Source organism: Gimesia sp. (genome assembly GCF_048262075.1).
Lineage (GTDB): Bacteria > Planctomycetota > Planctomycetia > Planctomycetales > Planctomycetaceae > Gimesia.
The window spans coordinates 1-57671 of sequence record NZ_JBLXFK010000022.1 but is presented as its reverse complement, the minus strand read 5'-3'; the positions used below and the strand labels follow the sequence as shown (position 1 = coordinate 57671).

Here is a 57671-nt window from a genome sequence, read left to right as displayed (position 1 = left end):
ACAACACGACTTCGGTGGTCACAAAGCCAACTCCCGGGATACTCTGGAGCAGTTCCCGCTGGTGTTGCTCACGAATGGGAGCTGCACTGGCAAAACCTTTCAGGGCCTGATTGGCAGCCTGTAACTGCTGGCGAAAGAAATTCCATTCCGCAATCAGCTGGTCCATGGAGAAGCGGTCTGCCGCTGAAAGGGAGTATGTGCTGACAAACTCCTGACCGGCCTTGCTGAACAGATCCTGCCGATCTGCATTGTAATTACTCATGATACGACGGATTCGATTTTTGACCGAGGTGATCCAGCGTTGAATGGTGTTGCGCTGGCGAACCAGGCAGCGATGATCACGCTGCCTGGGCGTTGCCCGGTAAGAAGTGGGAATGATGTCCAGTGCCAGAAACTCGGCCAGAATCTGAGCGTCAAGACGGTCACTTTTTCGTGTGGATTCAGCAATGATCCGTAGCTTGCCGGGGTGAGCCAGAACGACTTTCTCAGCCAGGGATTCAATGAGTTTTACGAACCATTCGTGGCTGGCTGTCGCTTCGACAACAGCACGAAAGAGCCCCAGCTCTGTGAAAAATGCAATGATGGCAGACTCGTTCGCACACATCAGACGTTTCCGTATCTGAACATTAAGATGTTTATCTACGACGCAAACTGTGATACTCTGTTTGTGAAGGTCGATGCCGGCGTAAAACATGAGTGGCTCCTTTCTTTTGTGGAAACAAGGTTCAATAAACTATGTTTACCACGCGTTAAAGAATACCACCACCGGCTCGACCTTCTTTCATAGTTTCACCCCGCCGATATTGCGCATGTTCAATAATTGCAGTGCTTTATGTCTTTTTTACTTCTGTCGTTTTAATGAATAAATTTCTTTTTATCAGAATCTGCGTTAGATTGGAGTCTGTTGAACTAATGAACTGATACAGGACGTTTTATAATTATCTGATTCGCGCGGAAGGGCCTTGGTTTTGTCGGACTGTGATCTCGATGAAGAATATGTCGCGTTGATTGCCGGCAGTCAGCCTGCGCTGCGGGGGCTGTTGAGGGCACTGATACGCCAATCTTCAGATGTCGATGATGTGCTGCAGGAGACGAATACCGTGCTCTGGCGGAAGCGACAGGAATATGATCGGGATCGTCCGTTTCTTCCCTGGGCCTGTCGCATCGCGCAATTGCAGTCGCTGGCGTATTTCAAACGGGTGCGTCATCACAGTCAGTCGGCTGTGGACGAACAGACGCTGGAACAGATTGCTGCCGTCGCGACCAGTCGAGCTGTAGAGACGCATGCTCACAGTGCCGCGCTGACGCATTGTATGGAAAAGCTGCCGCCCGAACATCGACAGCTGGTGGAGAGCCGCTACTGCGATGCGACACCGGTGAACCAGATTGCTTCGCAGGCAGGACGTTCAGCGGATGCCGTTTCAATGTCCTTATATCGAATTCGAAAAACGCTCATGGAATGTATTCAAAAACAGGTGGCCCGGGAGGCACAGTTATGAATTCATCAAGCGATGCCATTCAAAAAGAACTCGCTGCGCTGACGTGCAGAGTTCTGGATCATAGTCTGACCCATGCAGAAGACGCGCGGCTGACTGAGATTCTGTCTGAATACCCTGAACTGATCGAAGACTATACGAATCAGATCCAGGTCGATGCGGTACTGACAGCGGATCTGTATGCCTCGGTGCCGGAAGGGATCGATCTGGAGACACTGGAACCCGCTGCCTATCCGGTAGTCGTCGCGGAAGAAGTCGTCGCTGAGCCGGGACGAACCGTCTCGTTGTGGCAGTCCGTCACTGTGGTGACAGTCGTGTTGCTGGTGGGCATCGCTTTGTGGCTGAATGCGGGCTGGTGGGATGTGCAACCGGTCAATCAGGTTGCTGCAATTTCTGAACCGGCTCCGCCTGCGCTAAGCCATGTCGGGATGCTGCTGGATACGGAGGATGCAGTCTGGGAAGACGAAGATCTGGGCGAGGAGATCGCCTATGGGACCCGGTTTCCGGCGGGAAAAAAACTGTGGCTGAAGTCGGGGATTGGCCGGATACGTTTTGAAAGTGGTGCGGGGGTTGTGCTGGAAGGACCAGCGCAGATTGAGCTCTCTTCGCCGCTGAAGGCGAAGCTGAACTATGGCAAGATTGCCGCTTACGTTCCTGACGAAGCACACGGTTTTACCATCGATACCCCTGAGATTCAGATCGTCGATCAGGGGACGCGGTTTGGTGCTGTTGTAGATCCACTGGGTAAAGCGGAAGTGCATGTGTTTGAAGGGCGGGTGGATGTCAAACCGCAGTCTGCTGCCAAGACGCTCAATCTGAAAGCGAGTCAGGCGGTGCTGTTTTCCCGACAGAATGCACTGGGATCTGCGATCCGACTGACGCCGACTAAATTTGCTGATGTGCCAACTCCCGAACAGTTGACGGCAGCGAAGTCGGGAAACTATCCCCCCGTGGAAGCGGTTCCCTTTGAACGCGAAGCAGTGCGGAATGAATATGCCTTGATTCAGATGCAGTCCGCGTTGCCGAAAGGGATTCTGGCTGGTGAAGTGTTTGAGTATCCGGCGACGTCACTGTTACAACAGACCGGGGGCGTGGGTTTTCACTATGAAGGCTGGTGGGCCGATCCGAATTTTACCCGACTGATGGTCCCCGAGCAGAAAATGCAGTGGGGCGAACTGGAGGGGGGGCCGATGGTTTTGCAGTCGCGGGGACATCATCATGCCTATCCGGCGCTGGCGCATCGGATGGCACGCAAGCTGGAAATACCGCTCACGAATGATTTCTATTTCAGCATTCTCGTGAACTATGATGGTCTGGACAAGAATGATTTCTTTGCCCTGTGGTTTGACGATTCGCCGGGAGGCAAGGGGGCCAGTCATTCGCGTGTGCCCAATTTCGGATTGAAAGAGAAACGGTTCTTCGCCCGTTTTGAGGTGAATCAGGAAGGGTTTTCCGCGGGACTGGTGGAAGGGGAATGTTTTCTGCTGGTGGGGCGTGTGATGAAAGAGCAGTCGTCTTATTTCAATCGTCTGGAAATCTGGGTGAACCCGGTCGGGGATCGGAGTGAGACTCCTGATGCGGTCGTGGAGTTGGGTAAAGGGGCAAAGAAGCTGAATGCAGTTCACGTTCTGGGAATGCGAATTGGACAATACACAGAGGTCGGCGATTCTCTGTTCGTGGATCGACTGGTACTTGGAAAGACTTTTGAATCAGTGACACAACCTGTGGAGTAATGACATTCATATTTTTTTATCAGGATGAGTCTAAATAAATGGGAGAAACCGGGGGTTGTTTAGTGTTTAAAAAATCGAAATGGTCCTTATCAATGACACACAACCGGGGCTAACGTCCTGCGGCTAATTTGTCATACTGTCTGGCAAAGTGTGAAGCACATTTAAAACCATTAAAAAAATGCGACGTGGCGGATCTGCTCACGTTTAATCAGATAGAAGGCAGGATGATAAATCAAGCTCAAGCATCGAATCGAGTAGGCAGGCATCTGGTAACGGCGCTGTTGGTTTGCGGACTGCTGGTCTGTTCTGTGCAGACGTTTGCCGGGGACTCTCCGCGGCTGGCGCAGGGACTGGTGAATCGGCAGGTTGATACAGTCAAAAAAGATCAGAAGGGGTTTGGCTGGAACGGGGGCTGGATTCTTTCCCAGCGACAACCGGCACTATTTGTAGACACGAAAGATAAGCGAGCTGAAGGCAAACCGCGGGCAATTCAGCATGAAGCGTTGATTCAAGGTTCAGTCGAGCGAAATAATCCGTTGCGACGGGAACTGCAGGAAACATATCAGGGCCAGGAGCTGTTTCTCCGGTTTCGTTTTCGCTATGCCGCCGACCAGAAGTCCCGCGATGAGGGGGAGTTCTTCGTCTTCTGGCTGGATCGTTACGAGGGTTCGGATAAAGCCGTACATGCCAATCATGTCCCGAATATCGGCGTGCACATCGCCTCCAGTGGACCGCAGAAGGGAAAAGTGGTTTTCATGGTGCGGATTGGCGCGCAGAAAACCGCCTGGAGTTCGGTGGAACTGGAACGGGATCGGGATTACCTGATCGTGGGGCGGCTGTCGAAACCGGAGAAATCGTTGCGGGCTGGTTTCACACGATTTGAGTTATGGGTCGATCCGAAGCCCGGTGATCAGGAACAGCCGGTCGCGACAACGGTGAATCCGCAGAGTGTGAATGGTGTGCGTTGGGTCGGTTTTGCGACTGGTTATAAAACCGAACTGGAGGACCAGATTTATGTCAGCGATCTGGTATTGAGTCGCACGTGGAGCGATGTACTGGATGTTTCGCCGGGACAGATTCCGGCCGGTAGTTCAAAGTCACAAACGGCGTGGCATAGACCGGTACATTTCAAAGACGAGATCGTCCCGTTGCTCAAGCAAAAATGTTTCAACTGTCATGCCGGGGCGAATCCGGATTCGGGGTATCGGCTGGATGTGTATGACGAACTGCTGGGTTTCAGTACCGGGGAAAAACTGATTGAGCCGGGGCAGAGCGGACAGAGTAAGCTGATCCAACTGGTTTCTTCACAAGTCGCTGAAGAACGAATGCCACCCGCTGATTCAGAGTCGGCGTTGTCGAAAAAAGAGATTGCGTTATTGCGTGCGTGGATCGACCAGGGGGCGAAGTGGGATTTTGCCGTGCTGCCGACGCCACGAACGGAGTCAGATCACTGGGCATTTCAAACCATCAAACGACCGGCGGTTCCCAAGGTGAGCGGACCGAAGCCAATACGGACTCCCGTGGATGCGTTTATCACCCGTGCCTGGAACCAGGAGGGGATCAAGCCGGCAGAGGAAGCAGACAAAGCCACGCTGATACGGCGGCTGTCACTCGATCTGACGGGTCTGCCGCCTGCACTGGCTGAGGTGGAGGCGTTTGAGAACGATACCGATCCCCGGGCGTATGAAAAACTGGTGGAACGGTTGCTGGCGTCGAAACATTATGGGGAACGCTGGGCGCGGTACTGGCTGGATTTGACGCGCTGGGCAGAGAGCCACGGTTACCAGCACGATCTGCCGCGACCTTATGCGTGGCGGTATCGCGATTACGTGATCGAGAGTTTCAACGCCGACAAGCCCTACGATCAATTCATCAAAGAGCAACTGGCAGGGGATGAGTTGAAACCTTATGCCGATGAGCATGTTGTGGCGACTGGTTTTCTGGCGTCGGCCCGGATCAGCGGGAATCAGATGGACAAAGCAGCGCAACGGAATGATGTGCTGGTGGATATTGTCAACGTGACAAGCAGTGCGCTGCTGGGGCTCACACTGGAATGTGCGCAGTGTCATAACCATAAGTTTGATCCGCTGACACAGCGAGACTATTATCGGCTGCAGGGATTCTTTGTGAATGGCCAGTTGGGGAACCTGTCTTTGCAGGGAGATGAACTACCAAACCCGACAGATCTGAAGTCGTGGATGACAAAAGGAACGTTTGAATTTTATCAGCGTGAAGCAAAGAAACTGATTAATCGAAAACGATTTGCGCATACTAAGCAGCCCCACACGTGGGGATATTATTCTCCGTTGACGGGACATGACAAAATTAAGCGGTTGCCGGTGGTGAACCGCGATCCGCTTCCTTATTCCGCGGCACAACTGATACAGAGGAAGTCACAGATTCTGATTCGCGGTGATGTGCATAAACCGGGACTGGAAGTCGGGAAAGGCTGGCCGGTCGTTCTGGGCGCGACGACCGTTGATTCAGATCAACTTTCGCGAATGGTGCTGGCAGAGTGGATGAGCGATCGGAAGAATCCGCTGGTCTCACGCGTGTGGGTGAATCGGTTGTGGCAGTATCACTTCGGGCGGGGGCTGGTGTCGACGCCCAGCGACTTTGGAGTGCAGGGAGAGCCGCCTTCGCATCCCGAACTATTGGACTGGCTGGCGGTAGAACTGATGGAACAGGGCTGGAGTACGAAGCACATTCATCGACAAATCGTGCTGTCGTCGACTTATCGGCAGTCGCGGACGTTTGATGAAGCGAACTTTGAGAAAGATCCAGAGAACCGGTACCTATGGAGCTGGCCGCGCAGGCGGCTGGAAGCAGAAGCGATTCGAGATTCGATTCTGTGTGCGACCGGGGAGTTGAAACGGGATCTGGGCGGCCCGAGTGTACCTCAGGAGCGGGAAGAGGAAAATCTGAGGCGCACGATCTATCTGTTTCAGCGGCGAAGCGAGATGCCGTCGGTAATGGCGATGTTTGATGCGCCGGACAGTATTACCAGCTGTTCGCGTCGGCAGGTTTCGACGGTGGCGCTGCAGCCTTTATTCATGTTGAACAGTCAGTTCATGGATCGACGGGCGCAGGTACTGGCAAAAAATATTGTAGAAGAAACGGGCGACGATGACAGTCTCCAGGTAGAGGCGGCGTTTCTGAAAGTGCTGGGGCGCAAGCCAAGTCAAGAGGAGCAGGGGCGGTCCGTCTCGCTACTGCAGAGTGGTTCCGGCGTGGAGACAGAGCAGCGACTGTTGTTGTTGTGTCATGCGTTACTGAATCTGAATGAGTTTGTTTATATCCCTTAACTCAGAGGGTCTGAATGTTATTTGATGCAAACCAGAAAAACGGTACTGCGTGTTTCCAACGCAGTCGTCGGGCAATGCTGACAGAGAGTGTACTGGGCTTTGGCGCGGTGGGTTTGATGTCTTTGCTGGCGGAAGAGGGGCTGTTAAGTGCCGACGATGGTGCGCCAGCGCACGCTGGTCAAAGTCACTTTCCGGCGACGGCGAAGAATGTGATCTTCCTGTTCATGTCGGGGGGACCAAGCCAGGTGGATACATTCGATCCCAAGCCTCTACTGAAGAAGCTGGAAGGTCAGGCGGTACCTGAAGCCATTGCAGCCAGGGTTCCGAATATACCGCGGGCCGGCCTGGGTTCAAAACTGATGGCGTCTCCATTTACGTTTCAACAATACGGGGAGAGCGGGATTCCGGTGTCGAGTCTGTTTCCGGCGACGGCGGAGATGGTGGATGAACTATGTGTGCTGCGCTCAGTAAATCATCGGGTGCCCGTGCATGGTCCGGGTGAGTGTATTGCGCTGACTGGTTCCGCAGTCGGAGACCGACCCAGCCTGGGGGCGTGGATGACGTATGGACTGGGAAGTGAAAGCCGTGACCTGCCCGCTTTTATTTCCATGCTGTCTAACAGCACCGGCCCGGCTCCACAGACTCCCGGCTGGGGCGCCGGTTTTCTGCCCTCCCGATTTCAGGGGACGCTGGTGGATGGGAAACGGGGCATTCCCTATACGCGCATGCCGGCCGGCTATTCGAATGAGAATCGACGTGAACAACTGGATTTCATTCGCTGGATGAACCAGGAGCATCTGAATCAACTGGGTGAGGATTCGGAGTTGGAAGCGCGGATTGCTTCGTATGAACTGGGATTTCGTCTGCAGACCTCAGCTCCGGAAGTTTTCGACCTGGAAAGTGAAACAGCGGAGACTGCGAAATTATATGGTCTGGATGCCAAGCCGACTGCGGAGTTCGGTCGGCATTGTCTGATCGCACGACGACTGGTTGAGCGGGGCGTGCGTGTGGTTCAATTGCGAAACGGAGGCTGGGACGCGCATGGTTCGCTGAAGGGGAATCATATCAAACAGGCGCGGGCCACGGATGTGCCAATCGCGGGACTGCTCAAAGATCTGAAGCAGCGGGGACTGCTGGATGACACACTGGTGATCTGGGGAGGCGAATTTGGTCGCACGCCCACCACGGAAGGTGCCGCGAAAGGAGACCGACGGGGACGAGATCATTTACCGACCACATATAGTTTGTGGATGGCGGGTGGTGGCGTGAAGGGAGGCCAGATTATTGGACAGACGGATGAGCTGGGTTATACGCCGGTGGAACGTCCGGTTTCTCCAGCGGACCTGCACGCGACGCTGTTACACGCTTTGGGACTGGATCAGCACAAGCTGTTCTACAGGCATAACAACCGCAAAGAGATTGCGACGGTTCTGGGCGGGGAAGTGATCGGTGAGGTGTTCGGATAAACCGCGAATTGCATGAAATATTTCTACGACGAAAACACTAAATTGTCTGCAGGGAATGAAAGTGGGTGGTTTCGGATGTAATCCGATATTGCCGGAGGCAACAGGAAATTGTCAGGGTAGAGGTGCGGACTGGTAGTTCTCTTACCGACCTCAGTCCAGAATGGTTTTGAGGGCAAACGAGCTGTTTCTGGCTTGAACGCAACACTGTCCGTTTCCTGCTCGCTGCGCTCGGCCCGAATTGCATTCGGGCCCATCCGATGTTTTTTTACAGATCGAACTTGATGCCTTGTGCCAAGGGGAGTTCGGTCGAGTAGTTGATCGTATTGGTGGCGCGGCGCATGTAGGCTTTCCAGGCATCGGAGCCGGATTCACGACCGCCGCCGGTTTCTTTTTCGCCGCCGAACGCGCCGCCGATCTCGGCACCACTGGGGCCGACGTTGACATTGGCGATGCCGCAGTCGGAGCCGGCGGGGGAGAGGAACAGTTCAGCCTGGCGGATGTCATTTGTCATGATAGCCGAGGAGAGTCCCTGCGGGACGGTATTATGCATTTCGATGGCTTCCTCGAGATTGGTGTAGCGCATGACGTACAGGATCGGCGCGAAAGTTTCCTGCTGAACGATATCGGTCTGACCGGGCATCTCGACAATCGCGGGATGGACGTAAGAACCGCCTGCGGGGATGTCTGCTAGAATCGGATTGCCGAAGTGCACGGTACCCCCTTGTTCCTCGGCCGTGCGGAGCGCCTGTTGCATGGTTTCGAGTGCGCGTTGATCGACGAGTGGGCCAACCAGTGTTCCCTCATCAAGGGGATTGCCGATGGGTAATTTCTGGTAGGATTTTTTCAGGGCAGTGAGGAGTTTGTCTGCGATGCTTTCATGCACGATTAAGCGACGTAGGGTCGTACAGCGCTGTCCGCAGGTACCGACGGCGGAGAACAGGGCAGAACGAACCGTCATTTCCAGGTCTGCAGATTCGGTGACGATCATGGCGTTGTTGCCACCGAGTTCCAACAGGCTGCGTCCCAGGCGGCGGGCAACCGTTTCTGCAACGGCGCGACCCATGGGTACGGAGCCTGTCGCAGAAATAAGGGGCAGGTCAGGGTGTTCGGCGAGGGCCTTGCCGACCTCTGCGCCACCTATCAACAGACTGGAGATGCCATCAGGCGTTTCGGGAAAATCATGGGCAACCTGATTAACGATCTGCTGACAGGCGATTGCGCAGAGGGGCGTTTTCTCAGACGGTTTCCAGACGACGGTATCGCCGCAGACAAATGCGAGCATGGCGTTCCAGGACCAGACGGCGACGGGGAAATTGAATGCGCTGATTACTCCGACGGGGCCGAGGGGCTGCCATTGTTCCATCAGCCGGTGTCCGGGTCGTTCACTGGCGATGGTTTTGCCGTAGAGTTGACGCGAGAGACCAACGGCGAAGTCGCAGATGTCAATCATCTCCTGCACTTCGCCCAATGCTTCCTGGGTGATCTTGCCCGCTTCCCAACTGACGATGGCAGCGAGGTCGGCTTTGTGTTTGCGAAGTGCTTTACCCAGCAGGCGAACAAATTCACCCCGCCTCGGCGCGGGGACCTGTCGCCATTGGAGAAAGGCATTTTTACTGGTTGCGACGGCCAGGTTGACATCGCTGCGCGCGGCCTGCTGCAGGCTGACAAGTGTTGAACCATCGATAGGCGAGATACCTGTTAACAGTGCTCCACTTCCGGCGTGCCAGGTGTTGCCGACGGCGACCGCTTTCGGCTGATCAGAAATGCCGATACGTTTTAATACTTCGTGAATGGGATGCGTCATGATGTCCTTACCTGTCTGAATTCAATGCTTCGAGTCCAAAGGTTTCTGATTCATAGAACTGACCAAACCGGTTATTAATAAACTGATCAAAGGGGATTTCTTCCTGTTTCATCAATCCGGTCCCTTTCAATTGATGTTGCTGGACGAGATCGACGACTGCGCAGATGCCTGCACCTGTGGTGAGCTGGATCGCGCTCCAGATTTCGCCATTGATTTCTTTGGCGTACAGTTTTCGCAAATCGCTTTTTTCGACAAATTGTCCATTCCGGGTACCTCGCACGGTGCAGAAGACGACCACCACATCCTGGAAGGTGACCGGAATCGCATGTTCCATCACATCTTTAAGCAGGGCACGGCGTTCGGAAAGCCTCAGGTCCTGCAGGAGAAATTTCATCAGCATATGATGACCGGGATAACGGATCGTTTTGTAATTGAGCTCGCGTACCTGACCGTGCATGGTTTCACAAAGTGTCCCCAGTCCACCAGAAGTATTGAATGCTTCGTAGACATTGCCGTCGAGCGTGAATTGTTCGAGCCCTTCGAGCGGCAGATGGTTTTTGATGTGATGCGAATGAATCACTTCGCAGGGGTTACAGTATTCGTTGATCAGTCCATCGGTTGACCAGGTCAGATTGTAGGCGAGGGAGTTCGTCGGATGCTGGGGCAACGCGCCGACCCGCATGCGGACGGTGTCGATTTCTTCGAACCATTCCATGACATGTTTCGTGACGATGGTGACAAACCCGGGGGCCAGCCCGGACTGAGGCAGGAAGACCTGTCCCGGGGCAGCATCCGCGGCAATTTCCTTGACGGCAGCGGTGGTCTGGCGATCTTCGGTCAGGTCAAAATAATTGATGCCTGCTTCGAGCGCGGCGCGGGCGACTCCCGGATTCTCGCGAAAACTGAGGGCAGAAATCACGGCGGTACAACCCTGCATCAGCTGCAGGAGCTCTGTATGGGAATCAGCATTGAGCGTCCTCGTATCCACATCAGGCAGGCGTTTTTGAATGCGTTCTAACGCAGCAGGGAACTGATCTGCGATGCGCAACTGGTAATCACCGCTGGCATGTAGCAGAGCTGCAATCATGCGACCGATTTTACCTGCGCCGATTAATAGGATGGTCTGCGACATGTCGGTTCCTCCAGTCTGTACTTCAAGTTGTGGTATAATCTGTTGAGAGGATACACTGTAATTATATACGTGGAAAAGAACTTTTCTGATTGACTTTCTGTTTTACTTCCGTTTTTACGTAGTAAGAAATGATTGGCTACTTGACACTTCAGGTCAGACTGAAAAAATGAGTGTGGAAAAGGAAATAAACCATGTCCATTGAACGACTTACAGTATATGACTGGAAACGGTATCCGGAAACTTCTGAGTTTTTATTTACGCGGATTACTGATTTTTGCAAACGTTCCGCCCTGATTCAGGAATTCGCTGATCAGTTACAGTTTAAAACAGGTACCCGGTTATCGGACTGGGTGGATCATCTGGAATTGAACTGGTCTGAAGCATTGCAGCAGCAACTGGTTCAACTCGGGTATGTCGCTGTAGAAGGATCGAAGTCTCATTTATATCAGCATCCCGATGGAATGTTTCCCGCAATTCAGGCCAGCGATGCGGAAGTGGAACGAATATTCGTCCGTGTGGAGTCCGTCGCGGATTTTTTAACAATTCATCAATGTGAGTTGGAACGTCCGATTATCGGTGGTATTGAATCTGCTGTTCGACAGCGGATAGCGATCTCTGAAAATGGCCTCGAATTGCACGTGATTGAACGTCACGGTGCACCGATTTCCGCAGCAGATGCACTTGAAGTTGATGTGTCACTACTGTCGAAGCATGCGGAAGCGTTTCAATTACGAAAGCGTGATTTTGAAGATGATGTTGCCGGTTTTAGGAATTCCGAGTCTCTGATTAAAGCAGCCATTGCTGCCCTGGGTGTCGACCGGACCTGTGATCTGTTTTTTGCTGCAGAACGGGATTACTGGCAGCAGCGAAATACTGTGGCGCGGATTCAGAAAGCGCGTCAGGATACCATGGGCATGGGCTGGGCGAATCACGATCATCATACTTATCGTTCGAGCCGCAGTCATTTCTCTCGACTGATTTCCCTGCTGGAATTATTGGGCTTCGAATTACGGGAACGCTTTTATGCAGGCAGGGAAGCCGGTTGGGGCGCGCAAGTCCTGGAACAGCCAGCAGCGCGGGTCGTGATTTTTGCTGATGTGGATCTTTCTCCCGAAGAGGTCTCACAGGATTTCGCGCATGAACCACTGCCGGAGCGGAAGCAATTGGGCACAGTGGGGCTCTGGTGTCGACTGCATGGAGAAGCCTTTTTGCAAGCGGGTATGCATCACCTGGAATGCCAGTGCGACTTCGATGCCGCCCGGGAACAACTGGCTGAGGAAAATGCTGTCAAAACGATGAAACCATTCACGGACCTGCCACATCTGAAGCAGGCCTTTACAGCGGGTGAAGTCTGGCCCGTTGAGGAATCCCGTATTCAGTCACTGCTGGATGATGATTTAATCAATGCAGAGGCCGCAGACCGATTTCGTCTGCAGGGAGCCATTGGCTCGCATCTGGAAATCCTGCAACGTGAAGAAGGGTTCAAAGGTTTCAATCAGACCGGCATCAATGAGATTGTTCTGGAAACGAACCCGCTGAATCAGCAGAAAATATAGTGACTGTGAGTGGTATTATCTGGTTTGTTCCCGCAAACGTTCCATATGCGGCAGCGGGCCCTGTGGATCGGTTGACTCGGCCCAACCCAGTCCCGCTTTGTGTTCTTTCAGTTCCCAGCCATTTTGTGCGCAATAGTCTTTCAGCTCCTGCTCCGTCGGAAATCGCGCCAGCAGAACCGGCGCGCGGCGGTCTACGAGCAGTACGGTGGGCAGGGAAGCAAACTGCATGCGGTACAGAGTGGCTGGTTCGAATTTGTCTGTGATGAATGTCGCCTGGGGGACGCGAGGAAACTTCAGTTCTTTCAGCTGGGCTTCTTCAACCAGCGATTCATTCGGGAAATCCCAGGGAAAGGCATTGCTTTGGATCTGATAAAAGCAGAACAGCGGCCCGAGTAGCGCCAGGCTTAAGAGTAGTCCCAGATAGATTGATTGCGAGCGCGGGTGATCAGCTTGCTTAGCAGTTGGCGAAGTAGCATAGAGTGCAAATCCGAGCAGACAGAGTGCCGCCGGTGCAATGTGCAGCAGCAGGCGGTTCATGGAAGTGGAAACGTGCCAGTACGGATTGTAAGGGGTTAGCAGATAGACGGCGTAGTAACCGCCCAGCTGGAAACCAACTGCTATCATTAACCGCGGCAAGCGATGTTTGCGGCGGAAATAATTCAACAGAAACAACACTGCGATGGACCAGAGCAAGATCGCTTCGGTTTTCCAGTCGAACAAAACGTTCCACAACTGGCTCCAGATAATCTGATGCCATTCGGGTGATTCCACCTGATCGAGTCGTACCAGCAGGCTGTAAGGATTAAGGAAGACTTCGGGTTGCAGCACCTGACTGATTTCAAATGCCCGCTGCGGTTCGATTAAATCATTGGGAGGAGCCAGGCTGATTTTGAACCAGATCAGGAATACGAGAGGAATTACAGCGCCTTTAAGCAGGTCGGGCAGCATGGAAATTTTATTTTTCTCGGCTGCTTCCTGCTCTGGTGATTCCAGGAAGGAGTGGCTGAGTCTGACCAGGATGAGTGTGCTGAAGCAGGCGAGTATCCAGAGCTGACCTTCATTTTTAACCAGAGCCGACCAGGTTACCGCAAAACCAAACAGGGACCAGGCCAGTCGCTGTTGCGAAATCATGGCGTATTGATACCAGGCGAGCGATGCGAGAATTGCGTAGGCCAGCATGAAGTCGAGCGATTTGACGGCGTGCAGGTAGATCAGAAACGGCGTACTCAAAATAACGGCAATTGTGAAAGCAGCCCAGAAAGAAGTTTTTTGTTCCAGAGCATTCCACCAGCCGGCGAGAATGAGAACGAAGCTACTGAAGCAGGGAATGGTGAGTGCAGCGACCGCCAGAGAGGAACCGCTGCCATCCAGACTCCAGAGAGGAACCAGCGCCCAGGAGAACAGAGGCGGATAATCGGGGTGGAGCAAAGCGAGATCATTACTGAAGCCCTGCGCCCACATGTCGCCGCCATCGACAAGGAAGCGGGCTCGCATGATCCAGGTAAACATCGGGTCCCAGCTCCCCCAGGGAACCCTTAAGTGAACCATCACAGCAATGACACATTCAGCGAGCACTGATAACAGAAGGATCCAGACTACCGGAGCGGGAAGCGAGGCTGGTGTTTTTTCCAACTTTTGCGTGCGGAAGAGATAGACCAACATTACCGCAAACAGCAGGAGCAGGGGGATCAACGAGGGCAGCCCGATAAGAGTCTGCAGCAACCCACTGATTCCGAGCAGCGAAATCCAGGCAATGGGCAGGCTGCCCCAGGCAAGCAGGCGCGCAGTTGCTGGAACGCGACGGAAGACGATCAGCCCCGCAATGCTGTAGAACAGGAGTGTGACAATCAGAGAAATCATTCCAGCCAGTGTAACGCGGACTGGGTTCAATTTAAAATGAAACGGGTCTTCCGGTTTTTTACTGCCACGAAAAGCACGAAATGACACGAAAATATGGGGGAGAAGAAATGGAAAGCGATATCCGGTATTGCTACAGGCAACAGGAAACTGTCAGGGTAGAAGTACAAACTAAAGTTGGGCTTTCCGACTTCAGTCTGTGCCTTCATTGAGAATAAGCCTGGTCATCTCTTATTGGAATGGAATACTGTCAGTTTCCTGCGCGCTGCGCTCAGCCCGAATTATATTCGGGTACATCCTTACTTTTTCAAACTTCCGGCAGAACCCAGGGAGCCCGCCATTCTTCGCGGCCGCGGAGCTGGTTGGCTGCGTCGTCGTTTTCGAAGGTTTCGGTTTTCGGATCGAGAACCAGTGTCCGACCGACGCGGGCGGCGATGTTGCCGGCGTGACAGAGGACCGAGGCGGGGTGTCCCACCGTTTCCAGATCGCAGGCCGGTTTGTTGCGGGTTTTGATGCAGTTGAGGAAGTTGGCGACGTGCGGGGTAGCATCGCTGTCTCCTTTGACTTCCTTGATGAGCTTGCCGCGTTCGCCATAGACGCGCCAGCGACTGTTGCCGATGGTCATGTGGGCTTTGTCGCCGTAGATGACCGCGCCTTCGGATTCACCATGATAATGATACGGGGCCCAGATTCGCATTTCGTAGGTCAGGATCTTCGGCGTGTTGCTCTGGTATTCGTAAGTGACCTGCAGCGTATCGGGCCATTCCTGCATGTCGTCGAAATACCATTTGCCACCGGTCGCGGAGATTTTTGAGGGGAGTGAAATCGATTCGTCTCCCTGTGCTTCGCAGGCGGCGTTGAGCGCAGCGAAGGCCATGTCGAGCCGATGCACGCCGTCGTTGCCCAGGTCGCCGGTACCGTAATCGTGGAACCAGCGCCAGCGTCCGTGGAAACGGTTTTTATTGAAAGGACGTTTTTTCGCCGGGCCGAGCCACATGTCGTAATCGACGGTTTCGGGAGGCGTACCATCCGGCGGGTTGCCGATATTTCCCTGTTTCGTACTCTCCCAGGCTTTGGCGACCAGGCAGCGACCAAGGGCACCGCTGCGGATATATTCGAGCGCCGACTTGAGGCGTTCGGTGGAACGATGCTGCGAGCCCATCTGCACGACGCGATTATGTTTCTTCATCGCGGCGACCATTCGCTGCCCTTCGACGATGTTGTGGCCGTCCGGTTTTTCAACATAGACATCTTTGCCGGCCTGGCAGGCAAGGATCGTAGGGATGGCGTGCCAGTGATCGGGAGTTCCCACCACGATGGCGTCGAGACTGTTGTCATCGAGCAGATGGCGGAAATCCTGCGTGACGGAAGGCTGTTTGCCCTGCAGTTTCGTCACGGTGTCTACGGTGTTGCCGAGCCGGGCGGAATCGATCTCGGCGATCGTGACGATTTCAGCGTGGGGATTTTCAGCGAAGTGGCGATTGAGAGCCGAGGCGCGACCGGCAGCGCCGATGACGCCGACGCGGATGCGTTCACTGGCGGCGGCTTTGGCGACCTGTTCGAGAGAGAGCGAGGCCAGCCCGGCGGCTGAACCCTGTAGAAACGTCCTGCGATCCATGGTGTGTCTTCCTCCATCAGGGGGGCGTGGTGGTGGGATAGATCAATGAACGTTTATTATAGGGGACGCGGTGCGCGGGGCAAAAGAAAACTGTGGGGACCGCGAAATTTTTCAACAACGGTTTTTTTGCTACCACGAAAAACACGAAAGGACACGAAAGGACACGAAAATTGAAGGGGATGAGATTTCGGGGCTACCAAATTGAACAGACCGATTTTGACAATACAGCTTTTCATTCTACTGTCATTTCTTCTGGTGGCACATCGTTTATATCTCCCCAAATATCAAACATTGGTGGTTCCCTGTTTAGATAACTCAGAAACATTTCCGTAATGCTCATATTTTCTAAGATATTTAATTCCCCATAGGGGCCAATAATAATCGGCCAATCTTCTGGAGAGCTCATGTCTGTTTTCCAAAAATAGAAGTTACTACCTTCATCAATCATGAATGGCAAATAGCAACCCGCTTCAGGGAACGGGACAAAATCTTGAGGTATATAATCCCCTTTCTGCTGGCTGGTAAGAATATTGTCCTTCAAATAATCGAGATAGTAAGCAGCAGTTTTACAGAAATCGCCTAATTGGACTTCATCATTTGATGTAAGATAAAACGGGGAGAAATAATCAAACCACTTGCTCGCACCATAGACGCTGATAAATTCTTTAAAGCTGGTCGGATATTTCAATCCTAATACTTCTTCAACTGCGTGCCAGTTGATTTGATGATCATGCAGATGTTGTGGTGGAGGCATGAATTCAATCAGTGTTTCAAGTTGCTTATTCATTTCAAACCTACTTGTGTTATTAATCAAAGCGATGTAGTAGTGATCTACGTTATTTACAGGAGCAGAAAACGATATTATTTCTTAATCAGTTGTTCCTGATCAAATAATTTATTGTTTATTAAATGTTCTCTAGAGTATGGGCCAAATTTAGGCATCTCTTACACAATCGATACACCGACAGATTCCTGCTCGCTGCTACTATCCCGGATTCGATTAGGTTCACCCCTCGTCAGGGAGATTTTTTGTCTGTAATTGGATTGGAAATATAAATTCTTATCTGTTTAAGATCAGGACTGGTTTGAATAATTATTCAAATTTATTGATATTGTTGTTTACAATGTTAAAGTATGGTTGAATAATATTAAACATGAGCGATATCAAGCTATCTGAATCTGTAAAGGAAATGGCCGTCCCGTCGCGGCTGGTTTCTGGTCAAACTCATCGACCGGAGCATCCCCTGCTGACTCTGGATCAGGAGAATCTGGAGTTCATATTGCAGCTGGTGCTGGCCTCCGGTTCGTTGAAACAAGTGGCCCGTTATTACGGTATCAGCTATCCGACCGTGCGGGCACGGCTGGATAAACTGATCGTGCGGCTGGAAATGCTGGTCGAAAACCGTGAGCGCGATGAGATGGCGAATCTGCTGGCCAATCTGGTAGAAACCGGCCAGCTCACCGGAGCAGCGGCGCAGAGTATTCTCGAATTACATCGATCGACTCACTAGAGCGATTCACATTGAACCATAGCGTCTGACAATCTTAGAGACTCGGTCCCTATAGACCTGGAGACGCTTTACTAATTCTGGACACAGTCTAGAGGCAAGAGGAATAGCATTATGGATGCACCCTGGTTTGATCCTGTTACATTTGGCGCCTGGTTCGGGGCGATTGTCGGCGGTGGCGCGGGAGCATTGTGCGGCATATGGGGGGCTTTGTGCGGAATTCTGTCTCCGCGCGGAAAGGGCCGCAAAGTCATCCTCGGCGGGATGTTCATGTTCGTAATCATCGGACTGATCCTGAGTGGTGTCGGCCTGTTCGCGCTTATCAGCGGACAACCTTATGGAATCTGGTATCCAATTCTGATGGTGGGATTGATGTTTTCCATCATCCCCGGTGCTTTGATTCCGGTGATTCGCAAAAATTATCAACAGGCAGAAAACCGACGCATCGCTGCCGAATCGATCCGTGTCGGCTGAATGACAGGAAATGAACTATGGTGATGCAGTCACACAAACGTCAGGCTTTGATCTGGACCTTGAGTCTGGCTGGAATTGCTGTTTCCAGTTTTGTGGTGCTCTTCGCCTGTCAGCCATTCGCGTTCTCAAAGCCACGTCAACCTTTGTCCGTGCGACTGGACAAGTCAGGCCCCTATGTGATTCTGGTGACTGCAGCCGCTGATCGCGATTACCAACAGGCGATTCAGAAAGCAGAGGCTCTGCATCCGCATGCCACCCGGTTGAAGTTTTCCCTTGAAGATCTGGAATCGCTGCTGGAGTCACTCCGCACCATCCAGCCACGGTATGCGCTGATATTTATCAAGCCGGACGAACTTGATGTGAACTTTGCCTGGAAATGGCTGGCATTGACCACCCGGATTGATGATGACCCACTCGTTGATGTGAGCAGTGGATTTATTACCGGTGCGAATCCAGACGCAGTCACATCATTCGTGGAGCGGACTGCCAAAGCCGTGAAGGGTGAATCCACTTTACCGGGTAAGCTCATCGATAATTTCGGACCCAACCCTCAGGCTCCTCAGAACCAGTTCCTGCAGCAGGCGGGATGTTTTATGATTCCCGTGTATCAGGAGCGGACAGCACTGGCGAGTATTTCGCACGGTGCAGACGGATTTACCGACAGCCGACTGGATGCGCTGCAGGGAGCCGGGTTGATTCATCTGGGCGGGCATGGCGATCCGGACGGGGTGATCGACGGACTGCAAGGTCAGCAGGCGAAACAACTGAAACTCTCTCCCAGTGTGATCTTTAATGGTGCCTGTTATACGGGGGTCACCAGTCGCTGGTATAAACAATGGACCCCAAAAGGGAAGGTCGAGAGTCAGACGGTCTCCGCGGAAAAAAGCTTTTGTCTGAACCTGCTCGATAACAGTACCATCGCCTACCTGGCTGCCCTGCATCCTGATCACGGGATTCCGGTCTACCAGGAAATGGAATACCTGGCCTATACCGGACGATCGCTGGGTGATGTCATGCGTCACACTCATAACGGCGTGATCCTGGGGAATGGAGGGATGCTGCCTGAACTCGAGCCGTTTGTGGATCAGATGCCCTCTCCGAAATGGACTCCCAGCGACGTGATGCTCAAGGGGACCGCGTCGCGGATCCTGTTTGGAGACCCCGCGCTGATAGTTTCAGAGGCGTTCACCAGGCCACCTTTTGAGATTACGACGACGCGTAGCGGTGCCGACCAGTTGCAGATCAGTGCGGTATTGTCGAACATGCAATTGAAGAGCGAATATACGGATACGTATCATGCGGATCTGGCCTCAAACAAACAGCTGTTTAACGATCGCGCATTGATTGTTGTCGACCTGCCGGAGGACTGGCAGGATATCAGCTCTGTCGAGGTCACCGAGGTCCGGGCAGCCGGGGAGGACATTCCCAACCGTCTGCTGAGCTATGTTGTCGAAAGGGAAGGACAGCGGCAGCGATTGCATATTCAGGTCGATCTGCCTACGACCGGCTACATGCAGTCACCATTTCGGCAAAAAGGTGCAACGGTTGTGCTGACGGTTGGTCGATGATGTACTTCCCAACAACGGAGTGTATCGTGAAAGGCATGAACGACTGAATTTCGTTATAATATCGAAGCTAGGAATTCTTTTTGATTTGATTCAAGCTCACGAGTTCAAATGACAATTCCGCGAATCTATGCTGACTTTAATAAACTGGACCAGGATCGAAATGCGATCCTGGTTTGTATGGGGACATGGCGGGATCTGGAAGAACAGGGAGTGCAGTTTTCGCGCGGGATGAAAGTCATATTAAGCCAGCCAGATGACATCGATGAAACTGGCCAACCGGATTTTCTGGAAACGCCTGCGGTGATCGACTATGACCAGGAGCATCAGTACTGGATCGGACGTTTTAACTGGGATGAACTTGAATATCGATCCGTGAAAGAAAAGAGAGGGTCGGATGCTACCTGAGCGAACATTGAAAACGTTCGGGAGTTCAGTTGGCGATGAAGTGAAAAAAACTGAAAGAGCTGACTGATTGCGTGGCGAAAATTTGCGACCACGAAAAAGCACAGAAATTACTGTGTGGTTATTCCAAGAGAAGCAGTGGTTGGTACCGGATGTAATCCGGTATTGCCGCAGGCAACAGGAAATTGTCAGAGTAAAAGTATAAACTGGTAATACTCTTTACGAACTCTGTTCTCGACAGGCTTAAGAGCAACCCCAGATTTCTCTTGCCTGCACACAACACTGTCAGTTTCCTGCTCGCTGCGCTCGGCCCGAATTACATTTGAGCCCACCCGCTGGGAGCGCGAAATGGATTCGAATTTTACTGCCACGAAAAGCACGAAAAGACACGAAAATCTACTGGCTCAGGTTTCATGGAATGACTAAACAGAAATACTATACGCTTGTAGTTTTCTAAGGCTGCTGATAGGATGATTTAGTTCATGTCAGTGCTCGTCATGTTTCAGGTAGCTTCTTCGAATTTATTACCTGGGCACACCTCTGAAGTGATGCCTGTTCATTCCACTTTGACTGACTATGTCTCTTTGCGAAGAGGCGGTATTCTTTTTCGTCTCACTGGAGTCTGATTATGTTTCGGCAAGTGTTAGTTCTGTTGTTGATGTGTTTCGTGTGTGTGGGTTGCAGTGGTGAGTCGAAGACGGAGGCACCCGAGAGTGCGGAGCCCGAGACTGTCAAACCTGAGACTGCTGAGCCTGAGACTGCTGAGCCTGAGACTGCTGAGCCTGAGACTGCTAAGCCTGAGACAGCTAAGCCTGAGACAGCTAAGCCTGAGACAGCTAAGCCTGAGACTGCTAAGAAAGAGCAGGGGGCTAAACCTTCCGCAGCTACTGAGCCTAAGCCGGTCGATTATGAAGCGGATCCGATTGTCATGACTGCCAGGCAGTGGAAGGATCACAAGAAAGAGCTGAACTATAAGACGGAGCATTTAAAAGGACGTACGATTCGGATCATGGGCGAAGTGAGCGATATGGGAATCAACCTGGGCTACTACGATGAAAAGAAGCCCGCGACCGCTTTGGATCTGTACCTTCCCAAGGATGAGAATACAGTCAATGATGTGTCATGTGAATTTTTCGGCCCGCCAGTCTGGCGGTCGGTAGGGCCCGGCCAGACGGTCACTATAGAATTTAAACACTCGGGGGAATTTTCAGCACGACCGGTCGACTGCAAAGTTGTGTCGGTCGAAGGGAAGCCCTTCCCCGTGGTTCAAGCCAGTGAACTTGCAGCTGAGTTTGCGAAAGATTCAGAGTCTGTGGACAAGAAGTATATTCACAAGCCGGAAAATTCCGATTCCGACTTTGATGTGGAGCGCAAGTCGCTGGGGATTGCCGGTAAAGTCAAGGAAGTCGATAAATCCGATTCCGGTTCTGTGAGCATTAAGTTTGAAACGGATCAGGATGTTCGCGTGAAGGCAGAGATGTATTATTACATTGGCGACAAGGTGGAACTGCCGGCAGTGGGGGACGAATACCGTGTCTGGGGCACGTATAGGTCAAGCGGCAATCAGGGATTTCGCGGCAAGTCCGTGGGGGTATCGAATGCGGTTCCCTTTCCTGTGAAATGATGCTGTTTGTATGTGGGACCGCGAAAAATTTCAACCACGGATTTTTTTGCTACCACGAAAGACACAAAAAGACACGAAAAAATGCTGACGCAGGTTGGCCACATTGTAGAAGCGGATGTGGATGGTACCGGATGTAATCCGGTATTGCCGCAGGCAACAGGAGGTCGTAGGGCAGACAATGTGAATAGTATGCGTTCCTCAAGATAAATTATTTCAGTTGGTCGCTCTGTGATGAATTGATCTCGTGGGCTGAAACCTCCTGCTCGCTGCGCTCGGCCCGAATTGCATTCGTGCCCACCCGAAGTTTTTTCGTGTCCTTTCGTGTTTTTCGTGGTAGCAAAAACGAATGTCAATCGTCCTGCAGGCTCCATCAGAACGACCTGTTTTTAAGCCGCTGATTCGTGAAATCTGGCTTCGAGGCTGAATTCGGAATTATTTTATTTCGTTAATAAAAGTGCTTTGCCTGCGTTTCGTGCTGATCTGGTAAGTTCTGCGTGAGAACTGGCTAAAACTGCGTGGAAAATGCGTTTATTTAGTTCATGGATCGGCGTTGATGCGTTATACTGGACGATGATTAAAATTCAGGCCTGATCAGAGTTTACTGATTCCCTCCTGCCTGTCTTTCAATCCCCGAGAGTGAGCTTCCCTAAGCAAATTGAGTGCGTTCATCTGAAAGCTTCGAGAAGGAGAACTGCTTTGCGTCCTTTCCTTTATCTGTCCTGCCTGAGTCTTGCCGTTGTCTGTATCATCAATCAGCGGGCCTACGCAGAAAATCCACAAACAGCGATTCAGCAGAAGCAGGCCGGGATTGAATTCTTCGAGAATAAAATCCGTCCCGTGCTGGTGGAATATTGTTACGATTGCCATGCCGGGGAACCCGATCCGGAGAACGCTTCGTTCGTACTGGATACGCGGGCCGGAATTCGCATGGGTGGCGATTCGGGGAAAGCAGTGGTGCCGGGCAATCTGAAGTCGAGTCTACTGTTGCAGGCGATCGAACATGATCCCGATTTTTACGCGATGCCACCGGATGAGAAACTGCCGGCGAACATCATCGCTGACTTCCGCAAGTGGATTCAGATGGGTGCACCGGATCCGCGCGAGGGAGAGGTGAAGACCAGTCCGCAGCAGAATTCGAAGCTGTCTATTGACTTTGAGAAAGAACGCGAGTTCTGGTCGTTTCGTCCACTGACCAAGCCGGAAGTTCCGGAAGTGAAACAGAGTCGTTGGCCGACGAATGACATTGATCAGTTCATTTTGTCCAGGCTGGAAGCGAAGCAGATGACGCCCGTCAAGAGTGCGGATCGCCAGACGCTGGTGCGACGCGTTTATTTTGATCTGACCGGTTTACCTCCGACGCCGAAACAGATTGAGCAGTTTGTGAATGATCCTTCTCCCCAGGCGTACGAACATCTGATTGATCGCCTGTTGGAATCGCCTCAATATGGTGAGACGTGGGGCCGTCACTGGCTGGACCTGGCGCGGTATGCGGATTCGAATGGGCTGGATATCAACCTGACGTTTTATAATGCGTGGCGGTACCGCGATTATGTCATCCAGGCCTTCAATCAAGATAAGCCTTATAATGAGTTTATCCGCGAACAGATCGCCGGCGACCTGCTGCCATTTGAAAATGATGCAGAGCGGACAGAGAAGATCGTCGCGACCGGTTTCCTGGTGATGGGTGCCAAGATGCTGAGTGAGCGGGATAAAGAAAAGCTCCGCATGGATGTGGTCGATGAACAGATAGATGTCACCGGTCGCGCCTTGATGGGAATGACACTGGGCTGTGCCCGCTGTCACGATCACAAGTTCGATCCAATTCCGATGACCGATTATTACGCACTCGCCGGAATCTTTCGCAGTACGGAAACCGTGCATGGTAACCGCCTGGGTAACCAGTTTGTTTCAGGTTGGATGACGCGTCCACTACCGATCAAGCCGGAGCATGCAGCGGCGATTAAGAAATATGAAACTGATCTGAAAACGCTGGAAGAAAAACTGAAGTCTCAGTCTGATGCGTTAAAGAAACTGCAGGGAGACACCAGTCAGCAGCAGCGTTTGAAAAAACTGGCGGGAATTGTCGTCGACGATGCCGAGGCGAAGAAAACGGGTGCCTGGCAGGAATCGGTTTATTCCAAAAATTACCTGGGTGTCGGCTACGTGCATGATATGAACGAGGAGCAGGGAAAGAAGGCAATTCGCTTCACCCCGGATCTGCCGGCCGCTGGTAAGTACGAAGTCCGGTTTGCGTTTCCGGGCAGTAACGGTCGCGCTCAGAAAGTGCCTGTGACGATTCAAACCGAACAGGGGTTGAAGACGGTCAATGTGGATCAAACGAAGCAGGGGCCAATTGACGGTATCTTCACTTCACTGGGCAGTTTTGAATTCGCAGCAGGAACAGCCGGCTATGTGGAAATCTCCAACAAGGGGACTTCCGGCTATGTGGTTGTCGATGCGGTTCAGTTTTTGCCCCAGTTCGAACTGCCCAAACCGGATGTGAAGCTGGCAAAAAAAACAGAAGCAAAACCCGATGCTGCTGCGAAACAGAAACAGATTAAGGAACTGCAGGCGAGTGTCAAAACGCTTAAGTCGGATCTGGCGAAATTAAAAGAGAATGCACCGCCGCCGGCACCGATGGCGCTGGCCGTGGGTGAGCAGCCTGACCCGGCAGACTACCGGATTGCCCGGCGGGGAAATATTCATCAACTGGGTGATAAAGTCGATCGCGGATTTCTGACGATTGCTTCGCTGCAGGATCCGCCGACCGTGAGTCCGCAGCAGAGTGGACGTCTGGAACTGGCCAACTGGTTGAGTCAGTCGCAGAATCCGCTGACCAGTCGTGTGATGGTGAATCGCATCTGGAAGCACCTGTTCGGAAACGGTCTGGTCCGCAGTGTCGATAACTTCGGTCACCTGGGGGAACAGCCCACGCATCCGGAACTGCTGGACTATCTGGCACAGCGGTTTGTCGCGGAAGGCTGGTCGATGAAGACGTTGATTCGCGAGATCATGGTGAGCAATACGTATCGTCTGAGTTCCGACTTCAGTGATGAACGATATCAGAAAGATCCGGGAAACCACCTGGTGTGGCGGATGAATCGCCGTCGGCTCTCCGCGGAAAAAATTCGCGATGCGGTCCTGTCGATTTCAGGAAAACTCGATCTGCAGCAAGGGGGCTCTTCGGTTGCACACTATCCCGAGCAGGCGATCAGCCCGAATCGAAATAAGAAGGTGGAGCAGAACCCGTCTGAGTTTCGGCGCAGCATTTATCTGCCGATCGTGCGCGGCAATGTACCAGCGGCGTTGACTGTGTTTGATTTTCCTGCTCCGGAAATGCTGGTCGGGAATCGTCCGGTAACGACCGTGCCTGCGCAGGCGCTGTTTATGATGAACAGTCCGTTCGTCGTTTCTCAGGCGGAGCAGACAGCATCAAAACTGCTGTCAGACTCAGATCAGAGTGATCGCCAGCGTGTGTCCCGGTTGTACCTGGCTTGTCTGGGGCGTAAAGCAACGGCAGCCGAGCAGACCGAAGCCGTCCAGTACATCGATTCTCTCAAGCAGCAGAATGCGAAAAATTCCGACACGAAAGCGGCGGCTCAGCAGGCGTGGGCCTCGTACTGTCAGATCCTGTTTGCTTCGACCGAATTTCGCTTTTTGAATTAACCTCACAGCGTGAATCACAGGATTTACTCGCCTTTGAATAAAGAATGATCTGTTATGGAAGCTCTCAATTTATCACGACGACAGATGTTAAAATCCTCAGCGTGTGGCTTTGGCTACATGGCGCTGGCAGGTTTGAGCGGGGAAGCAGCGTTGAAGTCTCAGTCACCGTTGATGACAAAGACGCCTCACTTTGAACCGCGGGCTAAACGAGTGATCTTTCTGTTTATGCATGGCGGTCCCAGCCAGGTAGACACGTTCGATTACAAGCCCCGTCTGAATAAAGAGGATGGTCAGCGACTGCCATTTAAGGCCGCTAAAAACATTGAAAAGTCTTCGCAGGAAAATCTGCGATTGATGAAATCGCCGTGGAAGTTCAAGCAGCGGGGTGAGAGCGGTCTGTGGATTTCTGAACTGTTTGACAATGTCGCTGAGCACGCTGATGATCTGTGCGTGATCAATTCGATGCATACCAACGGTCAGTCGCATGGACAGGCAGTGATGAAACTGCATACCGGTTCGGACAGTCTGGTCAGGCCTTCGGTCGGTTCGTGGATGGTGTATGGGCTGGGGACGGAGAACAATAATCTGCCGGGCTTCATTTCGATCTGCCCTTCGCGGGGACATGGTGGTGTGCGGAATTATGGTAGTGCGTTCTTGCCAGCCGCCTACCAGGGAACCGCGATTGGTGATGCCGACACCGCTGCTAAAGAAGCACAAATCCGTTTTCTGGACAACAATGGTGCCTCGGTCAGTCAGCAGCGCAAACAACTGGGACTGTTGCAGGCGATGAATGAACGACATCTGGCACAAGTCCAGGTCGATAACGAAATCGAAGGCGTGATTAATTCGTATGAGCTGGCGTTCCGCATGCAGTCGGAAGTTCCCACCCTGATGGATCTGAATTCAGAAACCAAAGAGACACAAGCGCTGTACGGCATCGATGACAAGACCACTGAGAACTTCGGTCGCCAGTGTCTGATGGCCCGCCGCTTTGCAGAAGCCGGGGTGCGGTATATTGAAGTCGCATTGGGGAATAACCGTTGGGATCAGCATAGCGGTTTGAAAAACGGTCATGAACGGAATTCCAAAATGGTCGATAAGCCCATTGCGGGGTTGCTGGCTGATCTGAAGCAGCGGGGACTGCTGGAAGATACCCTGGTGGTGTGGGGAGGCGAATTCGGCCGGACCCCGATCGCACAGGGGAAAAATGGTCGCGACCATAATCCGCAGGGCTATTCGATGTGGCTCGCCGGTGCAGGGGTGAAACGGGGGCACGTGCATGGGGCCACTGATGAATACGGTTACTATGCGACCCGCGATAAAGTGCATATCCACGATCTGCACGCCACGCTGCTGCATCTGATGGGCATGGATCATAAGCGGCTGACTTATCGATATGCGGGCCGCGATTTCCGTCTGACCGACGTGTACGGGGACGTGGTCACCGAAATTCTGAACGGGTAGTTTACGGTCGTTTGTCTGTGAACTTCACAGAAGAGAACCTGCGAGGTCTTCTGCCTGTCAGACCCTTAAGCAGGTACGTCCTTTTTCTATGCAAACCCCTGATTTTGCTAAACTTAGAGCTGTTCAGGGCTTCTGATCAATGAAGATCAGGCGCGGTTAAGGGGTAGTTGCAGAATGGTGCAGGAATAGTTACAATCCCGACCTCAGGCGGACTTTGCGCGCAACTCGTTGTCTATCCTTGAGATATGAGCGAGTCGATCTCGTGTAGAGTACTCAATCCACAAACAGAATATTCGAACATCTGAAGAATTAAAATGTCTGACAATAATGACGCGCTGGTAGAAGCCGCCATGGAGAGCATCGCGGCGGCTCAAACTCTTGCGGAACTGGATGAAGTGCGGGTCCAGTACCTGGGAAAAAAGGGGAAGCTGAAATCGCTGCAGCAGCAGTTGAAGTCATTGTCGCCAGAAGAAAAACGCGAGTTTGGTAAAACGCTGAACGCCGTCAAGCAGAGCATTCAGACGGCGCTGACTGATAAAAAAGAGGCATTGGAATCCAGCGAAAAAACCGGCCCCCAAATCGATGCCATCGATGTGACTTTGCCGGGGGTACGGTCGCTGCCTGGCCATCGTCATCCCCTGATGGCGACGATGGAAGAAGTGAAATCGATTCTGATCGGCCTGGGCTTTCGCTACGATGATTATCCTGAAGTCGAAACTGAATTCTTCAACTTTGACGCGTTGAATACCCCCGACTGGCATCCCGCGCGAGATATGCACGATTCGTTCTACACCACCGTCGGGAATGTATTACGCACCCACACCTCAGCTTTTCAGACCCGGGCAATGAAAGAGTTCGGGCCACCGCCGTTGCGGGCGATGACTTCGGGACGCTGTTACCGTCGTGACGAAATTGATGCATCCCATTTTCCCATTTTCCATCAGCTGGACGTGATTGCCATTGATCAGGATATCAGCTTTGCTGATCTGAAGTGGGTTCTGTATCAGTTGGCGAGTGCTTTATTTGGTGAAGACGTGCAGCTGCGTTTTCGGCCAAGTTATTTCCCGTTCACCACGCCGAGTGCGGAAGTGGATGTGATGTTTAACGGCAAATGGCTGGAGATCCTGGGCGCCGGCATGATTCGACCTGAGGTACTGCAGGCGGGCGGTGTGGATTCGGAGCAGTGGCAAGGTTTTGCCTTTGGTCTGGGACTGGACCGGATGGCGATGATTCGACACGGGATCAGTGATATCCGGCTGATGTACGAAAATGAAGAAGCGTTTTTGCGTCAGTTTTAATCCACTGTTCCTGGTAAAACCTGGCACGAATTTTCTGGCATAAGAAGAGAGAACGATGCGAATTAATACTGGTTGGTTGCGCGATTACCTGGCGTCAGACTGTCAAGAACAGGAACTGCTCGACGCTTTCATGACCGTCGGCCTGGAAGTCGAAGAAGAATTTCATCTTGCAGAAGCCCTGGAGCCGATCCGCATCGGGTTTATTCGCGAGAAGAAGCCATTGGGTGATAATGGCGCTTTGTATGAATGCCAGGTGGAAATCGAAAAAGGTAAACTGATTACCATCGTCTGTGCCTCTTCGCATCCTGTCGAAATTGGCTGGGGTGTGCCTGTCGCGGTTTCCGGTACGAAGCTGCCGAGTGGCGCGTTGATTGGTGAAGGCAAGTTCAAAGGCGTTACCTCGCAGGGCATGCTCTGCCTGGACGGCGAACTGGGACTGATTGCCCGGTCGACCGGTTTACAGGTTTTCAAAGATGAAGCCCTGCTGGGCGCGAGTCTGCCTGCGGTCTCACCGATTGAGGAATCACTGGTTGAAGTTTCGGTACTGCCGAACCGGCCTGACTGTCTGGGGATGATTGGTGTTGCCAGGGAAGTGGCCGCCGTGCTGGATATGCAGTTGAAATATCCCAGTGCCCGCGAGTTGAATTCGCAGGCCGGCAAGGGGGATGCGGTCACTGTCGAGATCGTGGATGACTCACTCTGTTCGCGGTATGCCTGCCAGGTCTTTGATGGCGTGCAGGTGCGCACTTCACCCCACTGGCTACAGAGTCGTTTGCAAACCGCGGGATTGCGACCGATTAACAATGTCGTGGATATCACCAACTTTGTGATGTTGGAGTGGGGACAGCCGCTACACGCGTTCGACTTCGATTCACTCCAAGGAAATAAGATTGAAGTCCGTCGCATTCGGAATGAAGAAAAACTCAAACTGCTGGATGAAGCGGAAGTGGACGCCACTCACGAACCATTGGTGATTGCTGATGGGGAACAGCCGATTGCGCTGGCAGGGATCATGGGGGGCTGGGATTCCCAGACCACAACTGATTCCAGGCGGATTCTGCTGGAAGCGGCCTGTTTCGATCCGGTTTGTATCCGGACCTCTGCCCGCAAACTGCGGATTGGCACGGATTCTTCGTATCGCTTCGAACGGGGTACTGACCCGAACGACATGCTGTGTGGTGCATTCAACCGCGCCGCCGAACTGCTACAAGATGCGGAGCTTTCAGCCGCCAGTCCCGCTTCAGCCGTCACAGATCGTTATCCGCGCGTCAAACAGTCGACTCAGTTCACGTTAAGTGCCGCGCGTATTTCCAAGATTCTGGGGACGGAGATCAGTGGCGAACAGATCAAGGACTGTCTGACCAAGCTGGAAATGACGGCCGACGATGATCTCACCATTTCGGTTCCCACCTGGCGCGTCGATGTCAATAATGAAGTCGTGCTGGCGGAAGATGTGGCCCGGCTGCTGCGGTATGACAGTATCGATATGAAACCGATGATGGCGACCACGACCAAGGGGCGCGTTTCGGAAACCGATGGACTGCGAAGCAATGTTGCCGGTTTTCTGACGAGTAACGGTTTCCTGGAATGCCGGACGCCTCCTTTAACGACCGAACAGATCGCTCTCTCTTTCAGCCAGTGGCCCGGGGACGCAATTCAGGTACAGAACCCCATTTCCAAAGAGATGACGACGCTCCGTCAGAGTCTGGTGGGCAGCCTGATTGAAGTGGTAGAACGCAATGCCCGCCGTGGTGCCAGCAGCTTTCGGTTCTTCGAAGTCGATCGGACATTCCGGCAGAACAATGAGATTGATGAGCGGTGGATGCTGGGAGGCGTGCTGGGGGGACCTGTCAACGATTCCGCGTGGATTGCTTCTGAGAAAGACATTGATTTCCTGCGTGCCAAGGGACTGGTTGAGAATCTGCTCTCGCATCTGAGTGTCGATGATTGCACGTTTGCCAGTGATACACCGGCAAAGGGATACCGTGGAGAAGAGTTCGCCGTGATCAGCCAGGGTGAACACCGCATTGGGGCGCTGGGGCGCATCGATTTGGATGCGCTGGGCATCAAAGACCGGGCCCGTGTGCCTCTCTATGGATTCGAACTGGATCTGTCGACTCTGATTACCGTGAAGTCGCCGCCGGGCATGTTCAAAGGCCTGGCGCGAACTCAGGTGATCGCCCGCGATATTTCGATTGTCGTACCCAGCGATCTGCACTATGCAGAAATTGAAGCCTCTCTGGAAAAGGCATTCACTGCCGCTGTAGAAAACCTGGAAACAGAACCACGAAAAGACGCAGGAGCCGATTTTGTGCTGCAGCCTGAACTGGAAAGTGTGGTCTGTGTAGATACCTTCTCAGGCGAAAGCGTGGGTGAAGGAGCGATGAGCCTGACGATTCGCATGCTGTTCCGCGATGCACTGCATACTCTGACGTCCGGGGAAGCCCAGCAGTTGATGGATTATGTGGTGAAGCAGTTGCAGGCCGAGTACGGAGTCGTGCAGCGATAAGTGGCGGCTGAGCATCTTACAAGCATTAAATGACACGCCTTGATTTCGGGGCGTGTTTTTTTACGCCAACTCTGAAGAGCTGGCTGATTTAAGAGAGAATGTGTCTGAGGAATTCATTTGATAAAAGTCGGGATCTGCTGGCGTATTGCAGTTGATTTTGCCTGCCGGATATGATTATATATAATATATGATCTTTGGCGTCACTGGCTGCCCAGTGCCGTTTCGTACTTATCCTGCCTGAAGAAAAACGGTTGTAAGTAGAGAGTTACTTCACACACACGTACCCTCCCGGAAGCAGATGAATGAAGCGACAACTCCTGGTATTTTGGGGATTGAGTTTAATAATCAGCCTGACCACGCTGCGTCCACTGTTCGCATCGGAAGCGGACTTGAAGAAAGCAGAATTCTTCGAAACGCGGATTCGCCCCTTGCTGATCAACCAGTGTTATGACTGCCACAGCGAGGATTCGATTGAGAGTGGTTTGCGGGTAGATACTTTCGCGGGACTTGTGATAGGCGGAGAGCGAGGCCCGGCAATTGTCGCAGGAAAACCTGCTGAGAGCCTGATGATCAGTGCGGTCAAACATAGTGGCCAATTACATATGCCGCCGAAGGATAAGCTGTCTCAGAAAGAGATCAGTGATCTGACAGAGTGGGTTCGCAGCGGTGCCTACTGGCCTGATGCGAAACCAGTCATGGAACTGAAAGAGGAGACATCCGAGGGCCCGCTGTTTACGCAGGCACAACAGGAATTCTGGGCCTTTCAACCTCCTCGCCCGCCAAAGTTTCCTGAAGTTCAGCATAACGACTGGGTGAAGAGTCCACTCGATCGATTTGTACTTGCCAAGCTGGAAGCGCAGGGAGGAACTCCCGCTGCTGCGGCTGACAGAGAGACATTGATCCGCCGTGCTACATTTGATTTGACAGGGTTACCTCCCACGCGGGCCGAAATCGAAGCCTTTCTGAAAGATGAGTCACCTGATGCGTTTGCCCGGGTGATTGACCGACTGCTGGCTTCGCCTCGCTATGGAGAACGCTGGGGACGTCACTGGCTGGATGTGGCCCGCTATGCTGATTCGAACGGACTGGATGAAAACTTATCGTATGCCAACGCCTGGCGGTATCGAGATTATGTGATCGCTGCATTCAACAATGATAAACCCTTCGATCAGTTTCTGCAGGAACAACTGGCAGGAGACATACTGGCGGCGAGCACTGATACGGAACAGCGAAATGAGAAAATCACGGCGACCGGTTTTCTCTCTATCGGGGCGAAGATGCTGGCCGAAGATGACCAGATGAAAATGCAGATGGATATCATCGACGAGCAGTTGGATACGGTAGGGCGGACTTTCATGGGGCTGACACTCGGTTGTGCCCGCTGTCATACTCACAAATTCGATCCGATTCCGATTGAAGATTATTACTCGCTGGCGGGGATCTTCAAAAGTACGAAAACGATGGAGAACTTCAAGGTCGTAGCCCGCTGGCAGGAACAGCTGCTGGCCAGTCCGGCGGAGATCAAAGCGCTGGAAGAGCAGAAACAGCAGATTGCTACGCTGGATGCTGAGATCAAATCGATCATAGACCAGGCAGACGAGCGGCTGCTGGCTGAGGAACGCGGAAAAATTGCCGCTTATCTACTGGCAGCTGAGATCAAAAATTATCAGGATCAGCAGTCAAACGACGCCCGATCGATAGGCGCTGATCCCCGTTTGTATCAATCGCAGTCTGCAATTCTGCTGGAAGCAGAGGCATATCAGACGGGCAATGTGAAGAAGTCCAATATCGGCTATGGTGAGGGAATTGGTGTCATCTATAACGCGGGGAAGCTGCCGAATATCGCCGAGTATGAGGTCGAAATTCCGGAAGCAGGCCGCTACCAACTGGAAATCCGTTATGCGGCTGCTGCGGCGCGTCCGGTTCAACTGTTGATAAATAGTGATCTGGTCAATGACAGTGCCGCCGGTGAAGTGACCGGCAGCTGGTATCCCAAATCACAGCAGTGGAAAGTGCAGGGGGTATATCAGTTCAAGGCGGGTCAGAACCTGGTTCGCCTGGAAAGTAAAAATGCGTTTCCCCATTTTGATAAGCTGTTGATTGCGAAACCTCAAATATCGTCTGATAAAAATGAAAACAGGATCGCTGCTCTGGCACCGCCTTCAGAAAAACTGGTGGGGGGATTCCTGCTGCAGTGGGCGGAGTACCTGAAAAAACCTGCAGGAGAAAAGGGTTCCCCGTTCGTAGTCTGGAATGAGCTGGTTCAGAGTGGAACTGTTCCGGAGAAGTTGAGTTCGAACTTGAAGCGCTTCGAGGTTCTTAAGGATGTGCCGGAAGACCAGAGACTGGTCAAAGCGGCAAAACTGTACCAGGAGTTGTTTACCGAGGTGGATCAGGAATGGCTGGCATATCAGGAAGCAAAAGCTGATACGGATGCGAACGTCTTGCCTGATTCAGAGCGGGAAGCGATCCGCAGCGTGCTGTATGATCCCAAGGGCCCGTTCGCGTTATCGGCAGACCGGGAGAGCAACTATACTGCGGAAATCCTGACGCAGCTCAACACAAAACGAGGTAAGCAGAAAGAGTTAACAGCAGCACTTCCCAGGTATCCAACGGCAATGGCGGTTTCCGAACAGAAACCGGAAAATATCAAGGTACATCTACGCGGCAGTCATTTTACGCTGGGTAAAGAAGTTCCCCGCCAGTTCTTGCGAATTATTGAGGGAGAAGATCAGACTCCCATTGATGATCAGCAAAGTGGACGACTGCAACTGGCGGAGTGGCTGACCAGTGGTTCGCATCCATTGACGGCACGGGTGATGGTCAATCGAATCTGGCGCTGGCATTTTGGAGCCGGGATTGTCAGAACAACGGACAACTTCGGAAAGCTGGGGGAACGCCCTTCGCATCCTGAGTTGCTGGACTGGCTGGCGGTGCAGTTTGTGGAACACGGCTGGTCGATCAAAGACATGCATCGTCTGATCATGCTGTCGGCTACCTACCAGATGAGTACGGAGTACAATCCGGAGATGGCAGCCGTTGATCCTGAGAATCGCCTGTTGTGGCGCATGAATCGGCGGCGTCTGGAAGCGGAAGCCATTCGCGATTCGATTCTTGCCGTCAGCGGTAAGCTGGATTACGAGATGGGAGGCTCGCTGTTGAACGTAGAGAATCGCAAATATGTGACCAGTACGCGGAATGTGGATCCGGTGGTCTACCAGACCAATCGACGTTCGGTCTATCTGCCAATCATCCGCAGCGCCTTGTATGACGTGTTGCAGGCGTTTGACTTTGCCGACCCGAGTGTGCTGTCAGGAAACCGGGTGCATACGACGGTGGCGCCACAGGCTTTATTCATGATGAACAGTAAATTCATCATGCAGAATACAGAGGACTTCGCTGAGTCGATCCTGCATGAGACACATCTGGAAGGACCGGCGAAAGTCAATCGGATTTATGAACGTATCTTCGGTCGATCGGCGACTGAGAACGAAACCACACAGGCGCTGGCTTACCTGAAACTGTATCGGGGGGAACTCGCTGTTCTGGATTTGCCTGCGGATCAACAAGAGTTACGAGCCTGGCAGAGTCTGTGTCGCGTGTTAATTTCTTCGAATGAATTTCTGTTTGTGGATTGAAGTGACAACGATTTGAATAGCAGGGTTTGTCTGAAACGGGATTAGTTATGAATCACTGGAAAAGCAATCTGGAATCAAGGCCGCTTTCGCGTCGGGAAATGCTGCGACGCAGTTCTGCTGGTTTTGGGAGTCTGGCGCTGGCGGCATTGCTGGGAAATGAGAGTCAGGCGGCCCGGAACAAACCCAGACAGACGCCGCATTTCACGCCGAAAGCGAAGCGTGTAATCTTTCTGTTCATGCACGGCGGTCCGTCGCATATGGATACGTTTGATTATAAACCACAGTTACAGAAAGACAGCGGCAAGCCTTTGCCGTTTGACAAGCCTCAAGTGTTTTCTGCTCAGACAGGAAATCTGCTGGGGTCCCCCTGGAAGTTCAAGCAGCATGGAGAGAGTGGTGCCTGGGTGAGTGAACTGTTTCCGCATGTAGCGGGTTGCGTTGATGATCTGTGTATTGTCAATTCAATGTATGGTTCCAACTCACGGCATGGCGGGGCGCTGCTGGAACTGCATACTGGCAGTGATACGTTTATCCGGCCCAGTATGGGCTCGTGGATTACGTATGGCCTGGGTTCCGAGAACCGGGACCTGCCTGGTTTCATAACGGTTTGTCCCACATTGACGCATGGGGGGGTGAACGCTTACAGCTCTTCGTTTCTGCCTGCCGATTTTCAGGGAACGCCGATCGGCAATGCGAGCATTCCAGCGGATCGGGCATTGATTCCTTTCATCAAAAATGAGAGCGGAATTCCGATGTCAGTGCAGCGGAAAGAATTGAATTATCTGCAGCAGATGAACCGGGAGCATCTGGCTGAGTCCGGCCCGGACGCGGCGCTGGAGGGGCGTATTAATTCATTTGAACTGGCTTATCGGATGCAGACGGCGGCGCCGGAGCTGCAGGATATCAGCGATGAATCCGAGGCGACACAGAAACTGTATGGCCTGGATCAGGATGTCACAAAAAACTTTGGTCGTCAGTGTCTGATGGCGCGGCGTTTTGCGGAGCGGGGCGTTCGCTTCGTGCAGATCACCCACAGTTATAAATGGGATCAGCATGCGGGATTGAAGACGGCAATGCCACGAAACTGTAAAGAGGTCGATCAACCCATTGCGGCGCTCTTGCAGGATTTGAAAACACGCGGCCTGCTGGAGGACACGCTGGTGCTCTGGGGTGGTGAGTTCGGCAGGACACCTGTCAGCCAGGGGGCAGACGGTCGCGATCATAACCCCCAGGGTTACACAATGTGGATGGCAGGAGGAGGCATTAAAGGGGGGCTGCAGTATGGCGCCACTGATGATTATGGCTATTACGCCGTCCAGAATAAGGTGCACGTGCATGATTTGCATGCGACGATCCTGCATTTACTGGGGCTGAATCACAAGAAATTAACCTATCAGTTCGCCGGTCGCGATTTCCGACTGACTGATGTGCATGGCGAAGTGATGTCTGATCTGTTTGCCTGAAAAAAGATATTATTGTACTCATTCGTTAACCTGTTTGAGTCGAATTGTGTTTCGTGTCACATTGAAGGATGTGTCGTAAGAATAATAAGTAGAGGTGACCTTTGGCACAGATCGAAGTTGAGAGTTCTCTGATTGAGCCTGAATATCTGAAGGAGTTCTGTCTCCAGTTGCTGTTGCAGGCAAATTTGACCGAGGAAGATGCAGACCTGGTTGTGGATACTCTGGTAGAGTCGAATCTGCGTGGAATCGATTCCCATGGCGTGGCGCGATTGCCGCATTACCTGGAACGAATTCGGCAGAAGAGCATTAAGTCCCGACCGGAAATGGAATGGGAACCGCTGGGAGATGCCGTAGGTCGGGTGGACGGCGATCATGGGTTAGGGCAGTTGGCGATGGTGAAAGCTGCCGACCATGCAGTCGAACTGGCGCGGGAGTCAGGTGCCGGCTGGGTGTCGATCTGTAATTCTTCGCATTGCGGGGCACTGGCTTATTACGGATTGCGGATTGCAGAGGCCGGGATGATCGGCTTTGCGTTTACACACGTTGATCCGATGGTAACGCCTCATGGCGCTGCGGAACCTTTTTGCGGGACGAACCCCATCTGCATGACCGCACCAGGGAAAGAGGGGAAATCGCTCTGTCTGGATATGGCGACAAGCATTACGCCCTGGAATACGATTGCCAATGCCGCGACGGAAGGGGTTTCGATCCCGGGAGACTGGGCACTGGATGCCAATGGTCGTGGTACGACGGATCCGAGTAAGGTGGTGGCTTTATTCCCGTTTGGTGGTTTCAAAGGTTCAGGTCTGGGGCTGATGATTGATGTACTGTGCGCGTTACTGGGTGGGGCTCCCATTGGACCGGATATTCCCAAAATGTATGGCGATCTGACACAGCGACGTCTGTTGGGGGGAATGGTAGGGGCGATTGATATCAGCCGATTTACCGAAGTGGAAACGTTTCAGGAACGCATTGCAGAGTTGATTCAGCGCTGGGGCGCAGTAAAGCCTCTGGAAACAGGAGGGAAAGTTTACTATCCGGGAGAGCCTGAGGCATTGACTCGAGCCGAGCGTCTGCGGTCGGGGATTCCGGTGGGACTGCGATTGATTAATCAGTTTAACCAACTGGCTTCCACAAGTGGTCTGCCACCGCTGAAAACAACCGAACAAATCTGCGAAGAAGAGAGTTCTTCAGAAGTAGAAGTCTCCCCTACCGAATCTTTGACGTGATTGCCTCTCTATGAACGCGCCATTCCTGCTGGCAGCTAATCAACTGGATATTTCTGTTCTCGATTCCGTAATCATAGTCGCCTACCTGGTTTTGATTACCGGAATGGGATTGTTCGTCAGTCGGAAACAGAAACAGACCGTCGACAGTTATTTCCTGGCGGGGCGGTCTTTGAAGTGGCCGACCATTGGACTGTCATTATTTGCTACGAATATTTCCACCGTGCATCTGATAGGGCTGGCCGCCGATGGATATCGCGTCGGACTGGTCGTTGGTAATTTTGAATGTCTGGCGGCTTTTACACTGATTTTACTGGGCCTGATCTTTGCCCCCATCTATCATCGCAGCGGACTGGTCACTTTGCCTGATTACCTGGAACAGCGTTTCAGTGCAGGTTCGCGCATTGTGCTGGCGATTATGGGGGTGGTGGCTGCTTTATTTATTCACATCGGCATGACATTGTATGCGGGTTCGACTGTGATTCACGAATTTTTCGGAATTGACGTCATTACTTCTGTCCTGGTGATTTCAGCAATTACGACATTGTATACCGTAGTCGGTGGTCTGAAAGCTGTGGTGATTACCGAGTCGATTCAGACGGTACTGTTAATCATCGGTTCGATCGCGGTGACTTATTTTGCAGCGGGCGCATTGAATGAGCAGGGAATCGATTCAATTACGAAACTGCGAGCGGCGCTACCTGAAAAACATATGAGTATGTTACACGAAAGCGGTGGGTTTTCGTGGTATGCCTTTATTCTGGGCTACCCGGTTCTGGGAATCTGGTACTGGTGTGCGGACCAGACAATTGTGCAGCGCGTGCTGGGGGGAGAAACCGTAAAGGATGCACAGGCAGGGCCTTTATTTGCCGGCTTCATTAAAGTTTTGCCGTTATTGATTATGGTTTTTCCCGGTGTGCTTGCCTATGTATTGTTTCAGGATCAGATTGGCGAGGATCCCAACAAAGCATTGCCGGTGTTGATTAAAGAGCTGATCCCGGAAGGATTAAAAGGCCTGATTGCCGCCGGTTTGCTGGCCGCTTTGATGAGCACAATTGCCGGGGCATTGAACAGCACGGCGACTTTGATCAGCATTGATGTCGTGAAAAAATTGAAACCGGAAACGAGCGATGCCCGACTGGTCATTGTCGGGCGGATCACTGCCGTCGTAGTGATGATTCTGGCGATTGGCTGGTCAACGATGGGGAATAAATTTGAGAGTATTTTTTCCGGGTTGAACAGCATGATCGCCTGCCTGGCACCACCCATCACTACCGTATTCATCTGGGGCGTTCTCTGGAAACGCGGGACTGCACAGGCTTCGCTGGCAACGTTAGTCATCGGTTCGATACTGGGCGGACTTACTTTTGCGCTCGATTTTGGCTTTGAAATGATCACAAAAGATTTGGGGATTCCCTTTTTGCTGCAGGCGTGGTGGCTGTTCGTGATCTGTTCGGTCGTGTTTGTGGCAGTCAGCCTGCTGACTCCTCCTCCCTCGGAAGATCAGATTAAAATGATGTGCTGGCAAAATCCGTTAAGAGAAATCGTGCTGAACCCCCTGTCAGGAATTACCGATCCGCGACTGATTGCAATTCTGCTTGCTGGCATCATGGCGGGGATCTATTTTACGTTTGCCTGATCAGCAATCAGACAGGGACGCGTGATTATTCAGTCGGCTTTTGTGACTGCTGGAGCAATTCATCGATAAAAGGGATGATGTGTTCTTTGTAGTTGAACCCTTCCTGTCCATACGCGAGGGTTTCATTGTCGAAGCGTTTCTGCAGTTTTCCATCGGTGCCATAGACATAGGCTGCAGGAATTGATGCGAGATTGAGCGCCTTGTAAAGATCTTCGTCAGGCGTACTGGAAATCAGGTTGACGATATCTGCCTTCTGCTTTGTAAAGAATTCCATTAATTCGTCGCTGCTGGATTCCGGGGGAGAGTTTTTACTGCCGTCGTAGTTCAGGTTGAAGGAAACGCAGACGACTTTTTCCGGATATTTCTTCTGCAGCGCGACCAGGTGTGGGAACTCGCGTAGGCAGGGTTCGCACCAGCTCGACCAGAGATCAACGACAACGATTTTTCCGTCTTGACTGCCGATGAATTCCTGTAACTGTTCCCAGTTGGCAATTTGAGCGGTGATCCCTTCACGTTCAAAGGTGGGGGCACCGGGAATGGCGGGAGTGGCTTGTTTCTTTGCTGCTGGTTCTGCTTGCGAAGCATCTACTGTCTGAGCGGGGGCCTCCGGTTCTACCGGAGTATCAGCGGTACTGCCTTCCTGGCTACAGCCGAAGAATAAGAAGAGGGAACCGAGAATGCAGAGTGCTTTAGTTGACATGATTCAAAATTATCCAGGTGTTAGGTTTCAAACGCAGTATGTTATTTCGTGATTCTGACCAGACCGGCGGCTTTGGCCTGTGGTATCGGGTCTTCGTAGGGGAGTGCCTTCAGGAACTCTATCAGGTCGGCACGTTCCTGTTGGGAAAGCTGGCTGGTTTTGCCATGTTGATCATCATGGTTATAAGTGGTTAAGACTTCATCGAGTGTCTGTGCTTTGCCGTGAGACAGATAGGGAGCAGTGCGGTAGACGCCTAACAGTGTGGGGGTGTCATATTCGGGTCCCATTTTTTCACCCGGATTATCGACGGCGGTACCAACGTTGTGCCGCGTGATCGTTTCGGAGGGAACCGAATCAGTCAGGAAGGGACCTGAGTGGCAGGTGGCACACTGGGTCTGCTTTGAGAAAAACAGCTGGCGTCCGCGCTTTGCGGCGGGCGATAGACCTTGTTTTGCATACGGGCTGAGCGTGAAGTCGTGGGTATTGGAATAAGCGGCCATGGCATCGAGTGCCTGTGACAGGCCACTGTTCGGTTTATCCAGTGATTCATAAATTCTGCCGCGTGCAAGGCCTTTGCCTTGCATCAGCGGACCACGGATGGTGTGTTCGAAGTCCTGGACTTCATCGCGGTCTGCCGACCAGTGAATCGGGTGGGTCCAGGCCATGCCGGCCAATGACTGGGTGTTTCTCAGCCCTTCCGGGTTATGCCAGGTTTTACCATCGGATTGCCCGTCGGGATGACAGCTGGCACAGGAGATCCACAGGCGACTCGTCATGGGTTGCAGCGCCGTATAGAACAGTCGCTTGCCCAGCAGGACTTCCTCGCTTAAAGGGTTTTCAGTGACTTTGATCGTAGCCAGGCGACTGAGTGAGTGCGTGTCATAAGCGACGATTTCGAAGTCGAGTGCGTTGTAAACATAAAATGTATTTCCATCAGGAGAGACGCGTACACCGCGGGGGTTGGCACCGACATTGAGTGAGCCTCGGAAGGTGAGTTCGCGATAGTCGTCGTCAATCACATTGCTGACATAGAGATCATCGGTTCCGGCGAAGACGACAAAGAACGTTTTACCATCAGGTGTAATGGCAGTATCCCAGGGATTACAGGTGACGCGGGCACCACGGAACGAGTCCATAGGGATTTTACGACGTCGTTTTCCTTCGCCGGGTTTGGTATCGACGATGGAAATGATCGGGAAGATCGAACCGGCCCCGTGAGCGACAGTGATGCGTGAGCGAATATGGGGCAGATAAGCTTTGGCGCGACGGGGGTGCAGCGTGATTTGTCGCGAGAGGTTATCGGTACTGCCGCCGGGCCATTCATCGACGGTCTTTCCCGTTTTGACATCCACCTGGCGGACCAGGGCCGAATAGTATTCGGTCGTAAACAGGCTTTGGTTATCATTGGAGACGGCGATGCCTCTCAGATGCTTTCCGGATGAGAACTCGCGGACGACTTTTTTTGTCGCGGGGTCGATCTCAACAATGCGACCGGGATAGTCGAGCGTGACGAAAATATGTTTGCCGTCCGTTGTGGAGACGACGCCATAGGGTTCATCGAAAACTTTGGTCTCGCCGGTCTGTTTGCCGGTATCAGCGTTGAGGAAGACAATCCGGTCTTCATCATAGACGGCGGTGGCAACCTGATGGCTGTCTCCCACGAAGGTGACCCCTTCGGGGTGTTTACCGACTTTGATTTCGTGGAGTTTCTGATTGGTTTTCAAATCGACGATTGTGACTGAGCCACTGTCTCTGTTCGAGCAGGCCAGCAGTTTCCCATCGGTGGATATGTCAAGCAGGCTGTTTGACTGGCCGGCGGATGCAGACCGTATGAGAAAGACCAGGCTCGAAACCAGGATGATCGCCAGCAGTAGAGTGGAACGAACGGACCTGACACTGAGAGACATGCAAACCCCTTTTGGTAATGTGTAGATTCGTCTGGGACATTTCGGGCGGGAAGTAGAAACCCCGCTCACCGGTCAGGGTAAGCGGGGTCGATTCATACTTGAAAAGTAATCTCATCGATCGTTAGTTTAAGATCTTGGAAGTCTCTTTCACGATCTGATTGATTTTGTCCTTGGAAAGGTCACTTTTCTTGAAAGCGTGATTGACCTTCACCTGTCCATCGACCCACATCAGCACGGTGATGTCAGCGTCTTTGGAAATTTTGTAGGCAGAAGGACCAGCTTCGCCTTCGTAGTTGGTCAGCGGTGTGTTCTTGATTTTCTTGCTGTCAGCGACTTTTTTCAGTTCAGTGCTGGATTTGTCAGCATCGTCTGTCAGGTGCACGACGAAAGCAGCCATTTTCTGGTCCCGGTTTTGGCCGACCTTGGCATCGATTTGAGTGATCAGATCCTGAACGTTGTCATTCATATCCCGCGTGAAAATATTCACAACAGGTCGTTTGCCATAGCTGCAGCGATAGCAGAGGGATTTACCAGCGTTGGGGCCGGTACAATCATTGACTGTGTAAGGAGCTGGTTTTCCGCCAACTTCGATTCCAGATTTCAATTCGGCTGCTGAGCTGAATGAGCTGGCTGCAACGAACATCAACGCGACTGAAAGTGTAAGCAGTCTTTTCATTTATTTCTCCTCAAATTCCTATACGTGACAAAAGTGTTCTGCGGGATGCAGATGATACGTTAATACTAACGTATCGGTGAATTTTAAAATGTGTGAAACAGCAGTGCAAACCTAAGGGCCAAAAAATCTCGGGATACACGGCGACGTCACTTCATTGTTTCTTAACCTTTGAAATAGTCAACTTGCGATTTGAAAACTTTTTTAATCAGGGGCGTTCCCAGACTGCAGGCAGTTTTTTCGAAGCTTCCCCATAGGTCTGAGAGACGATAAAGCCGCTGGCCTGGGATGTATAAAAAATCCGGCCGTTGGAAACCACGGCTCCCAGACACTCGCGCGAGTCAATCGCGGGGCCGGTGGAAACCAGCTTGCCGTCGTCTGAGAGATCAATCATATCCATATTGGCGCCCAGAACATAAGGCTCTGAGAGAGTAAACCGGCAGCAGGCATAGTTATGGCCGATACTGTTCAGGACTTTGCCTGTTTTGTGATCAAACACATTGCCTTTACCGCGGAGTGCATTGGAAAAGATATAATCCTTGCCGACGGTGACGACATTCAAAGCCGATGTAACGGCGTCGGATTGCCAGACCAGGGAACCGTCTTTCGCGTCGAGACACCAGACAAATCGGTCCTGTGTGTCCTCATTCGCACGGTTATAACCGCCTATGTAAATTCGTCCGTCGCGGGCACTGAGCGTGCATTTGGACGTGACATAATATTTGTTGGTCAGCCAGATGACGTCCCCTGTTTTAGGGTCGAGGCAAGCGGTGATTCCGTTATTTTCGACGGGTAATCCGCGGCGTTTGCGCTGGCTGCTGGCATAGCCGAAGAAAGTAGAGTAATACAGTTTGCCGTCCAGAATGGCGATACCACAATCATTGCCGCCGCGACCATAGTCGGAAAAATCTTTCTCCCAGACGACTTTGCCTGTATCCAGATCCCAGGCCCAGATCCGTGGGCGGTGATCCCGGGGGTAGTAGGGATTGTCGTTGGAGTAAATCCAGCTCATCACTTCGCGTCCATCTTCTTTGACGGCCGGCTTACCTCCAAAGGTGAAGGCTTTCTCCGTCCCCTGAGCCGCATATTCACCGGAACCGGAGGCGTAGATGGCGATGTTGCCTGCGACGACAGGAGGAAACTGTCGACTCCAACTGGGAGAACCGGTGAAGGGGGCTTCCCAGAGTAGATCTCCTGTCGCAGCATCCAGACAGCGCATGACCGACTTCTTGATGCCAGCCTGGGGGATCAGCAGTTTACCATTGATGTAAAGCGGGGAAGTAAACGAGAGATAAACGTCGGGCCAATAGCGTCGCCAGAGCAAGCGGCCGGTATCCTGTTCGACAGCGATGATCTGTCCTTCCGCAGTATGCGTATAAAGACGACCGCCGCCACAGACGGGTAGATGTTTGACGGTACCTTCCAGGCGACGTGCCCACCGCATTCGCAGAGGTGGTTTCAACCCCTGGGCATTGGCGTTCGTGCCCCCGAAATCACCGTAGTTGGTGTACCAGTCGAATTCGGGTTTGGCGAGGGGGCCGGTGATGGGGTTTCGAATTTTCCAGATCGCCAGATCCTGCTGCGGCAGCGTAGTTTGCGTCTGGGGCTTGGAACCGTCGGCATTCAGGATGTAGAGGTAACCGTCTTCACAGGGAACATAGATTTTCTGATCGGCAATCGCGACGGACGCGGTTATGGGAGCGTTGAAGGCGGTCTTGAATTCGGTGGTCTTCTTATCGGAGAGCGAAACGACATACAGCACGCCGTCCAGACCGCCATAGATGATGTGGTTTTCAGTCAGGACCGGGGGGCAGACGGACGGAGCTTCACAGAGAACATCGGTTGTTTCAGAGTCGATTGTATGACGACATAAACCCAGGCCGGCTTCGGGACGAACGCGAAAGACATCGTTGCCGCGGATACTGACCGAGGCAAAGCCGAGCAGGCCGGGATCGCGGATGGAAGTTTGTGTGCCTTTGATATAATCCGCCTGGATTTTGTCGCCGTCCAGTCGCATGACTTCGACACGACCTGCGTTGTCGCGACGATGCCATTGAACGAAGACATTGCCGGCGGCATCAGCGCTTTGACCGAAGGTGGCGGGGAACTCAGAACCGGCATACTTGGGGATCTCTCCGACGACCTGTAGCTCTGGCGCTGCGCCCGTATCTTTCAGGAAGACCGTACGACCGCCGGCTGGTATTACGAGGGAATCACCGGCCAGACAGATATCACGAGAACAGACAAAGTGGTCCCGCCAGGTCACGCGATCTTTGCGGTGTTTCAACCAGTCCGCGCCGCTCCAGCGATTGCCATCGAAGTCGACGACTTCTTTGACAAAGTCCCAGGTCCAGGCGACTTCACCTGCGGGCTCAATGGCATAAACCTGGGCACCGAGGGTGGCGAAATAGACGCGGCCTTTGTTGACAAGTGGGGCAGAAAAGATCGGTTCCCGGCAGTCCAGTTCTTTAATGACGGCGCCCGATTTGAGATCGAATACATAATAGTAGCCGGCGGCGGTGCCGACGTGGAGGTAGTTGTCAATGATGGCGGGGGAGGCGACATTATTGCAGTTGCCTGGCCCCCCCTTGGTGGCGTGTTTCCAGATTACTTTACCGGTCTGCCCTTCGATTGCAAAGACGACGCCTGCGCCATCAATGACGAAGACGTTTCCCTGGCTGACGACGGGCGAAGTATAGATGCCATCAGTTAAGGGGACGGCTGCGGCCAGGGAGAGAGGGGGTTGAATTGAGATTGCAGCCGCATTGCCGGAACGCTGGCTGTCTCCTTTTAGCTGCAGCCAGTTGTCTTCGGCGTGCGCCAGGGAGCAACAGAGTGTCAGCGACAGGAAGACCAGAAACCATCGTGAGTAGCGCTGGGGCAGTCTCTTGTCAGACCTGGAATGACATGTTGCCTGGAAGTGTTCTGCATGCTTGTTGGCGTGCTTGCTTCGTGTTGAGCACCTGTGACTACAGGTTTGAGGGATCACTAGTATCATCATCGTCTTTCTCAGACTGCGGTTTTGAGGAAAAACTGGCGGGACTCAAGGTCGGATACTTAATTGATTTTGTGAATCATTGCTGCATGGGGTAGGACGTTCGAAATTCATATCAATGATTGCACATATTGATCATAGACGGCTCAAATTTAGGAGTCTACTATTTTCCGGGTTTTTCACAGAGAAGAACAAATATTTATTAAGGATGCTAAAAATAAAAAAACGGCTTCCTCTGCAGGAAGCCGTTCTGAATGATGCAGTGAAAACTTTTCGGATTTAGAACAGTCTGGTGACTGCTTCCCCATCGTGGGCGACTTTGAAAGGTCGACCATCGGGAGAGAAGATTTCCTTGTCCAGAGGCAGGTTCAAAGCGGATGCGATCGTGGCATTGAAGTCGGCTGGCAGTACGCCGTCTGCCTCGACGCTCTGTCCACCCTTGTCAGACTTGCCGTAGAACTGGCCACCCTTGATACCGCCACCCATTAAAGCGGCTGAGAAGACGCCTGGGTGGTGGTCGCGACCGCCGTTCTGATTAATCACGGGAGTACGACCGAATTCTGTGGTGAGTACCACCATGGTTTCCTCCAGCAGGCCACGATCAGACAGGTCTTTTAAGAGGTTGCCGAGCGCCTTGTCCAGAATACCGGTTCGAGTGGGAAGAATCCCGTCGTCGTAAATGTCACGGTGCATGTCCCAGCCACCAAAGTTGACTTCGACACAGCGGACATTGTTCTCAACCAGGCGACGTGCCAGCATACATCCCTGACCGAACGAGTTGCGGCCGTATTTATCACGGTCTTCCGCTTTTTCTTCATTCAGGTCGAAGGCTTTCAGCTCATCACTGGAAAGCAGGCTGGTAGCCTGTGAATAAAAGTCCGTGTAAGCCAGGACGTTTTGATTCTTGAATTTGGTCTGAAACTTTTTGTCGAATTTATTGATCAGATCAATACGTTTTTCAAAGGTGTTTTCAGACAGGTAGCCAGGGGTATCTGTATTCTCCAGCCCCCGATTGGGGTCGCCAATCGGCAGCGGGCTGTAAGAAGGGTCCAGAAATCCTGAACTCGGGTGTCGGGCGGGCGCACTGATGAGAACGGTGTCGGGCAGATTTTTATTCTGACGTCCGCGGAAACGCTGAATCCACGGCCCCATGGAGGGGTGCCGGGTCGAAGCGATTTCTTTGTAGCTGGTCCGCATCATGTATTCACCAGGGCCATGTGCGCCGGTTTCGGTATACATGGAATTGATGATGGCCATCTTGTCAAATTCTTCTGCCAGTGTAGGAAGATGCTCACTGATCTGAGCTCCGGGGACGCTGGTTTTAATGCCTTTGGTTTCACCCTGGTTCTTATGACCCGGTTTGAGGTCGAACGTATCGAGGTGTGTCATGGCGCCTGCCATATACAGGTAAATCAGGCGTTTGGCTTTACCGTTGACGGGCTTGCCTTTCGGACCTTTGTTTTTAGTAGGAGCCGCTTCCAGCATGTTGTTGAAGACAGGCAGAACACTGACACCCAAAGCGGATTTGGCAGCATATTCCAGAAACTGCCGGCGACCCACTCCATCGAGTTTTTTATAGATTTCTCTCATCGGTATGCCTTTTATATTGATTTGGATTATTTGAAATTTGAATGAACGGCTCCCGCCATTCGACGGAGGGAGCCGGAGTGGTGTTATTGAATAAACAGGAACTCACGTGTATTCACGAGTGACCAGATCACGTTTCCGTAACCCGCCGGTCCATTCGTTTCGATTTCACTCATGGCAATCTTTGCTTCATCCACGTCGGGACGACGGTTGAGGATGGTCATGAAAATGACATCGACGCCATCTTTAATGGTTTTCTGCTCAATGACGTTGTTGTAGATCGTGGATCCTTTTTCCAGCATCATATGCGTGACCGGCCCATTAAACATGAACAGCACCTGTGGCACGGAGCCCGTGTCGGAGGAAGCCGAGATCAACTCACGGTCAGACTGGCCGAACGTACGCAGGAAGTGGCTGGGTGGTACTGGCGAGGGAAGTTCAGAAGCACGTGCCAGCAACTGGCCTTTGTACTTGTATTTCTTCTCACGTTTGTATCGCGTGCGGTCGATTTCTTCCCGTTTCATTTCGTCTGCATCCAGAACCTCCTGAGCGGTGGCTTTGTTGAGGTCGACCGAAATGATTTTGGTTTCCATTTCTGCAGGCAGTTCCCGGTATTCTTCGGGATCAACGACTGCGATCGTGAGGAAGGAATCCCAGGCCTGCTCGGCGGTCATGCGACGCAGAACCGGACCGGGGAAGTGGTAGAATTCACTCAGCGGGACATCCTTGGTAGAGGCCTGTCGCTGGTAGGTCTGGGTGTTAAACAGAATACGCAGGTATTCCTTCATATCGAAATTCAGACGTTTCATTTCTGATTCCAGATATTTCATCAGTTCTGGGTTTTCTGCGACGGTACTGTCCATCATATCGTCGACAGGTTCGATCTGACCCCGGCCAAAGACCTGCGTCCAGAGACGATTGGCAATGGTGAGAGCAAATCGAGGGTTGTCCTCCGAAACCATCCAGCGGGCGAATGCCTGGCGAGGGGTTTCCCCTTTGCGGATGTCAGCTGGTTTGCCGAAGATTGTTTTGGGGGCGACAACCGATTTGGGTTTAGCGTCTGTGTAAGCGTAGTCGTGCGGCAGTTGAATCTTTCGGTTATTGTCGTGCACGACCATCATGTTCACGCGGATCATGCGATTGAATCGACCCTGTTTACGGCGTCGGTCTTTTTCATCCTGGTCCAGTTCTGCGAACTCTTTGCGCAGACGGCTGTTGGGGTCCTGACCGGTATAGAAGCGTTTGTCACGTCCATTGGCGCGGGTTGAGGAACCGAACGTGAAGGCCGCCATTTCGTAGAATTCTTTCTGCTTCCAGCGATCAAAGGGATGATCGTGGCATTGCGCACAGCCGATGCGGGTACCCAGGAAAATACGCACGGTATTATTCATGTTGTCCAGAGGCATGCCGGAATCACGCTGCATGTAACCGGTGGCGGGGTTCTCCCAGATCAGGCCTTCCGCGGTGATCATTTCATCGACCATTTTGTCCCAGGGCTTGTTCTCTGCCAGGGACTGTTTGATCCACTGACGATAGGGGGAGCCATCGACGTTGTTATTCAGTCGGTCGGTGTACCGTAATACGTCGGCCCAGTAATTGTAAAAGTGGCTGGCGTAACCATCACTGTTCAACAGGCGGTCGATCAGCATCTTGCGTTTGTCGGGGTGACGAGATGCCAGGAAGTATTTTGTTTCCCGATAAGTGGGAATCGTGCCGGTAACGTCTAGATAGATGCGACGCAGAAACTGCTCGTCCGTCGTCATCGGATTGGGTTCTACTTTGTATTTACGATAGTTGGCTTCGACCAGCTTGTCGATTTTTTCTGCCGATTTGATGGCTGTTGAAAGTTTGGTTGTACTGACCGGTTTGGATTTGACTGTGAATCGTGGGGCGAGCGGTTCTGCTTTTTTCGGTGCGGCTTTCTTCGCGGCGGATTTTCGTCGGGGGGCTGCCTCGGAATCGGGCAGGCTGGTGAAGACAATTAACGCGAAGACGGCGAGACAACAACTGCTTAGCTTCCAGTGCCGCTTGAGAAGACTGCGGCAACCGATTTTTGTTCCTGACATGCAATAACTCCCAGAGTCGTTCCTTGAATTGTTCAGAGATGACAGAATGCCAGACTGCAAGTGAAGTCTCAGTCTGGACCTGTATTCAATATTCTATACAAAACAGATCAAGAAAAACTAATGCAAAGCGGATTAATTTTGTCTTAACATGCAGGAATATCCGCTCAGTTAAGGGTACAAAAAGTTACTGTCTTCAGTCGGGTTTTTGTGTCATTTCTGTGGCGAATTCCTGATTTGAAAATGGAGCGGAAACGACAAACAGGAAACTGCAAAAGCACACCACGGGAATGGGTACAAAGCATTGCAGGTGAAATGGTCAGGGCATGCCGGATACTTTACTGTAAATAACCTGTTTTTGCAGGACCAGACAGTACAACCGTTAGTTCCGGATATCATCCACAGAGACCACAGGCACACCGGCGGCTTGCAAACGGGTCATCACTTCGAGAGCAACTTCGGAATCTTTTATCACTGTGTAACATCTGCTTTCCCGATGAAAGACCAGACACTTGGAAATGTCGGAATTATCCGTCTCTGAGGAGACCAGCAAAAATTCATCAGCGTCCTTTGCCTGGAAATCCGCAAGGTCAGCCAGGCAGTAGTTCCATTTAATTCTGCTTTTGCTTTATTCTCTTAAATGGTGGATCCAGTGGCTCCGCCTTTCCGTATTTGAATTTTGACTTGGGATCTGCCAGAGCCTGTGTCCAGAGTGCGTGCAATTTGGCTCGCTCCGAAAGTTGATACCGCACTTTCCCCGAAGCCGGGATTTCTGCAGTCAATCCATACCAGGCACTCAGAGACCGTTCCGCTTTATCTTCCGAGGCAGGCGGTCCCCAATGCATTAACAGTATGACATGGCAGAGGACAAATCGGTCTTTATGTTTGAGGTTTTTCAACAACCAGTTGATATCGTCGGCTGACAGCTTTTTAGCAAACTGTTCTGCGCGGCGGGAGATACGGGGAAACATACCGAAAAAGTTACCCTCAAATCTCACGTCAGAATTATCCAGAGCGGGTTCGGGTGGTTTCAGTTCCGACGTTGGTTTCTCGCCGCCCTGGGCTATTACTGTTATGATCGAAATCAGAAGGATCAGCAGTAAAATGGAAATGGCTGGAAATCGTCTGCGCATGATCGTCTCTCATCTGGAATGAGATTTTCCGTTTGTCGGCATTTTTTTCTCAACAGCAGACAAACAAAATGGAACGCGGTACAATGCAGGTCGGTTTTATTGTAACAGCGTGATCCTCATCCAGGCAGCTCAATTGGAGGTTTTTTGTGAACAGTCCTCATCGAATTAACGGTCGGTTTTCCTTTTCTGCATTTAAAGTCAACAGATCCAGATGTGTATGTGCTGTCCTGACAGTGGGAGTCCTGTTACTGTCGGGAATCACGTTTGCTGCCGATCCCGATGCTGCGGCAAATTGGAAGTACCAGCCTGAGTTGTTGCAGCCGTTCTGGCAGGGGGATACGGTGCGGGGGGAATCGGTGCTGTTTATTAAAGATCCACAAACCGGAGAAGCAAAAGCATCCGTGCTGTTTCCCGTTGGCAAAGTTCTGAAGGTGACCAATTCCGCGGGGACGGTTACGTATGAAGCAGGCCGCGACTATCGCTGGAAACCGGGGACACATGAAATTATTCTGCCCGCCGATTCAAGAATCAATTCTCAGACACCGGCTGACCTGCGTCGTCCTGATGATTCACAGCGACATAAACTGACACACCGGGACGGGAATGGCGAGATCTTCTTTGGAGGAAAACTTGAATATCACAACATGCAGACCTGCGTCACCTACACTCATCATGCACCAGTCGACTGGCAGAAAATCGTACCGACCTTTGATGAAAAAATGCTGCCGCGCACGATAAGCAAGCTGCGCCAAAACAAACCGGTTTCCATCGTATTAATGGGGGACAGTATCTCCACCGGCTGTAATGCCTCTGGCTGGGCAGGGGCGGCGCCGTTTCAGCCGGCATTTCTGGAACTGCTGCAGCAGCACCTGGAACATCTGTATAAGACAAAAGTCAATGTGACGAATCCTTCGGTGGGAGGCAAAGACACACGCTGGGCGTTGACGGAAGTGGATCAGGTGGTGGAACCGAAGCCCGATCTGGTGATCATCGCGTTTGGCATGAATGATTCCGCGGGTCGCTCTGCAAAAGAATATCAGGCCAATACGAAAGCCCTGATGGAAGAGGTTCGTAAGAAACTGCCGGAAACCGAATTCATTCTGGTCGCCCCCATGCTGGGTAACAAGGACTGGGTGCGGCTCAAGCATGAACTGTTTCCCCAGTACCGTGATGCATTGGCGGAACTCTGCAAACCGGGAGTCGCGCTGGCCGATATGACTTCGATCTGGACGGAGTTTCTCAAGGAGAAGCAGGACTGGGATCTGACCGGTAACGGGGTGAACCATCCAAATGATTTCGGACATCGCGTTTACGCACAGGTCTTGTCCGCATTGCTCGTTCCACCAACAGTTTCTGTTTCGACAGTCGCTGAGAGTCCTGCTCCTGAAGAGTTGATGTTGTGGAACGGTCATGCACCGATTGACAAGGAGCACTTCAAAAAAGAAGACACCAAAATCACCGTGCACCGACCGGCGAAAGGGAACGGTGCCGCGATTGTAATTTGTCCGGGCGGCGGTTATCAGCGACTGGTGACCGGCGGAGAAGGGCACGGCATTGCCAAGTGGCTCAATCAGCACGGGATTACCGGCATCGTGCTGGAATACCGGATGCCCCACGGTCGCACGTATGTGCCTTTAATGGATGCGCAACGGGCGATTCGTATGGTACGAGCGAACGCCAAACGCTGGGACATCGATCCCGATCGGATCGGCATCATGGGCTTTTCCGCCGGCGGTCATCTGGCTTCCACAGCGGCGACCCATTTTGACAAGGGGAATCCCCAGGCGAAAGAACTCATCGATCGTGAAAGCAGTCGTCCCGATTTTGCCATCCTGGTCTATCCCGTCGTGACAATGGGAGAAAGTACGCATGGGGGCTCGCGTAAAAACCTGCTGGGAACCAATCCGACGCCGGAACTGGTGAAACTGTTCTCCAACGAAAAGCAGGTGACCAAACAGACGCCGCCGATCTTCCTGGCGCATGCCGTCGACGATAAACCCGTGCCCATCAAAAACAGCCAGGATCTGTACGCTGCTTTGCAGTCGCAGAAGATTCCTTCCAAGCTGCTGGAACTTCCTTCCGGCGGTCACGGACTGAACGGCTACAAAGGCCCGATGTGGGACGCCTGGCAGAAGCAGTCACTGGAATGGCTGGCGAAACTGAAAATCATTCCCGAGCAGGATGCGAAAGATTGAAGAATGCTGAATTAAAGCAGTTGGACTTAGTTTCTCATTGAGTCACCAGGAGAATCATTGTGCTGTTACAGAAAAATCTGAAGAGAAATTCCTTATCACTCTCCCTTCTGATACTGATCACAGTCAACGCATTCTACGTCTCTGCCATTCGAGCGGAACCAGATAAGCAACTGGCGCAGAGCGAGTCGAAGGAAACTGCATCCGGGAAACTGCAGATCGAGACGTTGCAGGATTTGATTCGCGCGATCGAACGCAATGAGAAGTTCTATGTAGACCAGCAGCTCAAGATGACACGCGTTTACGAGGATTATCCCAAAGCGGCCGACCCGGATCAGCAGATTCGAAAACAGTGGGACTATTCACTCACTCTGCAGGGACAGAAATTTCGACTGGAAAAGAAATCCAAAGGGCGTTTAAAAGTGGGATATATCGGGGCAGTCAAAATCCCGAAGAACGGTCCTAAAAGCAGATACAGTGAGTCGGAATCGCTTCTGGTATTTGACGGAACCACGTTTCGCAGTCTGCGGAAGCAACTTATAGAGACTCCAGAGAACGCGAAACAAAATCAAGCTCAGAACAAGGGGCAGGTTTCGGATGAGCACCCGAGCCTGACGAACCTGGCCCGACCGCATATGTATCTGCTCAGTAGTGGGGCACCCAAGGTTCCTCTCTCCATATATATGAAAGGGAGTCAGGCGGTATTGGCATACCCGAACCCCTCGTATGTTGCTCCCGGTTCGAAAATTGAAACTCAGCTATTAGAAGATCGTGAGTTTCAGGGGCTCAAATGTAAGAGAGTGCTGATCGATGTCATTCTCTCCAACGGAACCCGCCATAACGGCTGGGAACTCTGGCTGGCTGTGGACAGAAATCTGCTGCCTGTGCGGAATTTGAGTTATACGTACCGCTGGTCAAAAGAGTCGCCTATTGCGGAATCGACGGTCGATGATTGGCGCGAAGTCCAACCCGGAGTCTGGTTACCCATCAGGTTTCACACCGACCGATACAATTCATTTATGATGAAATGGGAAGGGAAACAGCAGCTTTCCTGGCGGGCAAATTTCCATATCACCAGCATCTCACTTGACCTGCAGCAACTGCCTGAAGACGTTTTCACGAAACTGGAATTCCCGTCAGGAACTAAGGTCTTCCTCAAGGAAGATGGAACGGTCACCGAACTCAAAGAAGATGAGAAGAAACCTTGAAAGTGGTGTTCGTGAGAACGTCAGGGGCACATTCATTTTCTCAACTCGGATTCGAGCCAGGGTAAAGTGAAGTCTCGTTTGGCCTGTAAGTGCAAGCTATCTGGGAGTGTGACTTGACGCGAACCGAGGCACCAAAAATTGCAGCAGAAGATGTTGATTTCAGACGAGACTCACGGTGCAGAGACACAAGACAGAATCTCGTAGCCATCATAGCTCTGTACCTCATTCGCTAATAAATTAGCTTTTCGTATTGACAGTCCCCCGGGAAACGCTAATAATTTAGCGTATCAGTTTTGAAGTGTATACAGGGAACGGGAAATGTCACAGCACATCGAGCTCAGCAGGCGGGAACGCCAGATCATGGATTCGATTTATTCGCGCGGGGAAGCGACCGTGCTCGAGATCCAGAGTGATCTGCCCAACCCGCCGACGCCGACCGCGATTCGCACCATGCTCCGTATTCTGATGGAAAAGTCCATCGTGAGTCGGCATAAGCGGGGACGCGAGTTTGTGTATTCCCCGACGTCGCCAAGGCGGCCCGAAGGGACAAAAGCGTTGAAGCATGTGGTTCAGACCTTCTTTGATGGTTCGTTCAAACAGGCTTTAGCGGCGCAACTGACCAGTGACGACGATACACTGACCGACGACGAATTACGTGAGATGGTCAAACTAATCAAAGCAGCGCGAGAAAAGGGAAATTAAGCGATGGACATGAAATTGAATTTCATTGCGTTGGTCGGGCAGCCCGATTTTCTGCTGGACCTGCTGATTAAGTCGACGGTCATTCTGGTGACTGCTGTCATCATCACGCGCCTGCTGCAACATGCGAGCGCGTCCGTGCGGCACTCTGTCTGGAACTTTGCACTCCTTGCGGTACTTGCTTTACCTGTGTTCAATGCCAGTCTGCCGAAATGGACGAGGGAAGCTCCTTGCCGGCAGCAGGTGAATGTTGTAAACCCTGTCAAAACAATGCCGACAGAGGTGCCTGTAATGAACAAGGCACTCTCAACGCCCGTAAGTCTTTCAGCCAGCGAACCACGGGGATTGACTGATGCGGCATACGCGGATCAGAACAATGTTCAAAACCGTAGTTTCGATTCATCATCAACTTTCCTGTCGCAGGCAATGCAGGGGTTGAGCCAGATCTGGATATTGGGAGTGGCGTTGATGCTTCTGCGACTGGTGGTGATGTCGCTTCGACTCTGGTCTGTCCGTGGGCAGTGTGAAATGGTTTCGGAAGGACGCCTGTTTGAACTGCTGCAGACCTGCCGCGAAGCGCTGGGGTGTTCTCAAGCTGTGAGCTTATACGTGAAAGAAGAATGGACGATGCCGATGACGTGGGGCATGTTGCGTGCTTCAATCCTGCTGCCACGCGAGGCAGAGCAGTGGTCGGATGAGGAAATCCGTGTTGCGCTGCTGCATGAGCTGGCGCATGTTTCCCGTCGCGATTGCCTGCTGCAACTGTTTGTGCAACTGACTTGCGCGGTCTACTGGTTCAACCCGCTGGTCTGGTTCGCCGCCCGCTCTGTGCATTTCGAACGGGAATGTGCCTGTGATGATATCGTTTTAGAAAATGGAACCCGGGCGTCTGACTACGCCGACCAGTTGCTGCAGGTGGTCTCGCGTATTCAGGCAGGTCGCAGGATGAAGTACCTGGCTGTCTCGATGGCATCGCGCAACGGGTTTACCGAGCGACTGCAGGCGATTCTACTGGAAACTCAGGATCGACGTCCGGTCCGCGTGCGGACGATGGTTGCATTGGCGATGACCTTCATCTGTCTGACCGGTGTGCTGGGAGTCTTGCAGGTGGCGTTCAGCGGAACGGCCTGGGCACAACAGACCGAGACCACTCAAAGTGGCGAGCAGGAGTCTCGGGCGGAGTCGCTCAGGCAATCTTCGCAGGCCAATCCGCCAGGAAAACAAGACGAGAAGATCTCCGTACCTGCAAAGCCGACTTCTGCAACGCCTCTGAATGCACAGGTTCCACAACTGCATCAGCGACAGTCCCGCCAGGAGTCACTGCCCGCAGCGCCAAAACGAAATGAATTGAAGTCGATTCCCGTCGCTCCTACTCAGGAACCTTTTAAAAATGGCGATCGTCCTGATCTGGTTCAGAATTTAAACCGGCCAGCAGTACGCTCATTGAATGTTGTGTTTGCCCATGATCCGGGAATTGGAAATTACGATGGCATTGTCGGGCGTCCCAGTGATGTCTGGAATTCGGTCGATATTGGTACGACCGCCGTCGACTACATGCGATATAGCGACGCGACTCCCAGCACGGCGCGGTTGCGTGTGACACGTCATGATGGTGAGTGGGGTATTCAAGGGCAAAGCGGGATTTTTCAGGGCTATATTTATCACAACTGTCGCTGTGTGGACCTGGAAACAAAAGTGCTGGACCTCCCGGCGGGTAAGTACAAAATCTATGTCTTTGCCCATGGCGATGCGCCGGATCAAAATGCGGAGATCGAACTGAAAGTCGGCCCGCGAGTGATCGGTAAAAAAGCGACCGCCAACGATGGCACCTGGAATTATCGCACGCAGCCTTACCGTGAAGGTCTGCAGTATGTGAGTTTTAACTTCAGAAAGCGGGCGGGGGAAGAGGTGACGCTCATCAGCCATCGCGGCCCCAGCGGTTATTCCATGTTCAACGCCATTCAGATTGTCCCACTGACGGAAGCAGGGAAACAATCACTGACGCTCCCCGCTCCGGCTCCATTGAAGCTCAGATAACTATTTTGTTTTCTGTTCGCGCGAACTGCGCAGCGCTGGCTTGAAAACAGCCACACTGCTCGGAAATCTTCCGCATCGGGGATTCCCCTATCGTTCCAGAGGTAATATTCGCTGTCTGGCCTGCGAATTATTTTCATACAATAGCATGCTGCAGATGGCTGTGTCTGCTGTTTCCGGTGCGCCCTCTCTCAGTTTGGCATACCATCTGCTCTTACCTCAAGCTGCCACGACAGTAAAACGATTGTCTCTGCTTGAGGAATTCTCGGGTCAGTCAGCTCTGCGCCCGTTGGTTCAACTTACCGAACGGGGAGGGGCGATTGTGGAATCAGCATTAACAGATAAATCGCCAGGAAAAAGGAACAAAACAATGCGACGTACTCGATTGAGTAGACTATTGATGCTCAGTTTGATCACCGGGGTGCTGGTCACCTCTTTTGCACCCGCGCTCAAGTCACAGGAAGCAGACAAGGCAAAGCCGAAACTGCCCGACCAGACTTATATGCCTGTTGTTAAAGACAAACCGTTTGAAGAGGTCATGCAGGCCGATGTTGCGGCGAAACCGGAAGTAATGCAGAAGCAGGAAGACCTGTACCAGCAGCGATATGACATGAGTGATCAACCTGCTGATGTAAAAATGTCAGCGGGTCGTAAAGCGGTTCAGGAGGGGGTGCGGGTTAAACTGCCGGAAGGCGTTACCTGGGAACAGCTCTCCGCGGCCACTCCTGAACGCATCAAAGAGACCAATACCTTTCCGTTTGGCTTTCGTCCTTTACCTCATGTGAAACATCCCGTGGGGGGGCAGGTCTTTCCCAAGCAGCAGATTGATGCGATTCAGAAGCTGGAAAGCCGCGACCTGTCACGATTTGATGTCGACTTCGATCTGCCCGATCACCTGACACCCGAATTTCCACCACCGATCTTCCTTTCCAGCCGTCCCGATCTGGGTGACGTCTCACAGGGACAGGTGCTGTCAATTAAGAATTATTACAAGCTGCTGAAAGGGAAAGTGACTCCCGTGCAGATGGAAGGGATGCGGCTGTTGCTGACCCCATTCCCGCAACAGCAGTTTAACCAGACGGAAGACCGCAAAGTGAAAGAGGCGAGTCTGGGAGTAACCTGTCTGGACTGTCATGTGAATGGTCATACCAATGCAGCCTTTCATTTAAATCCCGATACCCGTCCGCAGGAAGCCCGTTTTCGCCTGGATACCGTCAGTCTGCGAGGGATGTTCAATCAGCAGATTCATGGTTCCAAACGGTCACTGCGGAGTGTGGAAGACTTTTCCGAGTTCGAACAGCGGACCGCCTATTTCGATGGCGATCATGTGATCGCAGCCAAAAAGGGCGTACATCTTCCCGATCGCAGTGACGCCGTTGCGATGATGGCACAGATGCAGAATATGTTTGATTTTCCTCCCGCTCCTAAACTGGATGTCTTCGGGAAATTGATTCCTGAAAAAGCGAGCGAATTGGAATTACAGGGTCAGGAAGTCTTCTTTGGAAAAGGGCGATGTGCCGAATGCCATCCGGCGCCTTTTTACCTCGACGACAAAATGCATGACCTGCATCTGGAACGATTCTACACACCGGAAATGATTGCCGGTCAGTACAACATGGCCGATGGTCCGATTAAGACCTTTACGCTGCGGGGCATTAAAGATTCGCCTCCGTATCACCATGATGGCCGACTGTTGACGCTGGCGGATACCGTGGAATTTTATAACCTCGTTCTGCAGACCGATCTGACGGAACAGGAAAAGCAGGCCCTGGTTGCCTTTCTGAAGTGCTTATAACGGAAGTGGCCGGAACGGATCTGAACAAATTCGTTCCGCTGGCTGGGGCCTTCTGTTCAGACCCGGGAAGCAGACTTATCTGTTTTTCGGGTTCTTTTTTTAATAAAGGTGTCAGGAACGAATGGCACTGCCTGTTGTGGTGAAAGAGTTTGCGTTCATATGATGGCCCTTCGTTGTTGATGGTAATGGTATCTCGGTTGCTTCAGCAAAGCCAGCGCTTTGGTTCGCCGTTTATTGGC

General features: G+C 52.3%; 36 protein-coding genes and 1 pseudogene (1 of these 37 running past the window's edge). 23 read left to right on the top strand and 14 right to left on the bottom strand.

What is annotated here, in order from left to right; genetic code table 11:
* Nucleotides 1-694: the 5' portion of an IS110 family transposase gene (locus tag ACN0YH_RS26265; RefSeq protein WP_417382571.1), read on the bottom strand. Its footprint begins 326 nt before the window's first position; only the first 694 of its 1020 coding nucleotides appear in the window; it begins with the start codon at nt 692-694; the stop codon falls past the left edge of the window.
* Between the two features lie 274 nt (nt 695-968).
* On the opposite strand from ACN0YH_RS26265, the gene ACN0YH_RS26260 reads away from it, so the two are divergent.
* From ACN0YH_RS26260 to ACN0YH_RS26245, 4 genes are all read left to right on the top strand, one after another.
* Entirely contained in the window at nt 969-1499 is a 531-nt protein-coding gene (locus ACN0YH_RS26260) for a sigma-70 family RNA polymerase sigma factor (protein ID WP_417382570.1), read from the top strand.
* Complete coding sequence (locus ACN0YH_RS26255; protein WP_417382569.1) at nt 1496-3229, top strand: FecR domain-containing protein; 1734 nt, start codon at nt 1496-1498, stop codon at nt 3227-3229. Before ACN0YH_RS26260 ends, ACN0YH_RS26255 begins: the two co-directional genes overlap by 4 nt.
* Before the next feature lie 224 nt (nt 3230-3453).
* Nucleotides 3454-6534, top strand: coding sequence for a PSD1 and planctomycete cytochrome C domain-containing protein (locus ACN0YH_RS26250; RefSeq protein WP_417382568.1), 3081 nt, complete (start codon nt 3454-3456; stop codon nt 6532-6534).
* Nucleotides 6535-6548: 14 nt separating this feature from the next.
* Nucleotides 6549-8000, top strand: a complete 1452-nt coding sequence (locus ACN0YH_RS26245; protein ID WP_417382567.1) for a DUF1501 domain-containing protein — start codon at nt 6549-6551, stop codon at nt 7998-8000.
* Nucleotides 8001-8265: 265 nt separating this feature from the next.
* On the opposite strand, the gene ACN0YH_RS26240 is transcribed toward ACN0YH_RS26245, so the two are convergent.
* Both ACN0YH_RS26240 and ACN0YH_RS26235 read right to left on the bottom strand, forming a co-directional pair.
* Complete coding sequence (locus tag ACN0YH_RS26240; protein WP_417382566.1) at nt 8266-9804, bottom strand: aldehyde dehydrogenase family protein; 1539 nt, start codon at nt 9802-9804, stop codon at nt 8266-8268.
* A 7-nt stretch (nt 9805-9811) separates the two neighbouring features.
* Nucleotides 9812-10936 (bottom strand): saccharopine dehydrogenase C-terminal domain-containing protein, encoded by a 1125-nt coding sequence (locus ACN0YH_RS26235; RefSeq protein WP_417382565.1) that lies wholly within the window; start codon nt 10934-10936, stop codon nt 9812-9814.
* A 191-nt stretch (nt 10937-11127) separates the two neighbouring features.
* On the opposite strand from ACN0YH_RS26235, the gene ACN0YH_RS26230 reads away from it, so the two are divergent.
* Entirely contained in the window at nt 11128-12492 is a 1365-nt protein-coding gene (locus ACN0YH_RS26230) for a hypothetical protein (RefSeq protein WP_417382564.1), read from the top strand.
* A 15-nt stretch (nt 12493-12507) separates the two neighbouring features.
* Here ACN0YH_RS26230 and ACN0YH_RS26225 read toward each other — a convergent pair whose 3' ends face one another.
* The 4 genes and pseudogenes from ACN0YH_RS26225 to ACN0YH_RS26210 all read right to left on the bottom strand — a co-directional run bounded on the left by ACN0YH_RS26225 (nt 12508) and on the right by ACN0YH_RS26210 (nt 16754).
* Nucleotides 12508-14439, bottom strand: coding sequence for a hypothetical protein (locus ACN0YH_RS26225; protein WP_417382563.1), 1932 nt, complete (start codon nt 14437-14439; stop codon nt 12508-12510).
* Nucleotides 14440-14656: 217 nt separating this feature from the next.
* A complete protein-coding gene (locus ACN0YH_RS26220) occupies nt 14657-15538 on the bottom strand; it encodes a hypothetical protein (protein ID WP_417382582.1) in 882 nt (293 codons plus the stop codon).
* 27 nt (nt 15539-15565) lie between these two features.
* Nucleotides 15566-15967, bottom strand: a pseudogene (locus tag ACN0YH_RS26215) (Gfo/Idh/MocA family protein); the annotation flags it as partial.
* 232 nt (nt 15968-16199) lie between these two features.
* Nucleotides 16200-16754, bottom strand: a complete 555-nt coding sequence (locus ACN0YH_RS26210; protein ID WP_417382562.1) for an SMI1/KNR4 family protein — start codon at nt 16752-16754, stop codon at nt 16200-16202.
* A 403-nt stretch (nt 16755-17157) separates the two neighbouring features.
* On the opposite strand from ACN0YH_RS26210, the gene ACN0YH_RS26205 reads away from it, so the two are divergent.
* The 13 genes from ACN0YH_RS26205 to ACN0YH_RS26145 all read left to right on the top strand — a co-directional run bounded on the left by ACN0YH_RS26205 (nt 17158) and on the right by ACN0YH_RS26145 (nt 38446).
* Nucleotides 17158-17478: a DUF2089 family protein gene (locus tag ACN0YH_RS26205; protein ID WP_417382561.1), complete on the top strand. Its 321-nt coding sequence runs from the start codon at nt 17158-17160 to the stop codon at nt 17476-17478.
* 111 nt (nt 17479-17589) lie between these two features.
* The gene (locus ACN0YH_RS26200) at nt 17590-17949 is read left to right on the top strand and encodes a hypothetical protein (RefSeq protein WP_417382560.1); all 360 of its coding nucleotides are present in this window, start codon (nt 17590-17592) and stop codon (nt 17947-17949) included.
* A 17-nt stretch (nt 17950-17966) separates the two neighbouring features.
* The gene (locus ACN0YH_RS26195; RefSeq protein WP_417382559.1) at nt 17967-19517 is read left to right on the top strand and encodes a hypothetical protein; all 1551 of its coding nucleotides are present in this window, start codon (nt 17967-17969) and stop codon (nt 19515-19517) included.
* A 108-nt stretch (nt 19518-19625) separates the two neighbouring features.
* A complete protein-coding gene (locus ACN0YH_RS26190) occupies nt 19626-19922 on the top strand; it encodes a hypothetical protein (protein WP_417382558.1) in 297 nt (98 codons plus the stop codon).
* A gap of 625 nt (nt 19923-20547) precedes the next feature.
* Nucleotides 20548-21543 carry a hypothetical protein gene (locus ACN0YH_RS26185; RefSeq protein WP_417382557.1) on the top strand — a complete coding sequence of 332 codons (996 nt, stop codon included), beginning with the start codon at nt 20548-20550 and terminating at the stop codon, nt 21541-21543.
* Between the two features lie 696 nt (nt 21544-22239).
* Nucleotides 22240-25209, top strand: coding sequence for a DUF1553 domain-containing protein (locus ACN0YH_RS26180; protein WP_417382556.1), 2970 nt, complete (start codon nt 22240-22242; stop codon nt 25207-25209).
* Nucleotides 25210-25263: 54 nt separating this feature from the next.
* Nucleotides 25264-26673: a DUF1501 domain-containing protein gene (locus tag ACN0YH_RS26175; protein ID WP_417382555.1), complete on the top strand. Its 1410-nt coding sequence runs from the start codon at nt 25264-25266 to the stop codon at nt 26671-26673.
* A gap of 314 nt (nt 26674-26987) precedes the next feature.
* Nucleotides 26988-27971, top strand: a complete 984-nt coding sequence (gene pheS / locus ACN0YH_RS26170; RefSeq protein ID WP_417382554.1) for a phenylalanine--tRNA ligase subunit alpha — start codon at nt 26988-26990, stop codon at nt 27969-27971.
* Between the two features lie 55 nt (nt 27972-28026).
* Entirely contained in the window at nt 28027-30480 is a 2454-nt protein-coding gene (pheT, locus tag ACN0YH_RS26165; protein WP_417382553.1) for a phenylalanine--tRNA ligase subunit beta, read from the top strand.
* A 302-nt stretch (nt 30481-30782) separates the two neighbouring features.
* Nucleotides 30783-34118 (top strand): DUF1553 domain-containing protein, encoded by a 3336-nt coding sequence (locus ACN0YH_RS26160; protein WP_417382552.1) that lies wholly within the window; start codon nt 30783-30785, stop codon nt 34116-34118.
* Nucleotides 34119-34165: 47 nt separating this feature from the next.
* Entirely contained in the window at nt 34166-35581 is a 1416-nt protein-coding gene (locus tag ACN0YH_RS26155) for a DUF1501 domain-containing protein (RefSeq protein WP_417382551.1), read from the top strand.
* A 101-nt stretch (nt 35582-35682) separates the two neighbouring features.
* Nucleotides 35683-36810: an Ldh family oxidoreductase gene (locus ACN0YH_RS26150; protein WP_417382550.1), complete on the top strand. Its 1128-nt coding sequence runs from the start codon at nt 35683-35685 to the stop codon at nt 36808-36810.
* A gap of 10 nt (nt 36811-36820) precedes the next feature.
* The gene (locus tag ACN0YH_RS26145; RefSeq protein ID WP_417382549.1) at nt 36821-38446 is read left to right on the top strand and encodes a sodium:solute symporter; all 1626 of its coding nucleotides are present in this window, start codon (nt 36821-36823) and stop codon (nt 38444-38446) included.
* Nucleotides 38447-38471: 25 nt separating this feature from the next.
* Here ACN0YH_RS26145 and ACN0YH_RS26140 read toward each other — a convergent pair whose 3' ends face one another.
* The 7 genes from ACN0YH_RS26140 to ACN0YH_RS26110 all read right to left on the bottom strand — a co-directional run bounded on the left by ACN0YH_RS26140 (nt 38472) and on the right by ACN0YH_RS26110 (nt 49504).
* Entirely contained in the window at nt 38472-39146 is a 675-nt protein-coding gene (locus ACN0YH_RS26140) for a thioredoxin-like domain-containing protein (RefSeq protein WP_417382548.1), read from the bottom strand.
* 41 nt (nt 39147-39187) lie between these two features.
* Nucleotides 39188-41053 (bottom strand): beta-propeller fold lactonase family protein, encoded by a 1866-nt coding sequence (locus ACN0YH_RS26135; RefSeq protein WP_417382547.1) that lies wholly within the window; start codon nt 41051-41053, stop codon nt 39188-39190.
* Nucleotides 41054-41174: 121 nt separating this feature from the next.
* Nucleotides 41175-41729 carry a hypothetical protein gene (locus ACN0YH_RS26130; protein WP_417382546.1) on the bottom strand — a complete coding sequence of 185 codons (555 nt, stop codon included), beginning with the start codon at nt 41727-41729 and terminating at the stop codon, nt 41175-41177.
* Nucleotides 41730-41934: 205 nt separating this feature from the next.
* A complete protein-coding gene (locus ACN0YH_RS26125) occupies nt 41935-44727 on the bottom strand; it encodes a PQQ-binding-like beta-propeller repeat protein (protein ID WP_417382545.1) in 2793 nt (930 codons plus the stop codon).
* Between the two features lie 273 nt (nt 44728-45000).
* Complete coding sequence (locus tag ACN0YH_RS26120; protein WP_417382544.1) at nt 45001-46311, bottom strand: DUF1501 domain-containing protein; 1311 nt, start codon at nt 46309-46311, stop codon at nt 45001-45003.
* 83 nt (nt 46312-46394) lie between these two features.
* On the bottom strand, nt 46395-48374 hold the full coding sequence (locus ACN0YH_RS26115; RefSeq protein WP_417382543.1) for a DUF1549 domain-containing protein: 1980 nt from the start codon (nt 48372-48374) through the stop codon (nt 46395-46397).
* A 608-nt stretch (nt 48375-48982) separates the two neighbouring features.
* Complete coding sequence (locus ACN0YH_RS26110) at nt 48983-49504, bottom strand: hypothetical protein (RefSeq protein WP_417382542.1); 522 nt, start codon at nt 49502-49504, stop codon at nt 48983-48985.
* Between the two features lie 146 nt (nt 49505-49650).
* Between ACN0YH_RS26110 and ACN0YH_RS26105 the strand changes: the two genes are divergently transcribed.
* The 5 genes from ACN0YH_RS26105 to ACN0YH_RS26085 all read left to right on the top strand — a co-directional run bounded on the left by ACN0YH_RS26105 (nt 49651) and on the right by ACN0YH_RS26085 (nt 57432).
* Nucleotides 49651-51699 (top strand): GDSL-type esterase/lipase family protein, encoded by a 2049-nt coding sequence (locus tag ACN0YH_RS26105; protein ID WP_417382541.1) that lies wholly within the window; start codon nt 49651-49653, stop codon nt 51697-51699.
* A gap of 59 nt (nt 51700-51758) precedes the next feature.
* Nucleotides 51759-52904, top strand: a complete 1146-nt coding sequence (locus ACN0YH_RS26100; protein WP_417382540.1) for a hypothetical protein — start codon at nt 51759-51761, stop codon at nt 52902-52904.
* 318 nt (nt 52905-53222) lie between these two features.
* Nucleotides 53223-53606, top strand: coding sequence for a BlaI/MecI/CopY family transcriptional regulator (locus ACN0YH_RS26095; protein ID WP_417382539.1), 384 nt, complete (start codon nt 53223-53225; stop codon nt 53604-53606).
* A 3-nt stretch (nt 53607-53609) separates the two neighbouring features.
* A complete protein-coding gene (locus ACN0YH_RS26090) occupies nt 53610-55640 on the top strand; it encodes a M56 family metallopeptidase (protein ID WP_417382538.1) in 2031 nt (676 codons plus the stop codon).
* 367 nt (nt 55641-56007) lie between these two features.
* On the top strand, nt 56008-57432 hold the full coding sequence (locus ACN0YH_RS26085) for a cytochrome B6 (RefSeq protein WP_417382537.1): 1425 nt from the start codon (nt 56008-56010) through the stop codon (nt 57430-57432).
* The last annotated feature ends 239 nt before the right edge of the window (nt 57433-57671 follow it).

Excerpts from the sequence above, each read along its gene's own strand:
- ACN0YH_RS26140 (WP_417382548.1), bottom strand. The coding sequence starts at position 39,146 with ATGTCAACTAAAGCACTCTGCATTCTCGGTTCCCTCTTCTTATTCTTC.
- ACN0YH_RS26095 (WP_417382539.1), top strand. The coding sequence starts at position 53,223 with ATGTCACAGCACATCGAGCTCAGCAGGCGGGAACGCCAGATCATGGAT.
- ACN0YH_RS26175 (WP_417382555.1), top strand. The coding sequence starts at position 25,264 with ATGGAAGCTCTCAATTTATCACGACGACAGATGTTAAAATCCTCAGCG.
- ACN0YH_RS26235 (WP_417382565.1), bottom strand. The coding sequence starts at position 10,936 with ATGTCGCAGACCATCCTATTAATCGGCGCAGGTAAAATCGGTCGCATG.
- pheS (WP_417382554.1), top strand. The coding sequence starts at position 26,988 with ATGTCTGACAATAATGACGCGCTGGTAGAAGCCGCCATGGAGAGCATC.
- ACN0YH_RS26155 (WP_417382551.1), top strand. The coding sequence starts at position 34,166 with ATGAATCACTGGAAAAGCAATCTGGAATCAAGGCCGCTTTCGCGTCGG.
- ACN0YH_RS26240 (WP_417382566.1), bottom strand. The coding sequence starts at position 9,804 with ATGACGCATCCCATTCACGAAGTATTAAAACGTATCGGCATTTCTGAT.
- ACN0YH_RS26200 (WP_417382560.1), top strand. The coding sequence starts at position 17,590 with ATGGATGCACCCTGGTTTGATCCTGTTACATTTGGCGCCTGGTTCGGG.
- ACN0YH_RS26190 (WP_417382558.1), top strand. The coding sequence starts at position 19,626 with ATGACAATTCCGCGAATCTATGCTGACTTTAATAAACTGGACCAGGAT.
- ACN0YH_RS26125 (WP_417382545.1), bottom strand. The coding sequence starts at position 44,727 with ATGATGATACTAGTGATCCCTCAAACCTGTAGTCACAGGTGCTCAACA.
- ACN0YH_RS26160 (WP_417382552.1), top strand. The coding sequence starts at position 30,783 with ATGAAGCGACAACTCCTGGTATTTTGGGGATTGAGTTTAATAATCAGC.
- ACN0YH_RS26205 (WP_417382561.1), top strand. The coding sequence starts at position 17,158 with ATGGCCGTCCCGTCGCGGCTGGTTTCTGGTCAAACTCATCGACCGGAG.
- ACN0YH_RS26145 (WP_417382549.1), top strand. The coding sequence starts at position 36,821 with ATGAACGCGCCATTCCTGCTGGCAGCTAATCAACTGGATATTTCTGTT.
- ACN0YH_RS26090 (WP_417382538.1), top strand. The coding sequence starts at position 53,610 with ATGGACATGAAATTGAATTTCATTGCGTTGGTCGGGCAGCCCGATTTT.
- ACN0YH_RS26085 (WP_417382537.1), top strand. The coding sequence starts at position 56,008 with ATGCGACGTACTCGATTGAGTAGACTATTGATGCTCAGTTTGATCACC.
- ACN0YH_RS26250 (WP_417382568.1), top strand. The coding sequence starts at position 3,454 with ATGATAAATCAAGCTCAAGCATCGAATCGAGTAGGCAGGCATCTGGTA.
- ACN0YH_RS26135 (WP_417382547.1), bottom strand. The coding sequence starts at position 41,053 with ATGTCTCTCAGTGTCAGGTCCGTTCGTTCCACTCTACTGCTGGCGATC.
- ACN0YH_RS26130 (WP_417382546.1), bottom strand. The coding sequence starts at position 41,729 with ATGAAAAGACTGCTTACACTTTCAGTCGCGTTGATGTTCGTTGCAGCC.
- pheT (WP_417382553.1), top strand. The coding sequence starts at position 28,027 with ATGCGAATTAATACTGGTTGGTTGCGCGATTACCTGGCGTCAGACTGT.
- ACN0YH_RS26195 (WP_417382559.1), top strand. The coding sequence starts at position 17,967 with ATGGTGATGCAGTCACACAAACGTCAGGCTTTGATCTGGACCTTGAGT.
- ACN0YH_RS26110 (WP_417382542.1), bottom strand. The coding sequence starts at position 49,504 with ATGCGCAGACGATTTCCAGCCATTTCCATTTTACTGCTGATCCTTCTG.
- ACN0YH_RS26120 (WP_417382544.1), bottom strand. The coding sequence starts at position 46,311 with ATGAGAGAAATCTATAAAAAACTCGATGGAGTGGGTCGCCGGCAGTTT.
- ACN0YH_RS26230 (WP_417382564.1), top strand. The coding sequence starts at position 11,128 with ATGTCCATTGAACGACTTACAGTATATGACTGGAAACGGTATCCGGAA.
- ACN0YH_RS26115 (WP_417382543.1), bottom strand. The coding sequence starts at position 48,374 with ATGTCAGGAACAAAAATCGGTTGCCGCAGTCTTCTCAAGCGGCACTGG.
- ACN0YH_RS26245 (WP_417382567.1), top strand. The coding sequence starts at position 6,549 with ATGTTATTTGATGCAAACCAGAAAAACGGTACTGCGTGTTTCCAACGC.
- ACN0YH_RS26220 (WP_417382582.1), bottom strand. The coding sequence starts at position 15,538 with ATGAAGAAACATAATCGCGTCGTGCAGATGGGCTCGCAGCATCGTTCC.
- ACN0YH_RS26185 (WP_417382557.1), top strand. The coding sequence starts at position 20,548 with ATGTTTCGGCAAGTGTTAGTTCTGTTGTTGATGTGTTTCGTGTGTGTG.
- ACN0YH_RS26210 (WP_417382562.1), bottom strand. The coding sequence starts at position 16,754 with ATGAATAAGCAACTTGAAACACTGATTGAATTCATGCCTCCACCACAA.
- ACN0YH_RS26255 (WP_417382569.1), top strand. The coding sequence starts at position 1,496 with ATGAATTCATCAAGCGATGCCATTCAAAAAGAACTCGCTGCGCTGACG.